Genomic DNA, 57671 nt, shown 5'->3' with positions numbered 1-57671 from the left:
TGGTGGTGGGCGGACTGGCCGGCTGGGCCGCGCATTGGGGCACTGGTGTGGGGCTGTTTACAGGGTTGTGGGTGTTTGCCCTGGGGAGCATGGTGCTGCCGATGATAGTGGGCCATCTGGTGGACGGTTACCGGGCTCAGGGGCGATCCCGATCATGAGGGTGCTGCTTGGAACCGTGCTGGGACTGCCGCTGGCCTTGATGCTCTGCGGTCTGATGGCGGCGATAGTGCCGGTGGACTGGCGGCAATGGCTGGTGCTGTATTTGCTGTTATCCGTGGTCCTGTGGTCGGCACTGATCATGTTGGCCGCGCTGCCCGCCACCCACGGGCGCACCGCAGTCTGGCTGGTGGCCGCCAACGGTGCCGCCTGGATACTGCTGCAGACCACCGGACTTTACGGAGCGGCGGCATGAAAGCGGAGACCCTGCGCAAACACATTGATCTGCACGGTTGGCTGGGCATGCTGGCCGGGCTGGCCCTGTTCGTGGCGTTCTTCGCTGGCGCCCTGAACATGTTTCATGAAGAGTTACATCATTGGCAGGAGCCTTATGTCGCCGAAAGCGGTGGCGGTGAGGGCGACCTCCAGGCGCTGCTGGATCAGGTGCTGGCGGTCACGCCGGAGGCGGCCAAACTGATGTATCTGGTGCCGGGGGATGACCCGGTGGCCCTGTGGCAGGACGCCAATCAGGAATGGCGGTTTGACCATGCCAGTGATTTCAGCGCCGCTGGTGAACGGGTCAAGACGCCGCGTTCGGAGCTGGCTGAGTTCATCAATGAGCTGCACTACAAGCTGGCACTGCCGGTGGTCGGCCTTTATCTGATGGGCATTATCTCGGTGCTGTACGGTGCCGCCCTGATCGGCGGGCTGGTTATCCACTGGCCGAAAATGAAGAAGGAATTCTTTGCTCTGCGGCATCAGGGCAACCTGCGGCGCTATTGGAAGAATCTGCACAATTTGGTCGGTGTCATCAGCTTTCCTTTCCACGCCATCTTCGCCATTACCGGCGCGGCCATGGGCTGTTTCGCATTGCTGGCGCTGGTGGCGGGAACCTTGGTGTTCGGTCCACAGTTGCAAGGGGCCATCACTGAAGCCACCGAAGCCTGGCCAACACCACGGGCCAGCGGCGAAATGGTGGAGATGGCCGGCGTGGCGGCGTACGTGGCCGCCGCCCGGGCTGAGTTGCCGGATCTGCGGGTGGATTGGATCGAGGTTCAGCAGTATGGGGACCGCAATGCGGTGGTGGATGTGGCCGGGTCCGTGCCAGGCTGGATCGCCCATCATGCCCATGTGGTGCTGGCCGGTGATAACGCCCGCACCCTGACTGTCTCCAGCCCCGGTAACCGCCCGTTCAATCACGCCGCTTTGTCACCTGTGTATTCCCTGCACTTCGGTGACTATGGCGGGTTGCTGGTTCGTGGCCTGTATTTCGTTCTCGGCCTGTTGGGGTGTTTGTTGTTCTTCTCCGGCAATGTGATGTGGGCCGAGCGGCGCACCGACCGCCAGGGGCCGAACCGGTCCGCCATCATTATGTTGCGGGTGACACTGGGGGTGACCTTTGGCGTGATGGCGGGGCTCGCGGTGAGTTGTATCGCCAACAAGGTGATCAGCCATTCGCCATGGGCCGGCGCCGTGGCCTGGTCGGAAAAAGGCGCTTTCCTGGCCGTGCTGCTGTTGACCCTGCTGCTTGCCCTGAAGGCGGCGCCACTGGCCATGTGCCGGTGGGGATTACGCGGCTGCATTGCTCTGTACGCTTTGGTTCCCGTGGTGCAGGGCGGTCTGGAAGGCTTTGCGTCCTGGAGTGAGCCTCATATCTACCTGGTCAACATTGCCTTGTGGGCGGTGGCGGCCAGTCTGGCGGCGGTGGAGTGGCTGCGAGTGCGGCGCTTGCGCCGGGCCGGACCCCATCCGCTGTGGGAATCCGCTCCGCCGGCTCCAACCGGTGAGGCCGGTCTGGTCCGTTCCTGACACAAGGGCCTGGCATCAAGGCCAGGGCTGGCGCATCCTGCCTCTTCTGCCGATGGCGAGCGAGGGTCGAAAGCGGATGAATCTGGAACGGGAGTGGGCGAACCTGACGCCCCGTGATGCCATCGCCTTGCAGCGGAATACCGCCACCGCCGTGATCACCGAGGATCAACTGCCCGTGGTGCGTACCGTGGCCGGCGTGGATGTGGGGTTCGAGAACAAACACACCGCCCGGGCGGCGGTGGTGGTGTTGGATGCCGCTACCCTGGAACCGGTGGACCACGCCCTGGCCCGTTTGCCGGTTTCCTTCCCCTATGTGCCAGGTTTGTTGTCCTTCCGCGAGTGTCCCGTGGTCCTGCGGGCGCTGTCGTCGCTGAGCGTGACGCCGGACCTGCTGCTGTGCGATGGTCAGGGCATCGCCCACCCGCGCCGCCTTGGGGTGGCCTCTCACCTTGGCGTATTGACCGGCCTGCCCAGTATTGGCGTGGCGAAAAGCCGCCTGGTCGGTACCCATGATCCGGTGCCGGACCGGCGTGGCGCCTGGGTGCCGCTGCGTGACGGCGACGAAGTGATTGGCGCGGTGCTGCGAACACGGCAAGGGGTCAAGCCGTTGTTCATCTCACCGGGCCATCGTCTGTCACTGGCCACGGCGCTGGAGTGGGTGATGGCCTGTGTCACCCGCTACCGTCTGCCGGAAACCACCCGCTGGGCCGACGGGCTGGCCTCCGATCGCGGCCAACGCTGGCTGGATCGCCTGAAATAGCCTGGCCTGCTAATCTGCCCCTTTGTCCGGCGAAGTGCCGGTATGACCAGGACACGGAATGGAGAGTTGTATGTATTGTCGACCCCGCACTCAATGGCGCTGGATGACGCTGGTGTTGTGTTTGTCATTCGGGAGTGCCGTTGTTCAGGCACAGGAGGCGCGCTATGACGCCCCCAAGGCCGTGGTCGGTCCCTTGCCCTATTTGGGTGTGCACGGGCTGGGTGTGGACGCTGAAGGGCGTTTGTACGCCGGCAGCGTGGTGGGACAATCGCTGAATCGCGTGGACATCAACAGCGGCAAGGTGACGGTGTTTGAAGGGCCGGATGAGGGCATGGCCGACGATGTCGCCTTCGGGCCCGACGGCGAAATGGCCTGGACCTCCTACCTCAGCGGTATTCTGCGCATTCGCGATGCCGAGGGCGAAGTGCGTGACGCCGCCCTGGGGCTGCCCGGCATCAACTCCCTGGCTTATAACGAGGAAGGCCGGTTATTCGCCACCCAGGTGTTCATGGGCGATGCGCTCTACGAAATCGACCGCCAGGGTGAAGCGCCGGTCCGTAAAATCAAGGAAGACATGGGCGGCCTCAATGGTTTTGAATTCGGCGCCGACGGCAAGCTGTACGGGCCGTTGTGGTTCAAGGGCAAAGTGGTTCGGGTGGACGTGGACAGCGGCAAGATGGAAACCGTGGCGCGGGATTTTCAGGTTCCCGCGGCAGTGAATTTCGATGCCGACGGCGGGCTCTACGTGGTGGACACCAAAACCGGTGAACTGGTGCGCGTCGATGTGGACAGCGGCGCCAAAACCACGGTGGCCACGCTGAAGCCGGCCCTGGATAACCTGGCCGTGGACGATAAACGCAAGCGCATCTATGTCTCCAATATGGCGGACAACTCGATCCAGGAAGTGGATCCGGAAAGCGGCAAGGTCCGCACTCTGGTGAGTTCGGATCTGGCCGCCCCGGCAGGGCTTTCGGTGGTCGGTGACGACATCTACATCGCCGATGTGTTCGCCTTGCGCCGCTATGCGGTGGGTGAAGGCAAGGTGCACGAACTGGCGCGGGTATGGGGCTCGGACCTGGAATACCCGATGAACATCTGGGCGGATCAGGACACCGTGGTCACCGCCAGCTGGGCCGCCGGCGTGGTGCAGGAATTCGACCGGCACAGTGGTGAATTGAAGCGCTCCCTGCATGAGTTCAAGGCGCCGCACGATGTGGTCCGCCTTGACGATGGCAGTTTACTGGTGGCCGAACTGGCCAACGGCAATCTGGTGCGGGTGGCCGGCAAGGAAGGTAAAAAACGGGATGTGGTGGTGGAGGACCTGGAAGGGCCGGCCGGCTTGTCCCTGAGCAAGGACGGCTCGACGCTGTATGTCGCCGATGCCGGCGGCAATCTGTGGGCGTTCAATACCGAGGACTGGTCCCGTCGCCTGATCCGTGATGACCTGACCTTGCCGGAAGGCATCGATCTGACCCGGGAGGGCAAGCTGCTGGTGATGGAAGTGGGCAAGCGCCGTTTGCTGGAAGTGGACCCGGTCCGGGGCGACCAGCGAGTGTTGGCGGAGGAACTGCCGGTGGGGTTGCCCCAGCTTCAGGGCTTGCCGCCCACCGGCGTGTTCAATGATGTGGTGGAGGCCGCCAACGGCGATCTCTACTTCAGTGCCGACCGCAAGGGCGGCCTGTATCGTATGAAACGGCGCTGAGGGCAAGGATTACATCGCCTGGCCGTTTCCATGAACCTCGACTACAAAGCCGCTGTGGAAAGCTTGCTTGCAAGCGAATGGCCGACGGCCCGGGGGCGTTCGCGGCCAAGGCCGCTTCCCACAGCGGCTTCGTGGGAACCACTGAATTCATGTTTCCAAGGCCGGTAAACAGGCTTTGGGTGTGGCACGCCAGCAACTTGCGGAACATCAATGGCCCCCGGACCATTGATGTTCCTGTTCAAACAAGCGGATCAGTTCTTCTTGCGGGGCAGGGTGAGCCAGTCATTGGGGCTGGGGGCGCTGCCCGAGGTGGTCTCAACCACGGACAGACCTTCACCAACCCACTGAGTCACTTTCACCTTGCCGGCAACGGCGCCGGGCCGCCAACCGATCACCTGACCGGACGGCGCCTGGATGGCTTGTCCCGGCTGCCGCACCTCCAGTTCGGTGCCCAGTGCCAGCCCGTTGCGGCGGCCGGCGGGGATATAAACATGGCCGTCACCGCCGTCGAAAGCCCGTACTGACCAGCGGGCGCTGTCAGCGCGGGCGGCCAGCTCATCCAGCAGGGCGTCGGCGCCGCCGTTGCCATCCGTTCCGAGGGTCACCGTGGAGACACCGTCACGGGTGGTATCACGCAGGGAAACCTGTAATTGATTCTGACCCGCGGGAATCACTTCCACCAACAGGCGCACGCCCGGGTAGCTGGTCAGACCGTCAAGGCAGCTTTCGCTTTGCAATGGTGCATTGCCGCAACCCTGGGTATTACTGAGAGCGTCGCGCAGGGTGCCGGTGGGTACGATCACGAAGCCATGTTCCGGAGCGCCTTCGATGAGGGTGTTCCAGAAGGCATCGGCACTGCCGAGCTGGCCCTGTACCAGCACGCCGACATTATTGAGGGGTTCGTCGCGATGTTGGAATGCGGTGACGGCACCCTGTTCACTGGCGTCGCGTTCCCAGAACGGCGTCTTCCATTCCGGTTTGGGCGTGTTGAGCTCGGTCGGAGAATCGACCATTGCCAGTGCGTTTTCAGTGTCCAGGTTCTGGTTGGCGCAGCCGCTGACAAAGGCGGCCGCCAGGAGACCAAGCAGGGCTCGACGGGGGCTGTTATTCATGGATGTTTCCGTTTCTACCGCATTGAGGGGGCGGGTCGGAACTGGCCGGCCCGGACGTCCCTTGGAGTTTGCGCAACTGAAGAGGGAGTGTCCAGTGTCAGACTCTCCGACCCGAACGAAAAAAGCGCCGCGTACCAGCGGAAATGGCACGATCCGCGGGTGACGCGACGAGAGGCGGACAACAGGGCGAAGGGACCCTCATGCCGCGCGGTATGGTGCAGCGAATCCAAGCGGATTCCAGGAGGGCGGTCCATCCTGGACTGCCCTAACCACACGGAACTGGGAGCTTAGAAATTGACGGTCATATTCAGGCTGGCGGCCTTCACATCGTCGTCGGCGAAAGCCGCCGAGGGCAAAGGACCGACCAGGCCGTTGCTGGACAACACGCCGGCTTTGTTCTCTTCCAGCATACCCACGGACAGCCAGGTTCTCAGGGTTTTGTTGACCTGATAGCTGAATTGCAGGTCATAGAACATGCTGTCGTCGTCGACGACGCTGTTGTCCACCGATAGCTGGCCCACGGCGCCGGTAACGGCGAACTTGTCGGTGAGATTCCAGGTCAGTTTGCCGGCGATCACTTCCTCATCGTAGCCTTTGACCCCGAGTGTGCCACCCATGCGATACATACTGGTGGGACTTTGAGTGGAATCAGGGTTGTTGTTGATCAGGCTGGAGTAGGTGTCGAAGCCGGGGGAAATCAAACCGCCGTCCTTGGACATGATGTACTGCAGTCCCCAGTCCACGACACCGGCGTCGCCTTCAAGGCGTAGATAGCCGGACGGGGACTGATCGGTGAAGAACTGGTCGTCCACGCCATTTTCCACGTTGCCGTTGGTGAAGTAGTTGAAGCCCAAGGTGGCCTTGGCGACATCACCGAGGCCGCCGCTGACATAACCGGAGAACAGGGTGACGTTGTTGAGTACATAGGGCGCGGCTCCGCCGCCGGGGTGTGGGGTCATCCCTTCGTAGTTGTTCATCCACTGCACGTAGACCAGGCCAGCGGTCCAGTTGTCGGTGATCTTGCTGGTGATACCCAGCGTGGTCATATCACCGTTGTCCTGGTTGGCGAAAGGCGTGGAGTCCTGGCGGCGATCATAAAGTGCCACCAGCGTGGTCTTCTTGCTCAGGGGCTGAATCATCAGGACCCGGTCACGGCGGTCGTCACACACCAGGAAGCAGTTATTGTAACTGGTGGCCTGCCGGCCCACGCGGAAGATGGTGTGACCCACTGGAATCTGCACATAGCCGAGATCCAGGCGCACATTGTCGCCGCGGCTGCCGGTGTTGAAAGCCTGATCATTGGCGGGAGAGGCGGCGCCGTGACTGTCACCGACCCAACGGTCACCGGCCAGCTCCACACTGGTGTAGACGGAGATGCCGGTGTCTTCATCCAGGAAGTTGGCTTTTACCCGGATCAGATGACCGAAGCCGGTATCCGTGTCCGACGTGCCAGGGGTGCCGGTGTCAAAAGCGTCGGAAGTAACGCCGAACGCGGTGGCGCGGTATTCCATACCGAAATCGGTTTTCAGTGCCATGGCGGAAGACGACATCAGGGTGCCGAGGCCGATGGCGGAGCCGATCGCGGCGGCCTTAATACTTTTTCGGAGTTGATTTGAAGGGGTGCTGGTGCTCAGCGGTGTATTTTGTTTTTCGGTCCACTTAAATGCCATTGTTGTTGCCCTTTATTGTTCGAAGTTTATTGGTATCCGGGAACTTCGGATGGCGTCGATGCGCCATGGCGACCACACCCGGTTTTTATTTGTACCCGTGTGCCAATCCCCGATGTCCCTCGCGCCCTTCCGAAGGCAGTTTCTCCCGAGTGAGCCCGTCTTATTCTGGAGGGCTCTTAATTGCCAGAGCGTATTTCTGGTTAAACGTATTAATACGCGCCGGTCAGCTTATCTTTCCCTTCATGGAGAAACGGTAACAATCGTCGTTTCCGACGAGATGTGAAATTTATACTAATTGGGATGTTTCTAATTTTTAGTCGGGATAAAAAGACTGAGTTACGGGTTAATAAAATTATTATTTAAAATGTGGAACGATTGTTCTATTGATATAAAAATAGAAAGGAAAATACTTAGATATATAAACCAAGTTGAATTAAACAATAATGATGAGGTGAGGGATGTTTTGGGAGCGACCGGGAATGGGGATATTCATCCTTCCCGGAGAGGACTGATCGTGTGCTGGCGCACGGGTATCCCCCGTGGAAAGCGGCCTAGAGGTGTCAGGATTGGCGCGGAGGAGGGCTCTGTGGATCCTGAAACGGCAGAGGAAAATGGAAGCCGGAAGGGGCTCTGAGGCTATCGCCGGCGGGGCAATATCAGCGCGGGCGGGGAGAAGGCAAAAGAAAAGGGGCGGCTGAGGCCGCCCCTTTCCAGAGGGTTACTGATTGGGAAAACAATCAGAAGTTCACGGTCATGTTCAGGCTGGCGGCTTTCACGTCGTCGTCGGCGAAGGTGTTCATTCCCGACAGAGAGCCAATCAGGCCATTGCCGGACAGGGTTCCGGCCTTGTTTTTTTCCAGCATGCCCACGGACAACCAGGTACGCAGCGCCTTGTTGACCTGGTAGGCGAACTGCAGGTCGTAGACCATGCTGTCGTCATCGGCATCGATCAGCGCATTGTCCACGGACAGTTGGCCCACGGCGCCGGTTACGGCGAACTTGTCGGTGACGTTCCAGGTGAGCTTACCGATCACCAGATCCTCATCGTAGTCCTTCACGCCCAAGGTGCCGCCCATGCGGTACATGCTGGTGGCGCTTTGGGTTGCGTCGGGGTTGCTGTTGATCAGGCTGGAGTAGGTATCAAAACCGGGTGCGATCAGGCCGCCGTCGCGTGCAGTCACGTACTGGACACCCCAGTTCATCGGACCAACATCACCTTCCAGACGGAAGTAACCGGACGGAGACTGGTCAGTGAAGTATTGCTCGTCCGCCGCGCCTTCCACTTTGCCGTCGCTGAAGTGGTTGAAGCCCAGGGTGGCCTTGGCCACGTCGCCCAGGCCGCCGGTCACGTAACCGGATACCAGGTTGACGCCGTTCAGTGCGTAGGGGGTTGGCGTATAAGCCACGGTGCCGTCGTAGTTGTCCATCCACTTAACGAACAGCAGGCCGGCATTCCAGCTTTCGCTCAGCTTGCCGGTAACGCCCAGCAGGACCATGTCGCCGTTGTCCTGGTTGGCGAACGTATTGGTGTCGGCGCGACGGTCGTAGCCAAGCACCATGGTGGTGGTCTTGTTCAGAGGCTGAATCATCAGCACCCGGTCACGGCGATCGTCACACGTCAGGAAGCAGTTGTTGTAACTGGTGGCCTGCCGGCCCACGCGAAAGATGGTGTGGCCCACCGGAATCTGCACATAGCCCAGATCCAGACGGACATTGTCGCCACGGCTGCTGGTATTGAAACCCTGGGGATTGGTGGTGCCGTATTTGCGGTCGTCACCGGTCCAGCGGTCGCCGGCCAGCTCCACGCTGGTGTAGACGGAGATGCCGGTGTCTTCGTCGAGGAAGTTGGCTTTGACGCGAATCAGGTGGCCAATACCGTTATCCGTCTCGGAGGTGCCGGAGCCGCCATCGAAGGCGTCTGATTGTACCGCGAAGGCGGTAGCGCGGTATTCCATGCCGAAATCGGTTTTCAGTGCCATGGCCGGAGCCGACATCAGGGTGCCGAGACCGATGGCGGAGCCGATAGCGGCGGCTTTGATGCTGGTGCGGAGTTGGGAACGGGCAGGACTAGCCTGACCCCCTTCGTGATTGCTGGTCCACTTAAGTGCCATTGTTATTCGTCCTGTGTTCTTCGAAGTTTATTGATAGAGGGGTCGCTGTTTTGATTTATGACCCCAGGCCTCCCTTCGCCCTTCCGAAGGCAGTTTCTCCCGAGAGAGGACCTCCATCCCGGAGGCACCCTAGAAGACGTGCAAGTATACCCGTTTCGCAGGCATTAATGGGGAACGGGCGTACTCCCTGTCGACGATATGGTTGTCTCTGTGACCGAATGGTAACAATCGTCGGTTTCGACGAAATGCCTGGAGCGCCCGAAGCCCCTTGCCTTCGCGCTTTTCCCCCGCGCGTGAAGAAGGGCGACGTTTCGATGTTAAGCGGCTTTCGGGGGCTTCGCGAACCCCTCCTTAAGTCGCATGTTCATGTGAATAATTCTTCCAAAACAAGGGGTTGCATGCGAGTGGCTATGAACTGAAGTGTTTTGCGCCGTTTGTTGACGGTGTCGCCTGTTGTCGCGAGCGGGTGTTCACTGGCTGATGAGTTTCATGGAAAAGGCGAAATGAAAAGAGGAGGGGGCGACGAAAAGAATTTCCAAATATGTCACGCCAGGACGAAATTGGTCGAAAATTGAGCAAAAAGCAAAGGGCATAACATATTGTTGGGAAGAAAAAATCGTCCATACCGATAAGAATTATTTCAAAATAAAACCAAGAAATCGGTAAGTAAGCACGCACACTTAAAGAAGACCTCTGGAAAGCGGATAGATTCCCCGCCTTGAAGGCAAATCGTCGCTTCGGACGACGAGTCTTTCCCGTTCGCCCCCTAACAATGGAAAGAGAAGAACAACATGGACCCGGCAGTCGGGAGAGATCAGTAATGGGTGACCTATATGGGTGACAAGGCCCCTTTCGCCGTTCGCCATGAGTATCACTTTGGCGATCGTCTGGTGCGCTGCTACGCGTCCAGACCGGCCAATCTGTTGGCTTCCTTTCGCCGTGCCGTGAGTCAGGCGCCGAACAAGGAGTGTCTGGTCTGCGATGGCCAGCGGCTCACGTATCGGGAGGCCAATCGGCGTGTGCAACATATCGCGGCCCAGTTGGCGCGGCGTGGCGTGGTAGCCGGTGACCGGGTCGCCTTGCTGATGGCCAACAGCAACGAGTTCGTGTTGGCGCTGCTGGGAGCGTTGCGGCTTGGCGCCATCGTGGTGCCGGTCAATATCCGGGAATCGAAATCCGGGCTCGCCTACATCCTTTATCATTGTCAGGCCAAGGCGCTGATTCACGACCATGCCCAGAGCGACAAGGTCAGCGGCCGCGAGACCTTGCCGGCGCTGGCTTTCCGTTTCGTGGTGGGAGATCGGGTCGCTGGCACCGAGCCTTTCGAGGCTCTGTTGAAAGAGGGGGCGCCGCGTCTGCCTTTGCCCTCCCTGCAAGAAGATGATACCGCCATTCTGCTGTATACCTCGGGCACCACCGGGCGCCCCAAGGGAGTACGCCTGACCCATCTGAATCTGCTGCACAGCCTGATCCACTTCGAGCAGTCCATGGCGCTTGGTGACGATGAGCGCTCCTTGTTAGTGGTGCCGGCGAGTCATGTCACCGGTGTGGTGGCCGTGATTCTGACCCTGTTCCATGTGGGCGGGTGCGTGGTGATCCAGCGGGAGTTCGACGCCCAGCGTTTCCTGGCGCTGGCTGATCGGGAACGGATCACGCACACGGTGATGGTGCCCGCCATGTACAACCTCTGTCTGCTGAGGGCGGACTTCGATCAATTTGATCTGTCCGCCTGGCGTTTGGGCGGTTTCGGCGGCGCGCCCATGCCGGAGGCCACCATCAGGCGGTTGGCTGACCGCTTGCCGAACCTGCGGTTGGTTAACGCATACGGGGCCACCGAAACCTGCTCACCGGCCACCATCCTGCCATTGGGTGAGGCTGCTCGGCGCGCCGACAGTGTCGGCAGGGTAGTCACGTGCGGTGACATCAAGGTGATGGACTCCAATGGCCGCGAACGGCCGCCGGGCGAAGCTGGCGAATTGTGGATCGCCGGCCCCATGGTGACGCCGGGATATTGGAACAATGCGGAGGCGGATCGCGCGGAATTCGCCGGTGGCTACTGGCGTTCCGGTGACATCGGTTCGGTGGACGAGGAAGGTTACGTGCGTGTGCTGGACCGCAAGAAGGACATGATCAATCGTGCTGGCTACAACGTCTACAGCGCCGAGTTGGAAGGGCTGCTGCAAGGGCTCGACGGGGTGATCGAGAGTGCCGCGGTGGCTCGGCCCGACCCGGTGCTGGGTGAGAAAATCCAGCTGTTCGTGGTCAGTGACGACCCGACGCTCAGCGCCGCCCGGCTCAAGGCCTACTGCGCGGAACATCTGGCCGATTACAAAATCCCTGATTTCATCGATTTTCTTGAAGAGCCGCTGCCCCGTAACGCCAATGGCAAGGTGTTGAAAGCGCAATTGAGGCAGCGTCTCGGCGATACCCAAACGGCGTCCGGCTAGGCCACGGCGGTTCACCGCAACCGCCGGAGGATGGTTCCTGCGCTCCCAACATCGACACGGATAAGCCGGTTGCGTTGCCGGGGAGGACATCTTTATGCGCATGGTACGTTTGCTTCTGGTTATGGCACTCACGGCGATATCGGCGGTGTCCGCCGCCGCGCCGCTGAGAATTTCCGCCGGCATGGGGCAGCAGCACTTCTGGGTCGGCCAGCACATGGACCCGTTCGTGGACGCCATGGAAAAGGAAACGGACCTTTCCTTCGTACGTTTCTATTCCGGTTCCCTGGTGACGCCGGGACGGGAGTGGGATGCACTGAAGACGGGCACGATTTCGGTGGCCGCGCCACTGCTGGCGCCCTACCACGAAGGCAGTTTCCCACTGTCCGATGTGACCCAGTTGCCCACGCTGAATACCACTTCGGTGATGGTCACCAAGGCGCTTCAGACGCTGATGGACTCCGATCAGGAACTGGCGGACGGCAAGACCTTTTACCAGTATGAGTTGGCCAGCAAGGGGCTGCGCGGCTGGCCCCTGGGGGCCACTTCCGCGTATTCGTTATCCACCATCGGCAGGGTGCTGGATTCTCCGGATGACCTGAAAGGCGCGCCGATCCGTGCCGGTTCCGCGCTGCACACCATACTGCTGCAGGAACTGGGCGCGACGCCAGTGACCATGACCAGCGCCGACTCCTACGAGGCGCTGTCCCGCAAGACGGTGATTGGCACCATCCTGTCGGTGGCGGATTGGCCGTCGTACTCGTTCGAGGACCTGCTCAAGTACACCATCACCGGCATTTCCATGGGACATTGGGAAAGCTACCTGGCGGTCACCGACCAGACCTGGAACGGATTGACCGAACAACAGCGCGCCACCTGGGACCGGGTGGCGCGGCAAATAGCTCTGGATAACGCGGCCCATATTGACCAGCAGGAAGAGGCGGTGCGGGCCAGAACCCAGAAGGCGGGCGCCACCTTCGTGGAATTGAGCGAGTTGTCCGATGACATGGCCCGGCATCTGCAGGATGCCGCCAGCCGTACCTGGATTCGCTGGATCGAGCAGATGGAGCAGGCCGGGCATCCGGGTAAAGCCACCGCGCGCCTGTGGGCGGAGCTGATTGAAGAGCAGGGCGGCACCATTCCGCGGAGTGCCGTGGATTACCTTGAGAAGGATTGAGCCGGTGCCATGTCGAATACGCAGATAATCTGGATGGTGCTGGCCTGGTTCGCCGCCTTTCTGGTGCTTGGTCAGAACGTGGCCACGGTGCTGTTTGGCGCCGGCATGCTGGGTATCGTGCTGGTGGTCGGCGTCGATGTGCTCGGCGGGATTCTTGGTTCCGATACCTTCTACACCGCGTCGATTTACTCCCTCTCGATCGTGCCGCTGTATTTGCTGATGGCTCAGTTGCTGTTGCGCGGCGGCGTGATACGGGATCTGTTCGCGGTGGGCCACAGGTTGTCGGGTTATCGGCGCTTCCCATTGGGCGTGGCGACCATCGTCACCGGCTCGTTACTGGGCGCGGTGTCAGGTTCCGGCGCCGCCAGCTCAGCTTCGTTGGCCTCCCTGGCCTCGCCGGAGCTGGAAAAACTGGGTTACACCCGGCGTTTCTCGTTGAGCCTCTCGGCGGTGGCCGGCTCGCTGTCGGCGATCATTCCACCGAGTTTGATCATGATTATTTATGGTTCGCTGGCGTCGGTGCCCATCGGTCATCTGTTCATCGGCGCGATCGGGCCGGGGCTGTTGTGCATCGTGATCTATATCATCTGTCTGCGACTGTTTGGCGAATTGCGCGAGGGCGCGGTGGATGGTCAGGCGCCGGAGCAGGCGCCGCCCTCCGGGGAAGCCCGTCGCAGCATGACCGCTTTTTTGTTCGTGGTGGCACTGATGCTGATTGTGTTTGGCGGCATCTACGGTGGTGTGGTGACGGTGGCGGAGGCCGGCGCACTCGGCGCCTTCACCGCCATGGCCGGCATGATGTTGATGAGAAGGGTCAATGTGCGCGGTTTGTTCGAGGCGCTGGCGGAGTCCGTGAAGGTTACCGCCACGTTGATGATGCTGGTGCTTGGCGCCAAGATTTTCGCCCGCTTTCTGACCTTTTCCCGCTTGCCCAATGAGCTGCTGTCACTGATGGATCCGATACTGGGGCATCCCAATGTGGTGGCGGCGATCCTGATGGCGGTGTTTTTTCTCGGTGGCATGTTCCTGGAATCGGCGGCGGTGATCGTACTGTTGGTGCCGATCATTTTGCCGTTATTGCAAAGTGCCGGCATCGACCTGTTGTGGTTCGGGGTGATGGCGTCGTTGATGATCGCGCTGGGACTGCTCACGCCCCCGGTGGGGTTGGCCACTTTCGCCGCCGCCAGCGCCGGCAACTATCCGGTGGCGCGGGTATTCCGGTCCGCCAGCCTGTTCGCGCTGGTGGCCGGCGTGGTGCTGACTGTTCTGCTGATCAGCTATCCCGCTCTGATTACCTGGCTGCCACAGCAAATTCGCTGAGCCGCGCGAGAGGAGAAACCATGGTGTTCTGGAAAGCCATTGACCGGTTGGAAGGTGGTCTGGCCTCGGTGGGCGCCGGCCTCTGCCTGTTTCTGATCATGATGATCACGGTGATCGGCGTGCTCGGTCGTTACTTATTGGGGATGGACCTGATTCCCGGTGGTTACAACATGATCGAACGTATGCTGTTTCCCCTGTTGGTGTTCTGGGCGGTGCCGCTGGGGCATCGGCAGGGCACCTTTCCCCGCTTCGATATTCTGGCTGACAAGCTGTCGCCGGGATGGGCGCGAGCGGTGGCGGTGCTGGTGCTGACCGTGGAGATCGTGATCTTCGCCGTATTGCTCTGGTATCTGTGGCAATTCGCCTGGGATGCGGCGCAAAGCGCCCGGCAGATGCAGATCGGTACCCGCTTGTGGCCGGTATGGCCGGTGATGTTGATGATGCCGCTGGCGTTCGCGCTGATGTTGCTGGAGATGGTGCGGCTATGGTGGGAGGCCCTGGCCGGCCGCCAAGCCGGCGCCGGTGATGTTGAGACCAGTGGCTAGAGGAGGCGGTCCGCTTCGCGGCGGGCCCGCCAATCCGCGTGCCGCTCAGAACGGGCGGCTCATGGCCAGGCGCAGGGCGAATCCGATCAGAACAGTGGCGAACAGGCCGCGCTGAAGCCGCTGCGCCCAGGGGCGATGTTGCATCCACAGGCCGAGTGCGCGGCCGCCGGCGATATAGAGCAGGTCAAACAAGACGCCGAGGCCTACCAGAATCGTCCCCAGCACTAGAAACTGCGTGCCCACTGAGCCGTTGTCGATATCGACGAACTGGGGCAGCAACACGGAGCAGAACAGCAGCGATTTGGGATTGGTGAAATTGGTCAGCAAGCCACGCCAGGCCGCCGAGCGATAGGCTCGGGGCGGGCTCCCCAGTAGCGCCGCCGAATCCTCCAGCGACCAGGATGAGGCACGGCCGATCTTGATGCCGAGCCAGACCAGATAGAGTACCCCGATCCAGCGAACCAGCTCGAATAGCCACGGTGAGGTTTTCAGCAACGCGGCCAGACCGGCGGCCGCCATGACCACATGGGTCCCACGGGCCACCGCCAGCCCCGCCGCAGTCGCCAGACCCTGGGCGCGCCCCCTGACACTGGCGGTCTCCAGTACCAGAACCAGGTCCGGACCGGGTATCAGATAAGCCACCACCAGGGCGCCGATAAACATTTCAAGATGGGCCATGCTCAGTAGGGTCCGAGTGCTTTTCCATGGCACTAAAGGGTACGGGCTCAGTGGATGGGCCGGATTGCGTTTTGGTGGGTGATGGCGCCGTATGGTGGCATATAATGCTAATGGCCAACCTGAAAGGAGCTATTTATGCCAGAAATGAAATTGGACAATCTGGACCGGCGGATTCTGACCGCGTTGCAGCGGGACGGCAGGTTGAGCAACGTTCAGCTGTCCGAGGAGGTGGGGCTATCGCCGTCACCCTGTTTACGCCGGGTTCGCCTACTGGAGCGAAGCGGGATCATTCGCGGCTACCGCGCCGAGCTGGACCGCGCCGGGGTGGGGCTGGGGTTGACGGTTTTCGTCGGCATCAAAGTGGGGCAGCACGATGACGAGGCGGACAGCGCCTTCCGCGGCGCCGTGGCGGATCTGCCGGAGGTGGTGGCCTGTTATCTGCTTTCCGGAGAGTCGGACTTTCTGCTGCAAGTGGTGGTGCCGGATCTGCCCGCCTACGAACGGTTTTTGCGCGGCACTTTGCTGAAACTTCCTGGTGTCATCGATATCCGCAGCAACTTCGCCATTTCCACGGTCAAGCGCGAAACCGCTTTGTCGCTGGCGCATCTGCCGGGGGCGGCGGGATGATGGGACGGAGGGGCCGGAGCCCCTCCTGATCATAGTCCTTGGAACTCGGCGATCTCATCCAGTGGCGCCCGTTTGGCGCGCAGCTGATTCACCTCCGCGCTCTCGTCCCGGTAACCAATGGCCATACCGGTGAACAGCATCCACTCATCCGGCGTCTGCAGGAATTCGCCCAGGGTTTGCGGATACAGCGACCAGCATTCCTGCGGGCAGCTGTCCAGACCGGCTTCACGCAGCAGCAGCATCACCGATTGCAGGTACATGCCCAGGTCCGACCATTGCGGCGGCCCCATGGTGCGGTGCACATAGCAAAACAGGGCCACTGGTGCTCCAAAGAACTGGAAGTTGTTGGCGAACCAGCGTAACCGTGCCGCCTTGTCCTCGCGGGGAATGCCAAGCAGGCCATACATGTCCTCGCCGACCTGAAAACGCCGGTCCCGGTAGGGGGCGGTCAGGTTCGGCGGATAGACGTCGTACTCCCTGTTTTCCCCACCAGGTGAGTCTTGCAGGCGCTCACGCATGATTGCCTTGAACTGGTCCAGGCGCTCGCCCCCCACCACATAAAGGTGCCAGGGCTGCAGATTGCCTCCGGACGGGGCCCGGGTGGCTTTTTCCAGAACGGCGCGCAGCAGGGCGCCGTCCACCGGACGATCCTGAAAAGCGCGGATCGAGCGCCGGGATTCCAGTGCCTCACTGACGGTTTTGGCATCGGTCATCGGGCATCACTCCTTAAACGGCGGTTCGCTCTGCCATTCGAAGCAGTCGGGCATGTCGGTGGAAACACGGTCGGGGAAGTTCGCCGGGCGTTTTTCCAGGAAGGAATTGACTCCCTCCCGCACGTCCTCGGAGCCGCCCCGGGATTTCATGGTCGCGCTGTCCAACCGGTGGGCTTCCATGGGGTGGGAGGCGCCGGCCATGCGCCAGATCATCTGCCGCATGGCGGCAATGGACACGGCGGAGGTCTGATCGGCGAACTCGCGAGCCAGTTTCACGGCCTCGCCGTACAGCTCATCGGCGGGATGCACGGAACGCACCAGGCCACGCTCCTTCGCTTCCTGAGCGTTGAAGACGCGGCCGGTGAAGCACCATTCCAGCGCCGAGGAAATGCCCACCACCCGGCTCAGGAACCAGGAAGACGCCGCCTCGTTGACGATGCCCCGCTTGGAGAAAACAAAGCCGAAACGGGCGTTGTCGGCGGCGAGCCGTACGTCCATGGGCAACTGCATGGTGATCCCGACACCTACCGCGGCGCCGTTGACGGCGGCGATCACCGGCTTGAGGCTGCGGTAGATACGCAGGGCGACCTGGCCGCCGCCGTCACGGTGAGCGTCGTCCGGGTTGGCGCCTTCGCCGCCGCGTTTCTTGTAGTCGAAGGTGTCGCCGCCGGAGGCCAGGTCGGCGCCGGCGCAGAAGGCACGGCCCTTGCCGGTGACGATCACCGCGCGCACCTCGTCGGTGGTGTCGGTGAAATCAAAGGCGGCGATCAGTTCGTCCTTCATCTCCCGGGTAAAGGCGTTCATGCGGTCCGGGCGATTGAGATAAAGGGTGGCGATACCGTCATCGACGGTCAGTTCCAGAGTTTGAAAGGAAGGAATTTCCATGGTGGCTCCCGAGTACAAAAAAAGGTAAAGGACGGTCAGCCCGCGATCATCGCGGAAGCGCCGCCGTCCACCAGCAAAAACTGGCCAGTGGTGTGCTTGCCGGCGTCCGAAGCAAACAGAAGCGCCACGCCCTTGAGCCCTTCCTCGTCACCGATCTGGTTGAGGGGGACCCGCCGTGCCAGGCCTTCGTCGCCGTGCCGCTCACTAAGGTAGCGGGACATCTTGCTGGGGAACACCCCCGGGCCGATGGCATTGACGGTAATATTGTAAGCACCCCATTCCGCCGCCAGGGCCCGGGTGAAGGTGACCACCGCGCCCTTACTGGTGCTGTAGCCCACCGCCTGCATCAGATCACGGTTGCCACCGAGCGCGGCGTTGGAGGCAATGTTGACGATGCGGCCGTAGCGGCGCGGGATCATGCTCAGGCGGCCGATCTCCCGGGTTAGCAGAAACAGGTTGCGAACGTTGAGGGTCATCACCTTGTCCCAGCCGTCCATGGGATAGTCCTCCGCCGGAGCCCCCCAGGTGGCGCCGGCGTTGTTGACCAGAATGTCCACATGGCCGAGTTCCTTGACCGCCTGCTCCGCCAGACTCAGCACATGCGCCTCCTGGGAGAGATCGGCCGGCAGCAGTAGCACCTCGACACCCCGTTGGCGCAGATGTTCGGCGGCTTCCTCCAGTTCTTTGACCTTGCGGGCACTGATCGCCACGCGGGCCCCGGCTTCGCCGAGAGCCTCCGCCATCTGCAGGCCGAGACCACGCGAGCCGCCGGTGACCAGGGCGGTTTTGCCGGTGAGATCGAAAAGGGCTTGGACGGTACGTACGGGCTGCTCGCTCATGGCAGGGCCTTCTCCGCTGTGCTGGACATGGGGGATACAGATTCACGACCCCGGTGACAGGCGGCAATCGTCGGTTAGGACGAATCGTCTTTTCGGACGACGCCCGCCAGGGGGCTTCCCAACGATGATGCGGAGCCACTTCATTTGGCCTGCAAGGAGTCACCATGACCAGCGAAGCGCTTGTCGATTATCGGGTGAACGGGGCCGTGGCGATCGTCAAGATGAACCGCCCGGACGCCCTCAACGCCTTCAATATCCCCCTGCGCGAGGCCCTGTTGGCCGCACTCAACGAGGCGGAGCAGGACGACCGCGTCAAAGTGGTGGTGCTCGGTTCCACCGGTCGTGCCTTTTCCGCCGGTGCCGATCTGATGGAGTCGCCGGAAAACAAACCCAGCGTGATTGAAACCCTGTTGGATGGTTATCGGCCCTTGCTGGAGAAAATCTCCACCCTGCCGCTGCCGGTTATTGGCATGACCCCCGGGGTAGCCGCTGGCGTTGGCGCGGCGGTATTGATGGCCTGTGATCTGGTACTGATGGCGGAGGAAGCCCGGATATACATGGCTTTCAGCCACATCGGGCTGGTTCCCGACGGCGGTGCCACCTGGTTTCTCTATCAGCACCTGGGTTACCAGCGTGCTTTCCAGTTGATTGTCGAGGGCGGCAGTCTGGATGCTCAACGCTGTCTGGCGCTGGGTATCGCCAATCAGGTTCTGCCGGTGGATCAGCTCGAAGCCCGGGCGCTGGAATGGGGTGGCCAACTGGCGCAACGCTCTCCTTTGGCCACCGCCGAAGCCAAGCGTCTGCTGCGCGCGGCGGCCACCAGCAGCTACGCGGAAACCTATCAGCAGGAAGCGGTGGCGCAACACCGTTGTATCGCCAGTCCGGAGTCGAAGGCGGCGGTGGAAGCCTTTAAAGCGAAGTCGAAGAAATAGGTGCCACTCAGCAAATCGTCTGATTCGACGACGTTAATCCGGTTGGCGGGTTCCTAGAATTTTTACGCAACATTAAAAATTGCTCCCCGCGATTTTTAATGTCCGCCGCCGGAATCTGAGTCCCGGTGGCGGTTGAACCGGGGTCGCGGACCCAATGAGCAGCCAGCATGGGGATCTCATGGAGTTAAACCAAGAAAACGTGGGTAAGGCGCTGCAGGCATTGTCCTCGCGTCTGCTGCCCGGTGCCGCGATTGACAAACTGACCCGGCTGACTGGTGGCGCCAGCCAGCAGATGTGGTCCTTCAATCTGGTCAGTGACGATGATGTGGAGCCGCTGATTCTGAGAATCGCAAGCCCCATGAACGGCTCGGATTCCACCACGCTGACCATGGACCAGGAAGCGCGTCTGCTGCGGGAAGTATTGCGCCATGATGTGCCGGTTCCCATCGTGCGTTACGAACTGAAGGCGGAGGATGACCTGGGTGTGGGCTATATCATGCGTCGGGTCGACGGGGAAACCCTGCCGCAACGAATTCTGCGCGACGAGGCGTATAGCAACGCCCGCTCGGTGTTGGCACGCCAATGCGGACAAGTAATGGCGGGCATTCATCAGGTGCCCTTGGACAAAGTGTCATTCCTGCGCCAGCGCACCGCCGAACAATTGATTGACACCTACTACCAACGTTACCAGGCCTGCGGCGAGCCGCGCCCGGTCTTCGAGCTGGCGTTTCGCTGGTTGCGCGACAATCCGCCCTCCGAGCCGTCTGAACCCTGTCTGGTTCATGGCGATTTTCGGAACGGCAATCTGATGGTGGATCGCAACGGCTTGCGTGTGGTGCTGGATTGGGAGCTGTCTTATCTCGGTGACCCGATGGCCGACCTGGGCTGGATTTGCGTCAACTCCTGGCGCTTTGGCAACAGTGCGCTGCCGGTGGGTGGCTTCGGCACCCGGGAGGAACTGTTCCAGGGGTATCAGGAAGCCAGTGGCCGCCGGGTGGATCCGGGCCGGGTGGCGTTCTGGGAAGTGTTCGGTGTTCTCAAATGGGGCGTGATCTGCCAGAAGATGGCCCAGGCCTTCATCAGTGGCACCGACCGCACGGTGGAGCGGGGCGCCATCGGCCGTCGTGCTTCGGAAACCGAAATAGATTTGTTGACCCTGTTGGCGCGCTGAGCGCCTGTCCAAGGAGCGACCGATGCAAGATTTGCCCAAGGATCCCGACCTGCTGGCGGTGGTGGCGGAGTTCCTGCGCCGTGAAGTGATGCCGGCGGTCAGTAATGGTCTGGCGTTCCGCGTGCGGGTGGCCGCCAATGTGGTGGATATGGTCCAGCGGCAATTGACCCGGCCGGAGAGTGTGGCCGAGGAGGAACAACAACGGCTGCGTGACCTGCTTGGTGAGGACGGTGAGGTCCGGCTGTTGACCGAACGTCTTTGCGACGGTATCGCCAGGGGCGAATTCACTCTGGATACCCCGGGACTGGCCGACTTTCTCTGGTTTGTCACCATGAACAAGGTGGCGGTGGACCAGCCCCGTTATTCCGGCTACCTCAACGCGCTGGACAAATAGGGTGTACGGGCACCGGCGCGCCGGCGATGGCGGCCCGAGCGGAGCCCGCCCACAAAACCCACGAAGGAGGGTGTGATGGATTTCAATCTGCCGGCGGAGTTGACCGCCTACCTGGAAGAGCTGGACGCCTTCATCGAGGCGGAAATCAAACCGCTGGAAAATCAGGACGACAACATTCGCTTCTTCGATCATCGCCGGGAATGGGCGCGCACCGATTTCGATAACGGTGGTCTCCCCCGGGAGGAGTGGGAAGCGTTGTTGATGGAGGCACGCCGCCGCGCGGACCAAGCCGGTCATTGGCGTTTCCCCTTACCGAAGCAATATGGCGGCAAGGACGGCTCCCACCTGGCGATGACGGTGATCCGCGAGCACCTGGCGGCGAAAGGCCTCGGTCTGCACAACGATCTGCAGAACGAACACTCCATCGTCGCCAACAACCCCTTCGTCTTGATGTTCCGGGACTTCGGCACCGCCGAGCAAAGCGACACCTTTATCCATGGCATGCTCAATGGTGAACTGAAGCTATCCTTTGGTCTCACCGAGCCCAATCACGGTTCCGATGCCACCCACATGGAAACCCGCGCGGTGAAACAGCAACGGGACGGTGTCGATGGTTGGCTGATCAACGGCGAAAAGATGTGGATCACCGGCATGCACACGTCCACCCACTGCCTCACGTTTGCCCGCACCAGCGGCAAGGACGGTGACGCCAAAGGCATCACCGCTCTGCTGGTGCCCTCGGACACGCCAGGGTTGAAGGTGGAGGAATACCTGTGGACCTTCAACATGCCCACCGATCATCCGCGCATCAGCTTCACTGATGTCTGGGTGCCGGCGGACACGCTGTTCGGCGAAGAGGACAATGGTCTGGCGCTGGCTCAGCATTTCGTTCATGAGAACCGTATCCGGCAGGCCGCTTCCAGTCTTGGCGCGGCGGTATTCTGCATTCAGGAAAGTGTGCGTTATGCTCGCGAGCGTAAACCGTTCGGCGAAGCGCTGGCGAAGAATCAGGGCATTCAGTTTCCGATGGTGGAATTGCATACTCAGACGGAAATGCTGCGGCTGCTGATTCGCCACACTGCCTGGCAGATGGACCAGTTGCCCAAAGTGGAAGTGGAGAAACAACTCTCCGACAAAGTGGCGATGTGTAATTTCTGGGCCAATCGGCTGTGCTGCGAGGCGGCGGATCGTGCCATGCAGGTCCACGGTGGTATGGGTTACTCCCGGCATAAGCCGTTCGAACACATTTATCGGCACCACCGCCGCTATCGGATCACCGAAGGGGCGGAGGAAATCCAGATGCGCAAGGTGGCGGCTTATCTGTTCGGTTATCTGGGGCCCAACCGCTGGCGTGATGAATAAGGAAACGGTCATGGATTACAACTCGATCCAATTGCAACGGGACGGTGCCATCGCGGTGCTGAGCCTGCATCGCCCTAAAACCATGAACGCGTTGGCGACGGAGCTGCAAAAGGAAATGCTCCACGCCCTGGCGGCGATTGAACAGGACGATGGCGTGCGTGCGCTGATTGTCACCGGCAGCGGCCGTGCCTTCTGCTCCGGCGCTGATCTGGGCACCATGGCGCCGGCCAGCGACGAGTCGGTGGGCACGCGAGTGGCGCGCATGATGCGGGAAACCTCGGTGCCCCTGATCCAGGCGCTGCGCCGCTGCCGGGTGCCGGTGGTGTGCGCGGTGAATGGCGCCGCGGCGGGGGCGGGAGCCAGCCTCGCGCTGGCCGGAGACGTGGTGGTGGCGGCGCGATCCGCTTATTTTCTGTTCCCTTTCATTCCCACCCTGGGCATCCTGCCGGACCTGGGTGCCACCTGGCACCTGCCGCGTCTGGCCGGTTCCGCCCGTGCCATGGGGGCAACCCTGCTGGGGGAGCGTATTCCTTCGGAGCAGGCGGAGCGGTGGGGTATGATCTGGGCCTGCTGTGAGGACGAGGCGCTGGAGAAAACCAGCCGCGAGCTGGCCACACGCCTGGCGGCCTTGCCCCGGGGCGTTGCTTTGGAGGCCCGTCGCGCCCTGGACTCCGCCCAGCACAACACCCTGGATCAGCAAATGGAGCTGGAAACCCAGGGGCAACAACGATTGATCGATAGCGATGCCTTCCAGGAAGGCGTCCAGGCCTTTCTGGAAAAGCGCAGGCCGAACTTCGATTGATTCGCCGCCGGTGACGATGTCGGCACGGTCGGCATCGTTCCTCTATCCCTTTCTCCGGTTGGAGTCACACCACGTGAAAACACAACCCTGGCAACGGGACCCCGAAGCCTACGATTTTCAATTCACCATCACGCCGCTGTTCTTTCATTTGGATGTGGAGCGGCATGTCAACAATGTGGCGGTACAGAGCTTCCACACCGAGGGGCGACTGCGTTACCTGATGGAACTGTCAGGTGCCGATGGCATCTGGTGTTCCGACCAGGTGCTGCTGCGCCCGCGCCGTACCGTGACCCAGTTTCTCGAGGAAACCCACTACCTCACCGACGTGCGGTGCGCGGTGAAACTGGTGGCGGTGGACAAGGACGCCTGCCGTTTCGTCATCGCCCTGTTCCAGAATGGAGAGTGCACCAGTGTGCAGGACTGCCTGATGGGCGCCTGGCGTGACGGTCAGTGGCAAGCTTTGCCAGCGGCGCTGTTCGATACCTTGAGTGCCCGGCTCGGAGACGTGCCGGAACTGGCGCCCTGGCCGGATTTCGACGCCGGCCCGGAGACGGATCGGGGGTACCCGTGCCGGACGCCGCTGGAGCCGCGCTTTATCGATCAGGACACCGACCGCCGGCTGGGGGAGCTGACCATCGCCCGTTATCTGGAACAGTCCCGGGTCAGCTCTCTGGACGCCATGCGTCTGCCTGGCCTGGGCTTGCTGGTGGCGCGCATTGATATTCACTATCTGGACTGGCCGGCGCCCCTGCACAGCGCTTCACTGGCCACCGGGATTGCCGGTTTCGGCAACAGTTCCTTCCGGGTACACAGCGGTGCCCGTGTCAACGATGTTCTGGTCGGTGCCTGCGAAAGCGTGATGGTGTTGATGAACCGCGAACAGCGGCGGCCCACTCAGATTGATGAGGCCATGCGGGAAGCGATGGCGGGGTCGCTCGTGCAGGGTTGAAGCCCGGATATTCCACGTACATGCAACACGCCTATTCGCGAGCAAGCTCGCTTCCCACAGCGGCTTCGTAGCTCCTGTGGGAAGCGAGCTTGCTCGCGAATAAGGCGTGCCGGCGTGCCAATCAGTCGTCCTTTTCGACGATGCGCACCGGTTCAACCAGTCGCACCATGAATGTCCTTTGATAATGGTGGTTGGTGAGGAGGACAGCATGTCGGGACCCCTGAAAGGTTTGAAAATCATCGAGATGGTGGGCATCGGGCCGGGCCCGTTTTGCTCGATGATGTTCGCGGACATGGGCGCGGAGGTGATCCGTATCGACCGCCCCGGACGCGGCGAACCCGGCTCCGCCCGGTTCGATGTGCTGGCCCGGGGGCGGCGTTCCCTGGCACTGGATTTGAAGAAACCCGGCGCCGCCGATCTGGTGCTGGACCTGGTGGAACAGGCCGACGTGCTGATCGAGGGCTTCCGCCCCGGGGTCATGGAAAAAATGGGGCTGGGACCGGAAGTCTGCCTGCGCCGAAAGCCGTCCCTGGTATTCGGCCGCATGACCGGGTGGGGTCAGTTCGGTCCGCTTTCCAGTGCCGCCGGCCATGATCTGAATTACATCGCGCTGACCGGAGCATTGCACGGCATTGGTCGTGCCGATGGCCCGCCGCCGCCGCCGCTCAATTACGTCGGTGACTTTGGTGGCGGCGCCATGATGCTGGCCTTCGGTGTTCTCGCCGCCGTTTACGAATCCCGTGCTTCCGGCCAGGGGCAGGTGGTGGACGCCGCCATGACCGATGGCGCCGCGTTGCTTTCGGCGATGATGTACGGCATGAAAGCCGCCGGTGCCTGGCGCAACGAACGCAGCGCCAACCTGCTGGACGGCGCCGCGCCTTACTACGACACCTATCAATGCGCCGACGGCAAGTTCGTGGCGGTGGGCGCCATCGAGCCGCAGTTCTATGCCGAGTTGTTGAAACGCGCGGAAATCGACGATGCGGAATTCGAAGCACAGAACGATCGTGAGCGCTGGCCGTCTCTGAAGAGCAAGCTGACCCGGCTGTTCGCCAGCCAGCCCCGGGACTACTGGTGCGAACGGCTGGAAGGCAGCGATGCCTGTTTCGCGCCGGTGTTGGATTGGGAGGAGGCGCCGCAGCATCCGCACAACCGCGCCCGCCATACCTTCATCACCGTGGACGGTGTGGTGCAGCCAGCGCCGGCGCCGCGTTTCAGCCGTACTCCGCCACCGGCGCCACGGGCCCCTTCCGCCCGTGGACAGGACAGTGAAGCGATACTGTCGGATTGGGGCATCGACGAGGCCCGTCAGACCGGGCTGCGCGAAAGCGGCATTCTTTAAGACCGTGCGGGTTCCAAGCAGAGGCGTTTATGAGTGAGTCCCTGATTATCGAGGAACGGGATGGCGTCGCCTGGGTGACGCTCAATCGTCCCGAGCGATTGAACGCGCTCAGTCGTGAACTGATCCGTTCCCTCAACCGTTACTTCATCGAACTGTACCACCGTGACGAGATCCGCGTGGTGGTACTGCGCGGCGCCGGCCGTGCCTTTTGCGCCGGTCTGGACCTGAAGGAACGCCACGATGGCCCCACCGAGCGTCAGGTGCGGGAGGTGCTCAACGGGCAGCGTGAAGTGCGCGACATCATGGTCAACATGCGCCGCTGCCCGCAGCCGATCATTGCCCTGGTGCAGGGCAGCGCCAGCGGTGGCGGTTTCGCCCTGGCGCTGGCCAGCGACATCCGGTTGATCACGCCGGACGCCCGTTTCAATGCCGCTTTCATTCGCATCGGTCTGGGCGGCTGCGATGTCGGTGTCAGCTATTTTCTGCCACGCATGGTGGGCAGCTCGGTGGCCGCTGAATACCTGCTCACCGGCCGTTTCATGGACGCTGACCGTGCTTACCAACTGGGGCTCGCCAGCCGTGTGGACGACCTGCCGGCACTTGAGTCGGAAGCCCGTTCGCTGATCGATGACATGCTCGCCACCACGCCGCTGGGCCTGCGTTTGACCAAGGACGCCCTGGGGCTGGCGGTGGATCTGCCCAGCCTGGAAGCGGTGGTGGCGCTGGAGGATCGCAATCAGGTCCTGTGCGTGAAAGACGACAATTTCGCAGAAGGGGTGGCGGCGTTTCTGGAAAAACGTCCGCCCCGGTATGCCTGATCCGGAGGAAATAACCGTGCAAGCCAGTGATTTGATGTTTCGCCCCGATCTGCTCAAAGGCCACCGCATTCTGGTGACCGGTGGGGGTACCGGCCTGGGCCGGGAAATGGCCGAGGCTTTGCTGATCCTCGGTGCCCGTGTCTATATCTGCGGCCGCCGTGGCACGGTCCTGGAAGAGACCGCGAAAGCATTGATGGACGCCCATGGCGGCACCGTGGTGCCGGCGACCTGTGATATTCGTGACGCCGACGCCATCGAGGCGATGGTCGATACCATCTGGAAGGACGGTGGCGCTCTGACCGGATTGCTCAACAATGCCGCCGGCAACTTCATCAGCCGCACCGAGGACCTGTCCAGCCGCGGTTTCGATGCCATTTCCAGTATCGTGTTTCGTGGCAGCTTCCTGGTCACCCAGGCCTGTGGCAAGCGCTGGCTGGCGGAAGGCGTCAGTGCGTCGGTGGTGTCCATCCTTACCACCTGGGTGTGGAACGGCTCCCCGTTCGTGGTGCCTTCCGCCATGTCCAAGGCCGGCCTTCACGCCATGACCCAGTCGCTGGCGGTGGAATGGGGCAACCGCGGGTTGCGTTTCAACGCCATCGCACCGGGTCTGTTTCCCACCGAGGGCATGAGCAAGCGGCTGGGGCCGCTCGGAGGCATGCAGGTGCGGGGGTGTCCCATGGGACGTCCGGGCAGGATGCCGGAACTGGCCAATCTGGCGGCGTACTTGCTGGCGCCGGGTTCCGAGTACGTGAACGGCCAAACCATCGCCATCGATGGCGGGCGTTATCAGGCGGACGGTGGTAACTTTGCCGAACTCGCGGCCTGGGGCGATGAGGAATGGCAACAGGCTCGCGAAGCCATTACCCGCCAGAACGAAAAGGATAAAAAACAGCGTTCCTAGGCGTTGGCGCCGCAGCCCTGAACAGATTCCAAGGAGAGACCATGAGTGACGTGATCCGTGTGATCGAAACCGAGACGCCCGGGGTGGTGGAGGTTCGCCTCAACCGGCCGGACAAGCACAATGCGTTGAACAGCGAGCTGTTTGCCGCCCTGGCCGGGATGGCGGAACGGCTTTCCGCCTGGCGGGGGCTGCGCGCCGTGGTGCTCAGCGGTGAGGGCAAGAGTTTTTGCGCCGGGCTGGATATGGAAAATTTCTCGCGCATGGCGCAAGGCAGTGGCGCCGGTGTCGGCGGCCGCAAAACCCTGGCCGAACGCACCCACGGTGACAGCAATCTGGCCCAGTACGCCGCCATGGTCTGGCGCGATGTGCCGGTGCCGGTGATCGCCGCGGTCCAAGGCGTGGCCTTTGGCGGTGGCCTGCAAGTGGCCCTGGGCGCGGACCTGCGCCTGGCCCGCGCCGATTCCCGCTGGTCGGTGATGGAAATTCAGTGGGGGTTGGTGCCGGACATGGCCGGCATGGTGTTGATCAGTGAGCTGGTACGGCCGGATCGGGTGCGCGAACTGTGCTATTCCGGCCGTATTTTCGATGGTGAAGAGGCGGCGGACCTGGGATTGGTGACGCGGGTCTGTGAGTCTCCCCGCGAGGACGCTCTGGCCATGGCCCGGGACATCGCCGGCCGTAACCCTCATGCGGTGCGTGCCATGAAACGCCTGCTCAATCAATCCGCCATGCCACAGGAGCAGACCGCCCGGGTGCTGCTGGCGGAATCGGTGGAACAGGATGCGATCATCGGCCAGCCCAACCAGGTTGAAGCGGTTTATGCCAGAATGGAGAAGCGCGCGCCGGTGTTCCGTGATCCGGAGTAGTCGCTGACAGGCGACGCCAGCTTGGGCGCTCCACGGGCCATTGCTGTCCCACCGTTGTGGAACGGGCCGCTAACACGCAACACGCTGGCACGCCAACACGCTTTGAAAACACTCGGGCATCCCGGGGTTGCTTTGAATTCGTGTCCCCAAGGCCGGCAAGAGGGCCTTGGGTTTGGCGTGCCGGCGTGTCAGCGTGCCAGCGGATTGTGGGACACTAATGCTCCACGGAGCACGATAATTGGGTGAGGAAAGACCGGTGAACCTGTTCGAGGATCCGGAGGCGCCCCGGCGCTTTCTGCGTGAACTGTTCGACGCGGCGGTCCTCGCCGCGCAACCGGAACACTGTGTTCCGCCCTGGCTGCCGGAAGACGATGGTGGTCCGTTGCTGGTGCTCGGTGCCGGTAAGGCGGCGGCGGCCATGGCGCGGGCGGTGGAAGCGCATTGGTCCGGCCCACTCACTGGTCTGGTGGTGACCCGCTATGGCCACGGTTTGCCCACCCGCCACATCGAAGTGGTGGAGGCCGCGCATCCGGTGCCGGACGAAGCCGGGGAACGGGCCGCCCGGCGTATTCTGGAGTTGGCACGGGCGGCGGGACCTGGAGACCGGGTGCTGTGCCTGATCTCCGGTGGTGGTTCGGCACTGCTGAGTCTGCCCGCCGCGGGGCTGTCCCTGTCTTGCAAGCAAGCGCTTACTGGTGAGCTGCTACGCTGCGGCGCCGCCATCGATGAAATCAACACGGTGCGCAAGCATCTGTCGGCGATCAAGGGCGGGCGCCTGGCCGAGGCGCTGGCGCCCGCCGAGTCTCATACCCTGGTGATCTCCGATGTGCCTGGCGATGACCCCAGTGTCATCGCCTCCGGCCCTACCGTGGCGGATGCTTCCACCTCGGCGGAAGCGCTGGCGGTGCTGGAACGCTACGGTATCGAGGTTCCGGAGGCGGTTCGCCGTCACCTGAACAGCCCGGCATCGGAAACCCCGAAACCTGGTGCCACCTGCTTTCAATCCGCTCGCCTCAACTGCATCGCCACACCGGCGCTGAGTCTGCGCGCCGCTGCCCGGCGGGCGCGGGAGCAAGGGGTGGCGGCGGCGGTGCTGTCCGACCGTATCGAAGGTGAGGCGCGGGACATTGGCGTCCTGCACGCGGAGTTGGCTCATCAGGCCCGGCGTGGCGGCGGGTTCGGCGGTTTGCGACTGCCCCTGGTGTTGTTATCGGGCGGCGAAACCACGGTCACCGTGACCGGCAAGGGGCGGGGCGGTCGCAATGCGGAGTTTCTGCTCGGGGCGGCTTTGAATCTGGACGACGTGCCCGGCATTCACGCTCTGGCTGGTGATACCGATGGTATCGACGGTACCGAGGATAACGCCGGCGCAGTGTACCACCCCGGTTTGATGGCCGAAGCCCGGACACGCCAGCTGGATGGTCACCAGGCGCTGGCCGACCATGACGCCTACGGCTTTTTTCAGGCCCTGGGCGGCCTGGTGGTCACCGGCCCCACCCATACCAACGTGAATGACTTCCGCGCCTTTCTGGTACTGGGGTAGCTGGCGGTCCACTGTTGCCCCGCAGCTTTGGACCTGCCCGTTTACAATGCTCATTCGCTGGCAAGCCAGCTTCCCACAGCGGCTCAATAGTCTCTCTGTGGGAAGCTGGCTTGCCAGCGAATACAGCTGTGATGGTCCGGCCTCCCGAATTTGCGGAGCCCCCGTGGCTCACCGCCCTCGATTCAACCGACGGTGGCTCTAAACCACCCCGGCCTTGCGGGCGATGGCCACCGCCTCGGTGCGGTTGCTGGCGTTGAGCTTGGCATTGATGTTGCGCAAATGAGTACGGATGGTGCTGTCGGAAACAAACAGCTTTTCCGCCATGGCGCTGTTGGAATGCCCTTCCGCGAGCAGCTTGAGCACGCGGATTTCCTTGCGTGTCAGTGGTTCGGGCAGCAGCAATGCCTGTGCGTCTTCCACCGGTGGGTAAGCGTTGAAGACGGTGGGACCAAACCCTTGCAGCAGCTGCTGCAGGTATTCGGCGAACAGAGGCTCGCGGCGATCCTGTTTCCGTTCGAGCGTATCGGACTGCAGATGCACCACCAGCGCGCCCACCCGTGGGCCTTCGTCCAGAATCAGACGGAAATAACCTTCGCGGCAGGCTTCCTTGAGTACTTTTTCCATTTCTTCCAGGGCGCCGCGCAACTGTCCTTTGCGCTGCAGCGCCACCGCCAGGAACAGGCGCAGCTTGCAGGCGCGGCGGTAACGGGAGTCGTTCACCGCTTCGGCGATCGCCTGGCGCAGCTTCTCCACCGCGATACTGGCGTCGCCGACCAGACTTTCCCAACGTAACCGGCCGATTTGCGCGGTTTCCAGATCGTTGGCCAGCAGCCGCAGTCCCTTCACCCGGTCCCATACCTGCGGGTCGTCGGCCCGCTCCAGCTCGGCCAGGGAAGCCTCTTCGTCGCCCTGCAGCAACATCAGGTGGGCCCGTTCCAGGCGCGCCGTGGCGACCACGCGGGGCTGTTGGCGTCGGTGTCCGGTCAGTTCCAGGGAGGCCAGAATCTGGAACGCCTTATCCAGGTCCCCCTCATGAAAGGCGATACGGGAGAGCATCACGTCGCCAAGGATCATGTGATCCGGCAAACCAATATCGCGCACCAGCGGCACATAGACGTTGAGCAACCGAGCCGCCTGTGGCAGATCATTGGATTCGTAGACGGCGCTGGCATGCAGTACGCCGGCCCAGGCATTGCCGGTGGTGCCGCTGAAGGAAAAGGCGCCACGCGCCCGGGTCATGCCCACCGCGAGACGGAAGCGGGCGGCGGCCTGGCGCTGGCGGCCTTCCTGCAGATCGATGATGCCTTCCACGGATTCGGAATACATGGCGTTGAAGGCGCTTTCGTAGACACCCTGGACGTCGCGGGCACCGTCCAGTAACTGCCGGGCTTCCTGATACTCGCCCATCACCGAATAGGCATTGGCCACGGTATTGACCAGCGCGGTGTCGGCGAAAGGGTCGCCATTGGGCAGTTGCTTCAAGGCTTCGCGGCCGATCCGGTAGGCTTCCTCGAAGTCGTCCATGATCGCCAGAATGGACGGGCGCAGCGCCAGCACATGGGGGCGGATTTGCGGATCGCGGGAGTTTTCCAGGCCGGTACGCTGCAGCAAATCCATGGCCTTGCGCGGGCTGGATGTGAAACACAGAGCCCAGACATGGATCGCCTGCAGCAGCGGAAAGCCATCCAGGCGCCCCGCCGGGATGGTGTCGAACCAGCGCGCCAATAGACGCATGCGTCCCTGGGCCAGCAGCTCTTCACCGTGCACCGCCAGCAGTTCCAGAGCGCGGCGGTAATCCTTGCCCTCCAGGGCATGATCAATGGCCGGCACCGGGCGGTGCTGGTCCTCGAACCAGTGTGAGGCGGCACGGTGCAGATAAGGGACTTCCTGAGGCAGGTGTTGCTCCAATTGCGCGCGCAGGAAATCGGCGAACAGGCTGTGATAGCGGTACAACCGTTCCTGGCCTTCAATCGGCACCAGGAAAATGTTGGCCTCGTTGAGCAGGTTGATCAGTGATTCGCTGTCGGTGTCCGGCAACAGGGCGTTGCACAATGGCACGCTCATGTAGCGCAGAATGCTGGTGCGCAACAGGAAATTCCTGACCCGCGGTGGTTGCTGAGAGAGCACGTCCTCGGCCAGATAGTGGGCCACCGCGCGATTCTCGCCGGAGAAGCCGGCAATGAACTCCGCCGGTGCCGGATGGTGCTCCAATGCCAGGGAGGCGAGCCAGAGCGCCGCCACCCAGCCTTCGGTTTTGTCGTGGATATGGCCGAGGTCGTCCAGTGACAGCGACAGTTGGCGGCAGCCATTGAGAAAATGATGGGTTTCCTCCTTGGAGAAACGCATCAGCTCGGAGTCGATTTCCAGCAACCGTCCACGGGCGCGCAGTCGGCCCAGGCCCAGTTCCGGCACGCTGCGGGAGCCGATCACCAGACGACAATTATGGGGCAGGTGATCAATGATTTCTCGCACCAACCCCAGCACGGTGGGCTCGTGAATCCGTTCGAAATCATCCAGGAACAAGGCGAAGGCCGCATGTTCGGCGGCCAGACTGGTCACCAGCTCCAGAGCGGTGTCGCCGGGCGACTTGCTCGAATGCAGGCCGCGCTCCGGCTCCTGGGGCAACGCCATCATCGAAGAGATCGCCGCCTCGACACAGGAGAGAAAGCGCTGGATGTCGTTGTCGGCATCGTCCAGGGTCAGCCATGCGGTGGCCACACCCTCGGATTCAAACCGTTCCAGGCATTGCGCCATCAGTGTGGATTTACCGAAGCCCGCCGGCGCCTGGAATAACACCAGCTTGGCGGCGCTGGCGCCCACCACGGAGTCACGGATGCGGGTACGGGTAACCTGTGAAGAATGCGACGTGGGCGGGCTCAGCTTGCTATTGAGCAACGTCCTCGTGGAAAGCAGATAGCTCGACGTCTTCATGGAAGCCTACCTCAAGGGTGAACCGAGCCGATGCAACCATCGGTTCTTGTTGTTATGGCTTTATTGCTGCCAGGGCACAGTGCGGGTGAAACGCGGTGAGCAGAGAGTCGAGCGGCTCCCGAGCCGATCTTGCCGCTCTCTGGTACCTGCTACCTTCCGGCTGATTCTTGCCAATTCCCGCACCTACCAAAGGGTATCCTGAAACCTACAGCCGTGGGAGCTTATGTTCAAGCCAGTGCGGTTACTTGTAGGGGGGTGGCAAGGGGTTGTCAATGAACCGGGTCAGGTGGCGAGATTTTGCCAACCTGAACCGGCAGTTTTCGCCAGGGATCAGACGGGAAAGCCAGGGCCTTATTTCTGTTTATTCCATAAATATCAAAGGCCTTGCACTGTTTCGTCCATTTAGACGATATCCAGTGTCGGTGCACTCTCCTAGCCTTTTAGAGCCTGAACAGGCAGGCAGCGGCGCGGTCATGCCGTGGTATCGAAAAGAGAACGAACGTACACCGTCAGAGCCTGAATAATTCCTGGAATTTCAGTGGTCATTGCGATGCAGTGTTCTCGGAACCGCTCCGGCGCCGTTGCCATTCCTTATATGAGTTAATTGAAGGATTTCCTATGAAACTGGATTCTTCCGTGAGCGCAGTGATTACCGGTGGGGCTTCCGGCCTGGGGGCGGCCACTGCCCGGCGTCTGGCCGCCCATGGGGTGCGGGTGGCGCTGTTCGACGTTAACGAAGAGCAGGGCGAGGCCCTGGCGGCCGAACTGGGCGGCGTGTTCTGCAAGGTGGACGTCACCGATGACGCGTCCGTGGACCAGGGCTTCGAAAAGGCCCGTGCCGCCATTGGCCAGGAGCGCATCCTGGTGAACTGCGCCGGCATCGGGGGTTCCGCCAAGACCGCCGGCCGGGACAAGAAAGACGGCTCCACCAATCATTATCCGATCGACCAGTTCAATCGCATTGTCCAGATCAACCTGGTCGGTTCGTTCCGCTGTTCCGCCAAGGCGGCCAAGGGCATGTTGTCCCTGGATCCGCTGGAGCATGGCGAGCGAGGAGTGATGATCAACACGGCCTCGGTGGCCGCTCAGGATGGTCAGATCGGGCAGACCGCCTATTCCGCCTCGAAGGCCGCCCTGGTGGGCATGACGCTGCCCATGGCCCGTGATCTGATGAGCGAGGGCATCCGTGTCAACACCATCATGCCGGGAATCTTCGAAACCCCGCTGCTGGCCCGTTTGCCGGAAAACGTGAAACAGTCCCTGTCCGCCTCGGTGCCGTTCCCGAAACGGCTGGGCAGCCCCGATGAATTCGCCCAGTTGGCGGAAACCATGATCGTCAATGGTTACTTCAACGGTGAGAGTGTGCGCCTGGACGGTGCCATCCGCATGGCGCCACGGTGAGCCGGCAAGGGCGGGAAAATCGTCGCTTCGGACGGTGCTCCCGCCCGGCCACGCTTTGAGAATTCAATCAATCGGTGCCGTTCGTATCGGGCGGCACGCCGCAGGAAGGATCAAAACATGAGTGAAGCCTATATCGTTGCCGCGGCCCGCACCGCGGGTGGCCGCCGCGGCGGCCGTCTCTCCGGCTGGCACCCCGCCGATCTGGCCGGCCAGGTGCTCAATGCCCTGCTGGATCGCGCCGATGCGGACCCGGCTCTGATCGAGGATGTGATCATGGGCTGCGTCGGCCAGGCTGGTGAACAGTCCAACAACGTGGCCCGTAACGCGGTGCTGGCCTCGCGCCTGCCGGAATCGGTGCCGGCCACCTCGGTGGACCGTCAGTGCGGGTCCTCCCAACAAGCATTGCATTTCGCTGCCCAGGCGGTGATGTCCGGCACCCAGGACATCGTTATCGCCGCCGGCGTGGAATCCATGAGCCGGGTTCCCATGGGGTCGCCGTCCTCTCTGGCGCGTCAGCAGGGGCTCGGGCACTACTTCAGCCCGGCGATGAAGGAACGCTACCCGGATATTCCGGATTTCAGCCAGTTCATGGGCGCTGAGATGATGGCCGAGAAGTACGACCTGGCCAAGGACGAGCTGGATCGCTTTGCCCTGCTTAGCCATGAGCGTGCCAGGCGTGCCACCGAGGCTGGTGACTTCAAGGACGAAATCGTGCCGCTGCCGGTTCGCAGCGTCGATGGTGCCGGTGACGGCGAAACCCATGATGTGGATGAAGGCATTCGCTTCGACGCCACTCTGGAAGGCATTCAGAACGTCAAATTGCTGAAGGAAGGCGGGCGTATCACCGCCGCCACCGCCAGCCAGATCTGTGACGGTGCGTCCGGTGTCATGGTGGTCAACGAGCGTGGCCTGAAAGCCCTTGGGCTGGAGCCCATGGCCCGCATTCACCATTTGACCGTGATCGGTCACGATCCGGTGATCATGCTGGAAGCGCCGATTCCAGCCACCGAGCGGGCGCTGAAGAAAGCGGGCATGAGCATTGATGACATCGATCTTTTCGAAGTCAACGAAGCCTTCGCGCCGGTACCGCTGGCCTGGCTGAAAACGCTGGGCGCCGACGCCGACCGCCTGAACGTGAACGGCGGCGCCATTTCCCTGGGGCACCCGCTGGGCGGTTCCGGCACCAAGCTGATGACCACGCTGTTGCATGCTCTGAAAAAGCGCGACAAACGCTATGGTCTGCAGACCATGTGTGAAGGCGGCGGTCTGGCCAACGTGACCATCGTCGAGCGCCTCTGATTCCGGACGCGCTGATCTCCCCGCGGGCCGGGGTATGCCGGCTTGCGGGGTCCGTTCGGTGGACGAACGGTATAACGAATAACAAAAGGAGGTATCCATGCAGGGTCTGATGCAAGACAAGCCGCTATTGATTTCCTCGCTCATCGAGCACGCGGCCACTTTCCATCCTGATCAGGAAATTGTCTCGCGCAGCATTGAGGGGCCTATTCATCGTACCAATTACCGGCGGATCGCCCATCGCGCCAAACAGGTCGCCAACGTTCTGAACGAGCTGGGCGTCGAATTCGGTGATCGGATTGGTACCCTGGCATGGAACACCTGGCGTCACATGGAGCTTTATTTCGGGGTTTCCGGGTCCGGTGCGGTGCTGCATACGGTGAACCCCCGTCTGTTCCCCGAACAAGTGGAGTACATTCTCAACCACGCCGGGGACAAGGTGCTGTTTTTTGATATCAGCTTCGCGCCGCTGGTGGAGAAACTGGTACCGAAACTCAAAAGTATCGAGCATTTCGTGGCGCTTACTGATCGCGACAACATGCCCGACGCCGATATTCCCGGCCTGCTCTGTTACGAAGACCTGGTGGAAGCCGCCAGCGCTGAATTTGAATGGCCGGAGTTCGACGAGCGTACCGCTTCCAGTCTGTGCTATACCTCCGGCACTACCGGCAATCCGAAAGGGGTGCTGTACTCCCATCGTTCCACCGTATTGCACTCGCTGATGGCGATGGCGCCGGATGCCTTCAATGTCAGCGCCCGATCGACCTTGCTGTTGGTGGTGCCGATGTTTCACGCCAACGCCTGGGGCATGCCCTACGTGGCGGCCATGGTCGGCGCGAAAATGGTTCTGCCCGGCGAACATCTGGACGGTGAGCATCTCTATCCGTTGATGCGTGACGAGCGCGTGACGTTTTCCCAGGCGGTGCCGACAGTGTGGTTGATGTTCTTCCAGTACCTTGATGCCCATCCGGAACTGGATCTGGAGAAGGAACTGTGTCTCGACACCATCGGCATTGGTGGCAGCGCGCCGCCCCGGGCCATGGTGCGGCGGCTGGAGACGCAGCTCGGAGCTCAGGTGATTCAGGGCTGGGGCATGACTGAAACCAGTCCGCTGGGCGTGGTCAACCGGCCCTTGCCCAAACACGATGATCTGGATCGCGATGGCCTGGATGAGCTCAAGGTGAAGCAGGGGCGCGGCATCTGGGGCGTGCACATCAAGATCGTCAACGATGAGGGCGAGCCGCAGCCCTGGGATGGCGTGCATTCCGGCCATCTCTATATTCGCGGCCCCTGGATCGCCAGTGGCTACTTCCGGGCCGAAGGGGGTGGGGCGCTTGATGGTGAGGGCTATTTCCCTACCGGTGATATCGCCACCATGGATCCGGATGGCTATTTGCAATTGGTGGACCGGGCCAAGGACGTTATCAAGTCCGGAGGAGAGTGGATTTCCTCCATGGATTTGGAAAACGCCGCCTTTTCCCATCCCGGCGTGGCGGAAGCCGCGGTGATCGCCATTCCCCATGAGAAATGGCAGGAACGTCCGCTGATGGTAGTGGTGAAGCGCGCGGGTGCGCGGGTTGATGAAGACGAGATCATGGCGCATCTGGCGGAACGAGTGGTGAAGTGGTGGCTGCCGGACGATATCGTGTTCGTCGACGAACTGCCGCATACCGCCACCGGGAAGCTTCTGAAGACCAAGCTACGTGAGCAATTCACCGGTTATCGTCCCCGGCGTGAAGCGGTGAGATCCTGATTTAACGTTTACCTTGAATTCCGCGTCCGTATGCAGGCCAACCGTCCCATCGGTGTCTCTCAGGAGACCGGGCGCGGGGTTCCTTTTTATCCCCTCTCTCTGGATGTCCGCAACTTTGTGACTTCGTCGGAACCGACGATGATCCCCTGACAAACCGCCTCTTACACTCGAAGCACCAATCGATAAGCCTTTGGTGTTTTTCTCTTTGCGTGCAAAAAAGAGAAATTAAATCAATAAACTTTATCCAATTGGCGTTTGAACCCGGGTCATTTCAATCCGGCCCGAGTGGCTCATGGAACAGGCATGGCGCAGAAGAGGAGGTGCCTTTTCGTGGGCAGCAACTTTGTCCAGCTTCTGTCAATTGCCGCCATCTTACCCAGAGGGCCGGCATGGTACAAAAGCGTAATAATAATTATGTGGTGTCTTGTCAGAACGGCGCCGGAAAATACAGGAGTCGCGGTATGGCCTGGATAACAACAACAGCAAAAAACGATCTGCCGATCCAGTGAGGAGTTGTCCTATGTATGCATTGGGTCGTTGGTTATCCAAAATTACCAATCTCATGACCGTTATCGGTGGCCTCGCCATCGCATTGATGATGTTGCATGTCACCTTTGACGTTATCGGTCGCTATGTTTTCGGTACACCGATACCGGGAACCATCACCATCGTCTCTCACTACTACATGATCGTCGCGGCTTTCGTGCCGTTGGCTTATGCCGAACAGAAGAACGCCCATATTACCGTGGAAGTGGTTACTGAACGGTTGCCGAAAATCGTTCAGAAACACCTGGAAGGATGGGCGCTGGCCTTTTCCGGCGTGGTGTTCGCCTTCCTCACGGTGCGGACCTGGAGTGAGGCGCTTTCCAAGCACGCCATCAACGCTTCGGTGGTGCAGGGCGACGCCAGTATCGCCGTCTGGCAAACCTACTTTGTCCTGCCGGTGGGCATTGGTCTGATGACCCTGGTTCTTTTTTACAAATTCATTGTCTATTTGTTCGGCTTGAAATCCGGATTGGATGACGAGCGCGTGCAGCCAGACGAGATGCCGCTAGCGTCGAGCCATCATTCTGACGCGAATTAGGAGACCGGCGATGAGTGACGTACAAATTGGTTTGACCGGTCTGGCCCTGCTATTGGTCTTGATCGGGTTGCGAGTGCCGATAGGCATGGCGCTGATTGGCGTGTCCTTCGGTGGTCTGTGGTATCTGATGGGATGGGGTGTGGCCTGGGGTTCCCTGGGGCTGATCCCCTACCAGTTCGCCGCCAACTGGGTGCTCAGCTCCGTTCCGATGTTCTTGCTATTGGGATTCATCTGTTTCCACGCCCAGTTGACCCAGGGACTGTTCCGGGCGGCACGACTATGGCTGGCGTCGATCCCCGGTGGTTTGGCGGTGGCATCGATTTTCGGTTCCGCCGGCTTCGCCGCGGTGTCAGGCTCTTCCGTGGCGTGCTCCGCGGCCATGGGACGTATCGCGGTGCCGGAAATGATCCGCCATAAATATCACCCGGAGCTGGCCACCGGCACGGTGGCGGTGGCAGGTACCATCGGTGCGCTGATCCCGCCGTCCATCATCATGATTCTCTACGGTATCATCGCGCAGGTGCCAATCACCGGGTTGTTTCTGGGCGGCATCAGTGCCGGTATTCTGACCACCGTGGGCTACATTCTGGTGGTGATGATAAGGGTGAAGCTGAACCCCTCCCTGGCTCCGGATGTCAGGGAAGAGGTTTCCAAAAAGGAAAAGATCGCGGCGCTGAAGGAAACCTGGCCGGTGATCCTGATCATGGTCGGTATTTTCGGCGGTCTGTTCGGCGGCATTTTCACGCCCACCGAAGCCGGTGCCGTCGGTGCGTTCCTCGCCTGTATCGTTGCCTGGATGCGCAAGGCCCTGACCTGGGAGCGGTTTCGCAACGCAATTCTGGAAACGCTGCTTACCACCGGCGCCTTGATGGTGATCGCCGTGGGCGCGAGCCTGCTGACCCGTTTCCTGGCGCTGTCCGGCGCCGGTGATTATCTGTCCTCTCTGGTTATTGGTGGCGGTGCCAGTACTTTCATGGTGTTGGTGATGATCGTGCTGATCTATCTGCTGCTGGGCATGTTCCTGGAGCCGATTGGCGCCATGCTGCTGACCCTGCCCATCGTTCTGCCGATTATCGGTGCCGCCGACTTGAGTCTTCTTTGGTTTGGCGTGGTGCTCACCAAGTTGCTGGAAATCGGCATGATCACGCCGCCGATTGGCATGAACGTGTTCGTGATAAAAGGGGTGGTGGGTAATCTGGCCTCCACCACCTCGATCTTCAAAGGCATTTTCTGGTTCCTGATCATGGATCTTTTTGTGCTGATCTTCCTGATGAGCGTGCCGGACTTTATTTTGTTTCTGCCTCGTATTATGGGGTAGGCCTGCGCGCGGCGCGCCATGCCCGGGCGCGCCGCTACTTACTGATGACGGATAACAACAGGGAAGAACCCGATGACAAAACAATACGACCTTTCTGACTCTGTTCAGGTGGCCATTCGCAACACCATTGGCGACGCCCTGCGCCGATCCGCCGGCCGGCAACCCGCGGCGCCGGCGCTGCAATTCGAGGACCGTATCTGGTCTTATCAAGAGCTGGATCTTGCCGCCAACCGGGTGGCCAATGGTTTGCTGGCGCGGGGATTACAAAAAGGGGATCGCGTCGCCGCCTATGGCAAGAATTCCGACGCCTATGTTCTGCTTTGGCTGGCTTGCGCCCGGGCCGGCCTGATTCACGTGCCGGTGAACTACGGGCTGGTCCAGCGTGAACTGACCTACATCTGCAATCAGTCCGGCGCCCGTGCCCTGTTTTGCGACGACAGCCTGGCGGCCAACGTGGAAGCGGTGCGCAATGATCTCGGTGTCGAGCTGTACGGTTCCCTACGCCGTGGCGCCTTGGCTGAAGGTGTGGATATTCTGGCGTTGGCCCAGGGACGTGGCGAAGCGACGGCGCCGGATATCGCACTCAGCGATGACGATGTGGTACAGATTCTTTATACCTCGGGTACCACCTCCGATCCCAAAGGAGCCATGCATACGCATCGGTCTCTCATGGCGGAATATCAGTCTTGCCTGCTGCATCTGGACATTAGCGGAAAAGATCGCGGTCTGGCGGCGCTTCCTCTGTATCACTCGGCGCAGATGCACGTTTTTCTGATGCCCAGCCTGCTATGTGGAGCATTCAATTACCTTATTGACGCACCGGTTCCGGACCAGGTTCTGGCTCTGATCGAAGAGCAGAAGATCACGTCATTCTTCTCCCCGCCAACGGTATGGATCGGCCTGTTGCGTCACCCGGATTTTGACCGCCGTGACCTGAGTACGCTGGAAAACCTGTACTACGGCGCTTCCATTATGCCGGAGCCGATTGTCCATGAACTGGCGGAACGTCTGCCGCAAGGGCGTCTGTTCAATTGCTATGGGCAAAGCGAAATCGCTCCCATGGCGACGGTGCTGGAACCCCATGAGCATGCCGACCGGCCGAGCTCTTGCGGCCGCCCTCTGACCTCTGTGGAAACCCGGGTGGTCAAACCTGGCACTCTGGAGGATTGCGCGCCGGGCGAACAAGGAGAGATCGTGCATCGCTCGCCGCATCTGATGGTGGCGTACTGGGACAAGCCCGAGGAAACAGAGGAAGCCTTCAAGGGCGGTTGGTTTCATTCCGGCGATCTCGCCTACCAGGACGAGCAGGGCTACCTGTACATCGTCGATCGCATCAAGGATGTGGTGAATACCGGCGGCGTGCTGGTGGCCAGCCGCGACGTCGAGGAAGCCCTGTATGGCCATGAATCGGTGGCGGAGGTGGCGGTGATCGGGGTGCCCCACGAGAAGTGGATTGAATCGATTGTCGCCGTCGTTGTGGTAAAAGAAGGCAAAGCCGCCGATGCCGTCGCTCTGATCGATCACGCGCGGCAGCATCTGGCTCCGTTCAAAGTGCCCAAGGCGGTGCATTTTGTTGAGGCTCTGCCGAAGAATACCGCGGGAAAACTGCTCAAACGCACGCTCCGTGAGCAGTACGCACGCTGAGAAAGGCAGTGCGTTGGAATAGTCGGTTCGGACGAAGCAATCTTTGCTCCGCTACCTCAATAATGCGCGCCTGCTGTTCCCTTTCTGGGTGGAGATTTCCATGTATTTGACACAGCCGCTACACAAGGCTTTGCGCGAGTGTCCCGAGCGGGAAGCCCTGGTATTCGCCGATCGCCGCTCAACCTATCGGGATCTGGTACGCCAGGTAGCGACGCTGGCGTCGGTATTGAAAGACCTGGGTCTGGAGGACGGCGATCGTGCCGGCATTCTGGCCCTGAATTCGGATCATTATGTGACGTTTGTGTTTGGCGTGCTCTGGGCAGGCGGTGTCTTCAATACCGTCAATATTCGATGGAGTCCGGTTGAGATCGCCTACTCACTGGACGACTGCGACACCCGGATTCTGTTTGTCGACGACGAGTTCGTGCCGTTGATCGACGAAGTGCGGGCTCGGTCAAAATCGCTTGAGACGGTGGTGTACGTCGGAGAAAAAACCTGTCCCGAGGGCATGTTGAGTCTTGCCGGGCTGATGGCCGGGACCGATCCCGTGGACGACGCCGGACGCAGCGGCGATCAGTTGGCCTGCATTCTGTACACCGGCGGCACCACCGGAGCACCGAAGGGCGTGATGCTCAGCCACGCCAATCTTTACACCTGCTCGATCGGAGCGGTGATGCTCGCATGCCGTGGGGACGGTGTGGTGGGATTACATTCGGCCCCCTTCTTCCATGTGGCCGGAGTGGGGCTGATCCTGCAGTTGACGCTGCGGCTGGGCACCCACGTGATCGTGCCCCGGTTCGAAGAGGTGGCGGTCATGAGCGCCATTCAGCGGGAACGAGTGGTGGAAACCTTCCTGGTGCCGACCATGATGCGCGCGGTGCTAGCGCACCCGCGCTTTCCGGAATTCGATCTCTCTTCGCTGCGCTGCATGATGTATGGCGCGTCACCCATCGACAGCACGCTGTTGAAGAAGGCCATGACCGCCTGGCCGGAGGCGTCCTTCCTGCAGCTCTACGGTATGACCGAACTCTCACCGGTGGTCTGCATTCTCCCGGATTATTGCCATAGCGACGCCGCTTACGCCGATAAGTTAATGGCGGCCGGGTTGCCGGCGCATATGGCGGAGGTGCGCGTGGTCGACGGTGAAGATAACGAGGTCCCACGCGGCCAGGTGGGCGAGATCGTCGCCCGTGGCCCGATGGTGATGCGGGGCTACTGGAATAAGCCGGAGCAGACCGAGGAGGCATTACGCCGAGGATGGATGCATACCGGCGATGCCGGCTACATGGATGACGCCGGATACGTTTTCCTGGTGGACCGGATCAAGGACATGGTGGTGACCGGCGGCGAAAACGTTTACTCGGTGGAGGTGGAAGACGCCTTGCTGCGCATGCCAGCCATCGCGCAATGCGCGGTGATCGGCGTGCCGGATGAAAAGTGGGGCGAGCGGGTGCACGCGGTCATCGTTCCAGCCGGAGGGGCGGAGATTTCCGAGGCGGATATCGTGGCTCACTGCAAAACACTGATCGCCAATTATAAGTGCCCCCGAAGCTTTGAATTTGTTGATCAGATGCCACTTTCCGGTGCCGGCAAGATTCTCAAATACAAGCTCAAGGAGGCCCACTGGGGTGACCGTGGGCGCCGTATCGGTTGATCCGGTGAGCCCGTCAGAGATGAGTGATTTTGTAGCGGCTGGCCAAACCAACAAGAACATCGGCGGCGGATTGGCTTCTGGCTGGCCGCGATTAGGGAGAGTGACATCATGCCAATACGCGCTTATGCACAACGTTTCTTTATCGCCACGCTTTTTGTGATCGGCGCGACCGCTGCGACGCCGACATTCGCTCGTACCATCAGCTACGCCACCGGCTATCCGCCGAACTCCATCGGCTCCAATTCGGCGTTGGCTTATGCCGAGGCACTCAAAGCGCTTTCCAACGGTGACCTCAGCGTTAAAGTATTTCCAATGTCCTTGTTGAGTTTCAGTGAGGCCGCGCCGGGGATCCGTGACGGTATGGCGGACTCGGGGTTTGTCTTGTTTTCCTACTTTCCCTCTGAGTTTCCCAACACCAATCTGATCTCGGAACTCACCATGTTGCTGGAACTGGATGACGTGGCGCCGAGTCATGCGGGGCTCGCCTATGTCGGCGCCATGTCAGAGTATCTGTTCCATCATTGCCCTGAGTGTGTCACGGAATTCGCCGCGCAGAATCAGGTGTTCACCGGTGCTTCCGCCAGCGCGCCCTACATGATGCTGTGCAACGAGAAGGTGGCCAGTCTGGCCGATATCAAAGGCAAGCGGTTACGCAGTGCCGGCCCACAATGGGCACGCTGGGCACAGGCGGTGGGTGGAACGCCAGTGACCATATCCGTCAGCGATGCCTATGAAGCGCTCAATCAGGGTGTTCTGGATTGTTCGATAAGCTCCAGCGTGGATCTGGATATCTTCCGCCTTTCCGAAGTGGTCAGTGACGTCACCGCTGGTGTGCCGGGTGGTGTTTTTGGTGGCACTGGTGTCAACAACTTCAACCGCGAAGTCTGGCGGGAACTGACTGAAAGGGAGCGTGAACAGGTGCTGCGTGCTTCCGCCACCTTCGGCGCCATTATCAGTTGGGACTATCAGGTGGGTGCCACCAAGGAACTCGAGGCCGCGCCGGAGCAAGGGATCAAAGTGCATGAGCCTGCCGAGGGCCTGCAACAGGCATCGCAGCGTTTCATTGTCGAGGACATGAAGACCATTGCCCGCAATTATCAGTCCCGTTCAGGGGTGAATAACGCCGAGCAAAGCATCAAGGCGTTCCAGACGATCCTGTCGAAATGGGTCAAGCTGGTAAAAGACGTCAGCAGCCCGGAAGAGCTGGCGGAAATCTACTGGCGGGAGACTTATTCCAAAGTGGACGTGAGTGAATACGGCTTGTAAGAACCTGTTTAAACAGGTTCCAAGCCGCATCGGTCTGGTCTGTTGGCCAGGCCACCATGACCGGAGCTGGCCTGCTTCGGATTTGAAAATGCTAGGAGAATAATAATGATGATACAGCCACGACGTGCGGCCATGGCCGCGCTGACCCTGTGCGCGGGAGCTATCACTTTCGGCGTCGCCGAAGCCCGAACCTTGACCTACGCCATGGGGTATCCTCCCAAGTCGATCGGTGCCAACGCCGGTGAAGCCTACGCCAAGCGGCTTGAAGAACTGTCCGGCGGTGATCTCAAGGCGCGAGTGTTTCCCATGTCATTGCTCAGTTTCAAGGAAACGTCCGCCGGGGTCCGTGATGGCATGGCGGATTCGGGGTTCCTTCTGATTTCCTATTTCCCTTCTGAGTTTCCCTATACCAATCTGATTACCGAACTGACCATGCTGGACGAGCTGCAGGGCGTTCCCGACAGCCACGTGGGGCCGGCCTACGTGGGCGCCATGTCCGAGTATGTCTTCCATCATTGTGAGGGTTGCCAGAAGGAAATGGCGGAGCAGAACCAGGTCTTCAATGGCAGCATGTCGACGCCGCCCTATGCTCTGCTGTGCACCAAGCCGATCGCCACCGAGGAGCAGCTGAAGGGCGCGCGCCTGCGCAGCGCGGGTGCCCTGTGGGCCCGTTGGGCGGAGGCCATGAATGCCACCCCCGTGACGTTGTCCATCAGCGACGCCTATGAGGGGCTCAGTCAGGGCGTGATCGACTGCACGATGAGCTCCACCGTGGAAATGGACATCTTCAATCTGCGCGAGGTGGTGAAAGATGTGACCGTGGGCGTGCCCGGCGGCATGTACGCGGCGGTGGGGGTGAACAACGTCAACAAAGCCGTTTGGAAATCGCTCAGTGAAGAACAGCGAGCACAGGTTCTGAAAGCGTCCACGGTTATTTCCGCCAAGGGCAGCTGGGACTACCAGCTCGGCGCGGCGAAGGAGGTGCGGGACGCGAGCGGCAACGGCATAACCGTACACCAGCCGAACGAGGCGCTGGTGGCGGCCACCCGTGCCTTCGTGCGTAAGGACGTCGATACCATCGTCAAGAACTACGTGGAACGTCACGGTATCGACGACGCCGGGAAAATGGTCGATGAATTCCGGCCGCTGCTGACCAAGTGGGTCAAGCTGGTGGAAGGCGTGGATAACGCGGAGGCGCTGGCCGATTTGTACTGGCGGGAGACCTTCTCCAAGGTGGACGTCAGCACCTACGGTCTTTGATCAAGCCGGGGCGCGCTCGCGGGTGGCGCCCCTTGCCGGAGCAAACCATGGAAACCAATTCAGTGGATCTTCAGGTCTTTCGTCAGGAGGTCCGTGCCTTCATGGAACAGGAGGCGGATGAATCGATTCGGGAAGCCGGACGCAAGATGACCAGTTTCTTTCCGCCGTTCGACCAGTGCATGCGCTGGCATCGCAAGCTGCACGCGCGTGGTTGGTCGGCGGCGTCCTGGCCGGAGCAGTACGGCGGTCCCGGATGGAGCCGCGAACAGAAACGAATTTTCGAGGAGGAGTGCCGGGTCGCCGGTGTGCCGAGACTGCTGCCTCAGGGGCTGGGTATGGTCGGCCCGGCGATCATGAAGTTCGGCACCGACGAACAGAAGAGCCGTTTTTTGCCGGGTATCGCCTCGGGGGAGGACTTCTGGGCCCAGGGCTACTCCGAACCCAATGCGGGCTCGGATCTGGCCTCGTTGGCCTGTCGTGCCGAGCGCCACGGCGATCACTACGTCATCAACGGCAGCAAGACCTGGACCACCTATGCCCACCATGCCAATCGCATGTTTCTGTTGGTGCGCACCAGCAACGAAGGAAAGCCGCAACAAGGCATCAGCTTCTTTCTGATTGATCGTCTCGATCGCCCGGGCTTGGAAATCCGGCCGATCATTGGTTTGGACGGCTTCCCCGAACAGTGCGACGTGTTCTTCGATAACGTCGAGGTGCCACTGGATTGCTGTCTCGGAGAGGAGAACCAGGGCTGGGCGGTGGCCAAGTATCTGCTGGAACACGAGCGCGGTGGCAGTGCGTCTTTTGCCGCCCAGTTTGACATGGAACTGAACCGGATCCGCGAACGGGCCGCTGAACTCGGTGACGGCTTCGGTGGCGTGCTGAGTGACGATCCGGTGTTTCGGCAGCGTTTCACCCGTCTTTATCTGGAGGTCGCCGCTCTGGATGCCACCGAGAGCCGCTTCGCCGCCATGGAAAAAGGGTCGCCGGAGTCGGGGCCGATGAGTTCGATGATCAAGATCACCGCAATGGAAACGCTGCAACGCATCACCGAGCTGGCGGTGGAGATGGAGGGGAGCCCGACGCTGACTTTGCAACTGGCGGCACTGACCGTCGGTGCCGGGGTGGCGCCGGAAGGGCCGGAACAGGCGCTCACCGTGATGCCCAAGTATCTCAACAACCGGGCCGCCACCATTTTTGGCGGTAGTAACGAAATTCAACGCAACATCATTGCCAAGATGTTGTTGGGCTGAGGGACGCGCCATGGCTTTTCTTAACGACGACACCCGCGTCATGCTGGAAGACAGCGTCGACAAATTTCTCAATGCCCATTACGACTTTCACCAACGCCGCACCTGGGTGGAAAAGGCGCCGGGATACAACCGCGAACATTGGCAACGGTTCGCGGAGCTGGGTTGGCTTGGTCTGCCCTTCGCCGAGCGTCATGGCGGTCTCGGCGGGGATATCACCGATACGCTTGGACTGATGCGGCGTTTCGGGGCCGCGCTGGTGGTGGAGCCTTATCTGAGCGTGGTGGGGCTGGGCGGTCAGGCCATTGCCCAGGCGGATAACCAGGATGCCGCCGACAGTCTGCTGCCCGAACTGGTCGCCGGCCAGGCCATGCCGGTGCTGGCCTGGGAGGAAAGCATCAGCCGCGGCAATCCCGAGCATCTGGCTGCCAGTGCCCGCCGCATCGACGGTGGCTGGCGCCTGGAGGGCGAGAAGGTGGCGGTGATCGGCGGTGACCTGGCAACGCACTTCGTGGTGTCGGCGCAGACCTTCGAGGACGATGCCGGGCCGGTGGTGGAATTGTTTTTGCTCCAGGCCGATGAGCTTGAGGTGACCGGTTTCCCCACCATGGACGGCCACCGTGGCGCCCGGCTGACGCTGGCGGCCGTGGACGTCGACGAAGCGCGGCGCCTGACCCGGGACGGGCATGGCGCTGGCGTGCTGCGCCAGGTATTGGAGCAGGGCATCATGATGATGGCGGCGGAGGGAGTGGGGGCGATGCAGACGCTGTTGCGCCGTACCCTGGACTACACCCGGACACGCCGGCAGTTCGGTGTGCCGATCGCCTCTTTCCAGGTGCTGCAGCACCGCATGGTCGATATGTACATTGCCATGAAGAACTTGGAGCATCTTCTGGAAGCCACCGCGAATCGCTGGGACCAGTCGCCGTCGCATGCCCGGGACAGCGCACTGCTGAAAGCGCAGCTGTGTCAGTCTGGCCGTTACGTGGGGCAGCAGGCGGTGCAACTGCACGGAGGGATCGGCATGACCGACGAGCTGGATGTGGGTCACTATTTCAAGCGGTTGACTGCCCTCGGGTTACTGTTTGGGGATGAGAACTATCACCTCAAGCGGGCCTGGGCGGCGCTGTAAGGCGTGATCATCAGCCGCCAGCGCGGGTCGCCTGGCGAACCAGGCCCCAGATTTGTTCGCTCAGCGTCTGCTCCGTGGGGCGCGCCTCGGGCGGCAAGGCCAAGGCCCGGGCAATCAACGCCCGGGAACCCGCCAGAGTAAAGGTGGCGGCGGCGGCGGGATCCAGCTCCGCTGAAACGCTCCCCTGTTTCTGTCCCTGAAGCATATTGCCGACACCGGCTTCGATCTGCCGTTCGAGTCGCTGCTGTTCGATCGCCATCACCGATGGCTCGCGGCGCAGGCGTTGCAGGATAACGGCAGCCAGCGGATGGCGATAATGAAACGCCACGCTGTACTGAATGCGTAGCCGTTCCCGTTCAAGCCAGTCGGAAACCGGCAAGCGGGCCATCATCACCTCGTTGTCGAGGGCTTCGTAGAAGTGTTCGACGACGGCGGCGACCAGTCCGGCCTTGGAGCCGAAATAATGATAGGCCAGTCCCACCGAGACCCCGGCGGTGCGGGCGATGGTGCTCATTTCGAAATCCCCATCCCCCTGTTGCAAGGCCCGGGTTGCCGCGGCGATCAACCGGTCCGGTGAGGTCTTTTTCTCTGCCACCTGTTCCTTCTCCCAATTCAGCGGGGCTCGATGCCGGCGGCGGTTACTGGCGCCCGACCAGGGCATTCAAGGGGATTCAGGGGTAAAGATCAATCAGAGTGGAGGCCTGGAATCCAGTTCAAATACGGGTTGACGGTCGCATCGAACCAGCATTGAATTGAATTCAACTCAATTCCGCGAGGCCGCTCATGGCGATCAATCGCGGGCCCATCACAATGACAAAAGGAGAGATGCCCATGCCACGCAAGATTGCCAACCTGAGCGTGCTGGACAGTGATCTGGCTGCTCGCCACAAGGCCTTGCGGCCCTCCGCCGAGCGCAGCTCGCCAGAGATCGACCGGGACTTCGAGACCCTGATGCGTGAGGGCTACGTCATCATCGAGGGCGTGCTGGACCGGGATACGCTGGACGATATCCGTTCGCGGATAACCCCGTTATTGGACAAGACCGGCAGGAACACCTTCGAGGGGGCACGGACACAACGGGTGTATGACCTCTTCTCCAAGACCCGGGCCCTGGATTCCCTGGCGGACCATCCCCGTATCCTGGGTTTGATGGACAAGCTGTTTCTGCCCAACTACCTCATCAGCCAGGCCCAGATCATCAACATTCTGCCCGGGGAGGCACCGCAGCTTCTGCATGCCGATGACAGCTTCTACAAAGTGCCAAGGCCACGGCCGCCGTTGGGCGCGGCGACGATCTGGGCGATCGACGACTTCACCGGTGAGAACGGTGCCACCGTGGTGATCCCGCGCAGTCACACCTGGGGACAGGAGCGCAGGGGACGGTGGGAAGAAGCGATACCCGCGGTCATGCCAGCAGGCTCGGTGCTGTTTTTCCTGGGGACGACCTGGCATGGCGGTGGCGAGAACCGTTCCGAAAAGCCCCGTCTCGCGGTGACCTGTCAGTATTGCGAAGCCTATTTGCGGCAACAGGAGAATTTTCTGCTGGAGTTGTCCAAAGAGGTGGTTCGTGAAATGTCGCCGGAGCTCCGGTCGCTGATTGGCTATTCCATCATGCCGCCGTTCATGGGAATGGTGGATGGCAAGCACCCGTTACGGTTGCTGGAGGAGGAGTGATACGCTCCGTTGTTCCCTGAGGCATGCATTGCCCCCGGGTAGCTGCTACAAAGCTGCCTTGGTAGCGATCGGCCCTGGATACGAGCCCGCGCTGGATTCGCTGGCGAGCCAGCTTCCCACGGAGGGAACTACGAAGCCGCTGTGGGAAGCTGCCTTGGCGGCGAATGGCCGAGACGATGGATACGCTCCGCTGGAGCGTCCCCTTCGGGCGCCCGTTGGGCGTCCACTCGACGGTGAAACTGTCGAGTGTCGAACGGAGGTTCGAATCAGAGTCCTCAAGCAGACCGGATAAAACACAAAAGCCCGCGCGAGGCGGGCTTTTGTGTTTCATATGGCCCGCCCGAGAGGATTCGAACCTCTGACCTCTGCCTCCGGAGGGCAGCGCTCTATCCAGCTGAGCTACGGGCGGAAAACGATCTTAATGGCACTTTCGATGGCACCCCGGGGGCGCGGACGCGCATGATAGCGGTTCAGCGTCGGCGAGTCCACGATTGGGAATGAGCGGCAAGGCACGTATAATGATCCGGCTTGGCGCGAGGGCATGCCCCCGCCCATTCAGTGGTCCGCGTCAGGGGGTGGCGCGGACATCGGTTATCCCCGGGGGGAAAGGCGTGGAAAGCACGTTTTTCCTGGGTTTCAGCGAGGTTGAGCGGGGCGGCATTTTACAATCTTTTCCCGCCATACCGGAGTGGATTCGGTAACCTCTTGCGACATTAGGATGGAGAAAAAACGGTGCGTATCGCCTACCTAGAAGACGACCAGGCCCAGGCCGAGCTGGTGACACACTGGCTGCGCGAAGCAGGCCATACGTGTATGCACCTGTCCAGCGGTCGCGAGTTCATGAGCTTGCTGCGACGGGACACCTTCGACCTCCTGGTACTCGATTGGGAAGTGCCCGATATGAGTGGTTATGCCGTTCTCGAGGAAGTGCGTGCCAGTGGCAATCGCACGCCTGTCCTGTTCGCCACTCAACGCGATGACGAGTCCTCCATCGTGGGCGCGCTGACCCAGGGAGCCGACGACTATATGGTTAAGCCAGTTAAACAAGCGGAGCTGCTGGCCCGACTCACCGCCCTGGGGCGGCGAGCGGGTGTTGCCGACATGGATGATCAAGGAACCCTCAACGTTGGACCCTGGACCATAGACCGGGCCCGGCGACAGATCTTTCTGGACGACGAAGCCGTCAAACTCACCGACAAGGACTACGAACTGGCCTGCTATCTGTTCCAGAATGTAGGCAAATTAATGTCCCGGGCACACCTGCTGGAAAAGGTGTGGGGCATCATGACGCCGATTGAGTCCCGTACGGTTGACGTCCACATCAGTCGCATCCGCCGTAGTCTGCAAATCCGTCCTGAACGCGGTTATCGCATCAAGACGGTGTACCAGCATGGCTACCGGCTGGAACCAATGGAAGAATAAACGCCTATGCTTTCCCGCTGGTTGGCCGCCGTGGTGCTGTGTGTGATCGCCGCCACGGCGCAAGCCGATGCCAATGCCGATCACTGGCAATACACGGTTCGTCCTGGCGACACGCTGTGGAATCTGTGTGAGCGCTTCGCTCAGGACCCGGTGTTCTGTTGGCGCCAGTTGGCGGCGGACAGTGCGGTGGATGACCCCTATCGCATGTCGCCGGGCAAGGTCATTCTGATCCCACTCGCCTGGCTCAAGGAGCAACCGGTGCCGGCTCGTGCCGAGCGGGTTAATGGCCAGGTCTGGCTGCTGGTGGGCAATAACGATCCGGAGCCGGTGGAGAATGGCGCGGAGATCGCCTTTGGTGACACCATCGAGACCGGGGAGGCTGGCAGCGTGGTGGTACGCTTCGCCGACAATTCCCAAGTGGCGGTCAAGCCCGGCACCGTGCTCAAGGTGAATAATTACCGGCGTTTCGTCGACGTCGGCAACGAGCCCACGGATTTGCAATTGGAGCGGGGCGCCATCCGCAACACCGTCACCCCCCGCGATACCGATGCCCGCGTATTCCGCGTGTACACTCCGGGTGTGATGACCGCGGTTCGCGGCACCGAGTACCACGTTCGTGTCACCGATGACGCCGTCACCCTCAGTGAAGTGGTTGACGGTGAAGTGGAAGTCGCGGCCGCCCGCAGCACCACGCCGGTACCTGCTGGGTATGGCACGATGGCCAGCGCCGGCCAGGCGCCGGCCAAGCCGGTCAAATTGCTGCCAGCCCCGGAAGTGACGCTGAAGGCGGGCGGTCGCGGTCTGCGAGCGGAGTGGCCGCCGGTGGAAGGCGCCGAGGCGTATTCGGTGGAACTGTTCGATGCCGATGGCGTTCTGCTGCGGAGTGAGCAGGTCAGTAAGCCGCAATGGCGAAGCAAACCCCAGGCCGGCGATTATCAGGTGCTGGTCAGAGCGATTGATGCGCGGGGGCTACGCGGCCAGGAGCGGATGCTGGATGCCACCGTATCCAAAGGCGCCTGGCCCTGGGATGCTCTTCTGTTCATCGGCGGAGCCGGTTTGCTGCTCGCGCTTTGATCCTTCTCGCCTCGGGTGGCCACCGTCCATGGCGGCCACCTTTCCCAGGTGCCGTCGCTTTTTGTGCTCACCCTCTCCAGTGACCTTTCTCCACGACGTTGCTTCCCGGCACCGGCACGATAGCCCATTGCGTAAAAAACATTGGAAATGAAGGGCGTAGATCGGGATAGTGATGACTCCGGTTTGATGCCATGCAAAGGCGCCCGGCGGTATCCAAGGAAAGAGGTTCGGGGTTCATGAGTAGAGGGTTCGATAGCCACCAGCGCCGTTATCTGGTTGAGCACATGTCCGTGCTGTTGGTGGTGGCGAGCCTGTGCATCCTGCTGTCCATCAGCGGCGGCCTGTCTTTCCTCAATCGTTATGTCTACGACACCCTGTTGCCGCGGCTGCCGATGGAGCCCTCCGGCGACATTCTTATTGTCGGTATCGATGAGTACAGTCTCCGGGAAGTGGGACGCTGGCCCTGGGATCGAAGCATCCACGCCCGTCTGATTGACCAACTCTCCAAGCAGGGCGCCCGCGGGGTGCTGATGGATCTGATCCTGTCGGAGCCGGACCGGGCGCGCCCGGCGGCGGACCAGGCACTGGTCAGGGCACTGTCCGAAAACGGCAATGTGTATCTGCCGGTGCACGTGGAGCAGTTACGCGCCGGCGGACAGCTGATCGAGGTGCTGCCGGCTGGCCCCTTCGCCCGCGCCGCCCAGGGACTCGGTCATGTGGATCTGGAACTGGATGGCGACGGGGTGGCCCGTTCGGTTTATCTGCGCTCGGGCATCGGACAACCCTGGTGGCCGCACATTACCCAGGCGATGTTGGAAGGTGAGGGACTGATCCCCGAGGACCGCTTCCCCGCTGGTGAGAACGACGATTTCGTCGGCCTGGCGAATGTTCGCAAATACCCCCGTTACATTCCGTTCGCCGGCGGCGCGGGAACCTATCCCCACGTTTCCGCGGTGGATGTGCTGGAGGGACGGGTGCCGGATCAATTGATCAAGGACCAGTTCGTGTTCATCGGCGCCACCGCCGCGGGCCTGGGCGACATGCTGCCAACTCCCATGGCCGGGCAGGGGGATCTGATGGCGGGGGTTGAAATCAACGCCAATATCTTCGACGGGTTGCGCCATGAGCGCATGATCTCGGGCATGAGTCGACCCTGGGCCATCTCTCTGGGGGTGGTGCTGGCGCTGTTGGCGCCGCTGCTGTTGCCGTTCTTCCTGCCACGCTGGAGTATTCCGCTGATTCTGGGCGCCCTGCTGTTCACGCTGGGAATCTGTTACGCGCTTTTGGCGGTTTGGCAGATCTGGTTCCCGCCGGCCGCTTCGGCCATCGCCGCGGTGGTGGCTTATCCGCTGTGGACCTGGCGGCGTCTGGAATACTCCATGGCCTATATGCGCAACGCCCTGGAACGTCTGGCGGAATACAGTGACCTGAACCGCCGCCTCACCGAACCGGCGCCGTTGTCGCGGATGTTGCGGATGCTGGATCAGGTGCTGCCGGTGCGGTCCTGGCGGTTGCAGGCCCAGGCCGGCGCTCCGGTATCCGGTGGCGAGCAGCTGGAGGCCTCGGCCTGGCGTGGGCAGCTGTCCCGCCGTTACCCGTTCCGTCATGACGGCAAACGTTACGAACTGACCGTGGTCTGGCGTCAGGCTCTGGACGCGGATACCTATGATTACTGGATTCGCGCCATGCTGGCGCGTACCGAGACGCATCAGGCCGGCATCGGGCCACGCTATGAGGTGCTGGAAAAACACATCGAGCGATTGCGCCGGGAGGAGCACCGCCAGCAGGCGTTGACCCGCTTCTTCCAGGTCGGTCTGGCGCAAATGAGCGAAGGGGTGCTGATCACCGACGCCTGTGGCGGTGTGGTGTTCATGAACCCGCAAGCGTCCTATCTGCTCAGTATCGAGGGGGTGGCCCAGGACACCCTGGGGCTGGCGGATATTGGTCGGGAACTGGAATTCACCGGCGATCGCGGCTGGCGCACGTTGCTTCAGGAAGCCCTGGCGGATGGCCGGGTGCAGAAAGAGTGCCGCAACCGTCGCGGCATGGATCTCTATCTGGACATGATCCTGGTGCACGCCGGCGACCAGCCTGGACGCATGTTGATCGTCAGTCTCAAGGACATTTCCGATGTCAAGCAAGCCATGCGCACCCGCACCGAGATGCTGGATTTCCTGTCCCATGATCTGCGTTCGCCGATGGTGTCGGTGCTGGCGCTGGTGGGCAAGATGAGGCATGGCCCGGACGGCGAGCGATTGACCGACTTCCTGGATAACGTGGAGCACTACGCCGAACGCAACCTCAACATCGCCGAGCAGTTCCTGCAATTGGCCCGGGTCGAGGGTGTGGATTCAGTGGAAATGATGGAGCTGGACATGCTCGATGTGGTGGAATCCGCCATCGATCAGGTGCAGATCCAGGCCCAGGCCCGGGACATCACCCTGCGGTTCGCCTACGACGAGACCGAGGAGGTCTGGGTAAAGGGCAATAACGAGCTATTGGAACGGCTGATCGTGAATCTGCTCACCAATGCGGTCAAATACAGTTATGAAGGCAATTCGGTGGATGTTCGCCTGTTTACCCAGGGGGGCCAGGTGACCTGTGAGGTGCGGGATCGTGGCGTGGGTATCCCGGACGCGTTCCAGGACAAGCTGTTCGATCGTTTCAGTCGCGCCAGTACCAGCGGCGGCGCCCGTACTCGCGGTGCCGGCCTGGGACTGCGCTTCGTCAAGGTGGTGACGGAGCGTCATGGTGGCGATATCAAGGTGGCCAGCGCTCCTGGCGAGGGCAGCCGCTTCACCTTGCTGCTGCCGCGGATCCAGCTGTCCTGAGCCAGGACCTGTTCAGCCTGTTTCCATCCCGCCTGCTGGATGCAAACAGGCTGAACAGGTCCTACTCCCAAGGTACTGATTTTATCCCCGCGATTTCTGAGGGTATAATCGCGCCCGCAATAACAAACAGAGCCGGCACGTCTCTGAATGAGTCCCAGTCCCAAGGGGGAGCCGGGCGTTATTCAAAGATGTGTTTCGGGACATACCAATAACCGAGGTGGAACCGTGAAAAAAATGCTGACCGCTGGCCTGGTTGTACTGGCCACTCTGTTCGCCGGCGCCGTGATGGCCGCCAGCACCAAGGACATTTCCCCGTATCCTCTGGGCGAGCGCTCCGTTCTGGGTGACCGCGCCACCGCCGAGCGGATCAAACCGGTGGGGTCCGTGTGCGTGGAAGGCGAAGAGTGCGGCAGCACGGTAGCCGCCGCGGAAGGAAGTGGTGAGCCTCGTTCCGGCCAGGCCGTGTACGATACCGGCTGTGCCGCCTGTCACGCCACTGGCGCCGCCGGCGCGCCCAAGTTCGGTGATGCCGGCCAGTGGGCCAGCCACATCGAGAAAGGCATGGACACCCTGGTCAAGCACGCCTTCGAGGGCTTCAATGCGATGCCGCCGAAAGGCATGTGCATGGATTGCTCCGAAGAGGAAATCCGCAACGCGGTGGAATATATCGTCGAGAACAGCCAGTAATTTCGGCGGATACGCCATTCGCCGCCAAGGCAGCTCCCTCAGCGGCTTCGTAGCAAAGCCTGTGGGACGCTGGCTTGCCAGCGAGTGGGCCTTGGCGGCAAAGGGCTCGCTTGCAGCGGCCCGCCGCCCGGATAAAGCTCCAGCGGTTTCATAGCCCGGTCCGTGGGCTTTCTGGAGCGCCCTTACTCCAGCAACGCCTTGAGATTGGCCAGGCTGGCTTCGGCCATCTCACTGTCCCGTTCTTCGTTGCGCGGTGCGCCTTCCCCGATATATTCCAGATCATCCTGAGGCAACTCGTCGATGAATCGGCTCGGGGTGGTGTCCACTTTCTCACCGTACTGCTTACGGGTGCGCGCCTGAGTCAGAGTGAGTGTTTCCCGCGCCCGGGTGATGCCCACGTACATCAGACGGCGCTCCTCGACGATATTATCGTCCTCGATGCTGGCGCGGTGAGGGAGCAGCTCTTCCTCCACCCCCATCATGTAGACGTGGGGAAATTCCAGCCCTTTCGAAGCATGCAGGGTCATAAGCTGGACCCGGTCGGAGTCGTCCTCCTCGTCCTGCTGCTCCAGCATGTCCATCAGCACCAGCTTGCCGATCACCGCCTCCAGATCGCTGGAGCCGTCGTCCTCTTCTTCCTGTTTTTCCAGCATGCGTTCGATGTTGCGAACCAACTGCCAGACGTTCTCGATGCGTTTCTCGCCAATACGGGGGCTGGACGCGTTCTGCATGACCCAGCCTTCGTAATCCATTTCGGTGATCAGCTCCTTCACCGCCTGCAGGCTGTTGTGGCGGAAGCAGTGTTCGCGTTTGCTGTCCAGCCACTGCTTGAACTCGCGCAATTTCTCCGCCGCTTTTGCCGGCATCGCCTCGCTCAGGCCGAGGTCGGCACAGACGTGATACAGGCCCTGATCGCGCTTGCCGGCCCAGGCCGCGAGCTTTTCCAGGGTGGCGGGGCCGACTTCCCGGCGTGGCGTGTTGATGATGCGCAGGAAGGCGTTGTCGTCGTCCGGATTCACCAGCAAACGCAGATAGCACATCAGGTCCTTGATCTCGCTGCGGGAGAAGAAACTGGTGCCACCGGAAACCTTGTAGGGAATCGACAGCGATTGCAGCTTCATTTCCAGGATGCGGGACTGGAAGTTGCCGCGATAGAGAATGGCGAAGTCCTTCCAGTGCAGCCCCCGTTGCAGGCGGCGGTGAAACAGGTCGCCGGCGATCCAGTCGGTTTCCCCGTCCTCGTCGCGCAGCGCCGCCACCCGCACCGGTTCGCCGTAGCCGTAATCCGACCACAGGCTCTTCTCGAACACATGGGGGTTGTTGGCGATCACCGTGTTGGCGGCTTTGAGGATGCGGCCGGTGGAACGATAATTCTGTTCCAGCTTCACCACTTTCAGGGCTGGCCAATCCTGCTGCAACTGATCCAGGTTTTCCGGGCGGGCGCCGCGCCAGGCGTAGATTGACTGGTCGTCGTCGCCGACCACGGTAAAGCGGCCTTCCGGCAAGGTCAGCATACGCACCAGTTCGTACTGGGCGCCGTTGGTGTCCTGGTATTCATCCACCAGCAGGTATTGCAGACGATGCCGCCACTTCTCCAGGATCCGCGGCTGTTCGCGGAATAGTTGCACCGGCATCATGATCAGATCATCAAAGTCCACCGCGTTGCAGGCGCGCAGCATGCGGTTGTAGCCGCTGTAGGCCATGGCCGCGCGCACCTCTTCCTCGGTTTGGGCCTGGCTCACCGCCTCCTCGGGGGAGACTAGCTCGTTTTTCCAGTCCGAGAGACACTTATGCACCGCCTCCACCGCGTTCAGGTCCCGCTCGGATTCCCCTTGAAGCAGGATCTCCTTGAGAATTTCACGGCTGTCGGTCTGATCAAGAATGGAAAAACCGGAGCGCAGGCCGCAGGCCTTCAACTCGCTCTTGAGAATGCGCAGGCCCAGGTTGTGGAAGGTGGAGACAATCAGCCCCCGGCTCTGACCGCCCTGGACCAGGTTTTGTACCCGCTCCTTCATTTCCCGCGCCGCTTTGTTGGTGAAGGTCACCGCGGCGATGCGCCGGGCCGGCACGCCCCGTTCCTGGATCAGCCAGGCGATCTTGCGGGTGATCACGCTGGTCTTGCCGGACCCCGCCCCGGCCAGCACCAGCAGTGGGCCGTCGGCGTAAAGGACCGCTTCCCGTTGGCGAGGGTTCAACGAGGTCATGATGGCTCCAGGGGTAAACGAAGGCGCGTATCATAGCAGCCACGGCGGTGCGCATACACGCTAACCCCGGAGTCCGATCACCAGCGGCAAATAGTGTGCCGGCGTGTTTACCACTGCCTTTCCGAGCAATCAGGCCTTGCCGTTCCAGACCGGCCCGGCAAG

Annotated in this window: 47 protein-coding genes and 1 tRNA gene (1 of these 48 running past the window's edge); 37 read left to right on the top strand and 11 right to left on the bottom strand. The window is 61.4% G+C overall.

The window, feature by feature from the left end; translation table 11 throughout:
• The 5 genes from A6D6_RS13155 to A6D6_RS13135 all read left to right on the top strand — a co-directional run.
• Positions 1-158, top strand: partial view of a hypothetical protein gene (locus A6D6_RS13155; RefSeq protein ID WP_159660979.1) — the 3' portion only. It extends 121 nt beyond the left edge of the window; 158 of the gene's 279 nt are visible here — the last part of the coding sequence; its start codon lies beyond the left edge, outside the window; its stop codon occupies positions 156-158.
• The gene (locus A6D6_RS13150) at positions 155-412 is read left to right on the top strand and encodes a hypothetical protein (protein ID WP_159660978.1); all 258 of its coding nucleotides are present in this window, start codon (positions 155-157) and stop codon (positions 410-412) included. Before A6D6_RS13155 ends, A6D6_RS13150 begins: the two co-directional genes overlap by 4 nt.
• On the top strand, positions 409-1965 hold the full coding sequence (locus A6D6_RS13145) for a PepSY-associated TM helix domain-containing protein (RefSeq protein ID WP_159660977.1): 1557 nt from the start codon (positions 409-411) through the stop codon (positions 1963-1965). The genes A6D6_RS13150 and A6D6_RS13145 overlap by 4 nt, the downstream gene beginning before the upstream one ends.
• Before the next feature lie 76 nt (positions 1966-2041).
• The gene (gene nfi / locus A6D6_RS13140; protein WP_159660976.1) at positions 2042-2725 is read left to right on the top strand and encodes a deoxyribonuclease V; all 684 of its coding nucleotides are present in this window, start codon (positions 2042-2044) and stop codon (positions 2723-2725) included.
• Positions 2726-2795: 70 nt separating this feature from the next.
• Positions 2796-4427: an SMP-30/gluconolactonase/LRE family protein gene (locus A6D6_RS13135; RefSeq protein WP_159660975.1), complete on the top strand. Its 1632-nt coding sequence runs from the start codon at positions 2796-2798 to the stop codon at positions 4425-4427.
• 251 nt (positions 4428-4678) lie between these two features.
• On the opposite strand, the gene A6D6_RS13130 is transcribed toward A6D6_RS13135, so the two are convergent.
• The 3 genes from A6D6_RS13130 to A6D6_RS13120 form a co-directional block, all read right to left on the bottom strand.
• Positions 4679-5539, bottom strand: a complete 861-nt coding sequence (locus A6D6_RS13130; RefSeq protein ID WP_159660974.1) for a hypothetical protein — start codon at positions 5537-5539, stop codon at positions 4679-4681.
• 287 nt (positions 5540-5826) lie between these two features.
• Positions 5827-7209, bottom strand: coding sequence for a hypothetical protein (locus tag A6D6_RS13125; RefSeq protein WP_055100379.1), 1383 nt, complete (start codon positions 7207-7209; stop codon positions 5827-5829).
• Positions 7210-7946: 737 nt separating this feature from the next.
• Positions 7947-9320, bottom strand: coding sequence for a hypothetical protein (locus A6D6_RS13120; RefSeq protein WP_055100380.1), 1374 nt, complete (start codon positions 9318-9320; stop codon positions 7947-7949).
• An 833-nt stretch (positions 9321-10153) separates the two neighbouring features.
• Here A6D6_RS13120 and A6D6_RS13115 point away from each other — a divergent pair.
• The 4 genes from A6D6_RS13115 to A6D6_RS13100 all read left to right on the top strand — a co-directional run bounded on the left by A6D6_RS13115 (position 10154) and on the right by A6D6_RS13100 (position 14806).
• Positions 10154-11767: a class I adenylate-forming enzyme family protein gene (locus A6D6_RS13115; protein ID WP_159660973.1), complete on the top strand. Its 1614-nt coding sequence runs from the start codon at positions 10154-10156 to the stop codon at positions 11765-11767.
• 94 nt (positions 11768-11861) lie between these two features.
• Positions 11862-12941, top strand: a complete 1080-nt coding sequence (dctP, locus tag A6D6_RS13110; protein WP_159660972.1) for a TRAP transporter substrate-binding protein DctP — start codon at positions 11862-11864, stop codon at positions 12939-12941.
• A 9-nt stretch (positions 12942-12950) separates the two neighbouring features.
• Positions 12951-14261, top strand: a complete 1311-nt coding sequence (locus tag A6D6_RS13105; RefSeq protein ID WP_159660971.1) for a TRAP transporter large permease — start codon at positions 12951-12953, stop codon at positions 14259-14261.
• Between the two features lie 20 nt (positions 14262-14281).
• Positions 14282-14806 (top strand): TRAP transporter small permease, encoded by a 525-nt coding sequence (locus A6D6_RS13100; protein WP_133489847.1) that lies wholly within the window; start codon positions 14282-14284, stop codon positions 14804-14806.
• Between the two features lie 45 nt (positions 14807-14851).
• Here A6D6_RS13100 and A6D6_RS13095 read toward each other — a convergent pair whose 3' ends face one another.
• The gene (locus A6D6_RS13095) at positions 14852-15484 is read right to left on the bottom strand and encodes a LysE family translocator (protein WP_133489848.1); all 633 of its coding nucleotides are present in this window, start codon (positions 15482-15484) and stop codon (positions 14852-14854) included.
• A 135-nt stretch (positions 15485-15619) separates the two neighbouring features.
• On the opposite strand from A6D6_RS13095, the gene A6D6_RS13090 reads away from it, so the two are divergent.
• Positions 15620-16111, top strand: a complete 492-nt coding sequence (locus A6D6_RS13090; protein ID WP_133489849.1) for an Lrp/AsnC family transcriptional regulator — start codon at positions 15620-15622, stop codon at positions 16109-16111.
• A gap of 29 nt (positions 16112-16140) precedes the next feature.
• On the opposite strand, the gene A6D6_RS13085 is transcribed toward A6D6_RS13090, so the two are convergent.
• The 3 genes from A6D6_RS13085 to A6D6_RS13075 are packed head-to-tail and all read right to left on the bottom strand — an operon-like array spanning position 16141 to position 18548.
• A complete protein-coding gene (locus A6D6_RS13085) occupies positions 16141-16824 on the bottom strand; it encodes a nitroreductase (protein WP_133489850.1) in 684 nt (227 codons plus the stop codon).
• 6 nt (positions 16825-16830) lie between these two features.
• Entirely contained in the window at positions 16831-17709 is an 879-nt protein-coding gene (locus A6D6_RS13080; RefSeq protein ID WP_133489851.1) for a crotonase/enoyl-CoA hydratase family protein, read from the bottom strand.
• Between the two features lie 35 nt (positions 17710-17744).
• Positions 17745-18548, bottom strand: coding sequence for an SDR family oxidoreductase (locus A6D6_RS13075; RefSeq protein ID WP_133489852.1), 804 nt, complete (start codon positions 18546-18548; stop codon positions 17745-17747).
• A gap of 164 nt (positions 18549-18712) precedes the next feature.
• Between A6D6_RS13075 and A6D6_RS13070 the strand changes: the two genes are divergently transcribed.
• From A6D6_RS13070 to A6D6_RS13020, 11 genes are all read left to right on the top strand, one after another.
• On the top strand, positions 18713-19480 hold the full coding sequence (locus tag A6D6_RS13070) for an enoyl-CoA hydratase/isomerase family protein (protein WP_133489853.1): 768 nt from the start codon (positions 18713-18715) through the stop codon (positions 19478-19480).
• Positions 19481-19658: 178 nt separating this feature from the next.
• Positions 19659-20651: a phosphotransferase family protein gene (locus tag A6D6_RS13065; protein WP_133489854.1), complete on the top strand. Its 993-nt coding sequence runs from the start codon at positions 19659-19661 to the stop codon at positions 20649-20651.
• A gap of 22 nt (positions 20652-20673) precedes the next feature.
• Positions 20674-21045, top strand: a complete 372-nt coding sequence (locus A6D6_RS13060) for a DUF6285 domain-containing protein (protein WP_133489855.1) — start codon at positions 20674-20676, stop codon at positions 21043-21045.
• A gap of 75 nt (positions 21046-21120) precedes the next feature.
• Positions 21121-22407, top strand: a complete 1287-nt coding sequence (locus tag A6D6_RS13055) for an acyl-CoA dehydrogenase family protein (protein WP_133489856.1) — start codon at positions 21121-21123, stop codon at positions 22405-22407.
• A gap of 10 nt (positions 22408-22417) precedes the next feature.
• Positions 22418-23209: an enoyl-CoA hydratase-related protein gene (locus A6D6_RS13050; protein WP_159660970.1), complete on the top strand. Its 792-nt coding sequence runs from the start codon at positions 22418-22420 to the stop codon at positions 23207-23209.
• Between the two features lie 73 nt (positions 23210-23282).
• A complete protein-coding gene (locus A6D6_RS13045) occupies positions 23283-24158 on the top strand; it encodes a hypothetical protein (protein WP_159660969.1) in 876 nt (291 codons plus the stop codon).
• Between the two features lie 208 nt (positions 24159-24366).
• Positions 24367-25500: a CaiB/BaiF CoA transferase family protein gene (locus A6D6_RS13040; protein ID WP_159660968.1), complete on the top strand. Its 1134-nt coding sequence runs from the start codon at positions 24367-24369 to the stop codon at positions 25498-25500.
• Positions 25501-25529: 29 nt separating this feature from the next.
• A complete protein-coding gene (locus tag A6D6_RS13035; RefSeq protein WP_133489860.1) occupies positions 25530-26318 on the top strand; it encodes an enoyl-CoA hydratase/isomerase family protein in 789 nt (262 codons plus the stop codon).
• 16 nt (positions 26319-26334) lie between these two features.
• Positions 26335-27219 (top strand): SDR family oxidoreductase, encoded by an 885-nt coding sequence (locus tag A6D6_RS13030; protein ID WP_159660967.1) that lies wholly within the window; start codon positions 26335-26337, stop codon positions 27217-27219.
• 41 nt (positions 27220-27260) lie between these two features.
• Complete coding sequence (locus tag A6D6_RS13025; protein WP_159660966.1) at positions 27261-28085, top strand: crotonase/enoyl-CoA hydratase family protein; 825 nt, start codon at positions 27261-27263, stop codon at positions 28083-28085.
• A gap of 238 nt (positions 28086-28323) precedes the next feature.
• Positions 28324-29628 carry a glycerate kinase type-2 family protein gene (locus tag A6D6_RS13020; RefSeq protein WP_236564101.1) on the top strand — a complete coding sequence of 435 codons (1305 nt, stop codon included), beginning with the start codon at positions 28324-28326 and terminating at the stop codon, positions 29626-29628.
• Positions 29629-29826: 198 nt separating this feature from the next.
• Here A6D6_RS13020 and A6D6_RS13015 read toward each other — a convergent pair whose 3' ends face one another.
• On the bottom strand, positions 29827-32559 hold the full coding sequence (locus tag A6D6_RS13015) for a winged helix-turn-helix domain-containing protein (protein ID WP_159660965.1): 2733 nt from the start codon (positions 32557-32559) through the stop codon (positions 29827-29829).
• Between the two features lie 618 nt (positions 32560-33177).
• On the opposite strand from A6D6_RS13015, the gene A6D6_RS13010 reads away from it, so the two are divergent.
• The 11 genes from A6D6_RS13010 (at position 33178) to A6D6_RS12960 (ending at position 47617) form a co-directional block, all read left to right on the top strand.
• Entirely contained in the window at positions 33178-33960 is a 783-nt protein-coding gene (locus A6D6_RS13010; protein WP_133489864.1) for an SDR family NAD(P)-dependent oxidoreductase, read from the top strand.
• Between the two features lie 117 nt (positions 33961-34077).
• Entirely contained in the window at positions 34078-35259 is a 1182-nt protein-coding gene (locus tag A6D6_RS13005) for an acetyl-CoA C-acetyltransferase (protein WP_133489865.1), read from the top strand.
• A 97-nt stretch (positions 35260-35356) separates the two neighbouring features.
• Positions 35357-37009: a long-chain-fatty-acid--CoA ligase gene (locus A6D6_RS13000; protein WP_159660964.1), complete on the top strand. Its 1653-nt coding sequence runs from the start codon at positions 35357-35359 to the stop codon at positions 37007-37009.
• A gap of 520 nt (positions 37010-37529) precedes the next feature.
• A complete protein-coding gene (locus A6D6_RS12995; RefSeq protein WP_133489867.1) occupies positions 37530-38093 on the top strand; it encodes a TRAP transporter small permease in 564 nt (187 codons plus the stop codon).
• A gap of 10 nt (positions 38094-38103) precedes the next feature.
• Positions 38104-39411, top strand: a complete 1308-nt coding sequence (locus tag A6D6_RS12990) for a TRAP transporter large permease (RefSeq protein ID WP_159660963.1) — start codon at positions 38104-38106, stop codon at positions 39409-39411.
• A gap of 72 nt (positions 39412-39483) precedes the next feature.
• Positions 39484-41055 (top strand): fatty acyl-CoA synthetase, encoded by a 1572-nt coding sequence (locus A6D6_RS12985; RefSeq protein ID WP_159660962.1) that lies wholly within the window; start codon positions 39484-39486, stop codon positions 41053-41055.
• 100 nt (positions 41056-41155) lie between these two features.
• A complete protein-coding gene (locus A6D6_RS12980) occupies positions 41156-42709 on the top strand; it encodes a long-chain-fatty-acid--CoA ligase (RefSeq protein ID WP_159660961.1) in 1554 nt (517 codons plus the stop codon).
• A gap of 108 nt (positions 42710-42817) precedes the next feature.
• Positions 42818-43975, top strand: coding sequence for a C4-dicarboxylate TRAP transporter substrate-binding protein (locus A6D6_RS12975; RefSeq protein WP_159660960.1), 1158 nt, complete (start codon positions 42818-42820; stop codon positions 43973-43975).
• 105 nt (positions 43976-44080) lie between these two features.
• The gene (locus tag A6D6_RS12970) at positions 44081-45235 is read left to right on the top strand and encodes a C4-dicarboxylate TRAP transporter substrate-binding protein (protein ID WP_133489872.1); all 1155 of its coding nucleotides are present in this window, start codon (positions 44081-44083) and stop codon (positions 45233-45235) included.
• Positions 45236-45282: 47 nt separating this feature from the next.
• Positions 45283-46488 (top strand): acyl-CoA dehydrogenase family protein, encoded by a 1206-nt coding sequence (locus tag A6D6_RS12965; protein WP_159660959.1) that lies wholly within the window; start codon positions 45283-45285, stop codon positions 46486-46488.
• Positions 46489-46498: 10 nt separating this feature from the next.
• Positions 46499-47617 (top strand): acyl-CoA dehydrogenase family protein, encoded by a 1119-nt coding sequence (locus A6D6_RS12960; RefSeq protein ID WP_159660958.1) that lies wholly within the window; start codon positions 46499-46501, stop codon positions 47615-47617.
• A gap of 10 nt (positions 47618-47627) precedes the next feature.
• On the opposite strand, the gene A6D6_RS12955 is transcribed toward A6D6_RS12960, so the two are convergent.
• Complete coding sequence (locus A6D6_RS12955) at positions 47628-48212, bottom strand: TetR/AcrR family transcriptional regulator (protein ID WP_159660957.1); 585 nt, start codon at positions 48210-48212, stop codon at positions 47628-47630.
• A 236-nt stretch (positions 48213-48448) separates the two neighbouring features.
• On the opposite strand from A6D6_RS12955, the gene A6D6_RS12950 reads away from it, so the two are divergent.
• On the top strand, positions 48449-49291 hold the full coding sequence (locus A6D6_RS12950) for a phytanoyl-CoA dioxygenase family protein (protein WP_159660956.1): 843 nt from the start codon (positions 48449-48451) through the stop codon (positions 49289-49291).
• A 332-nt stretch (positions 49292-49623) separates the two neighbouring features.
• Here A6D6_RS12950 and A6D6_RS12945 read toward each other — a convergent pair.
• Positions 49624-49700 (bottom strand) — tRNA-Arg (locus A6D6_RS12945).
• A 323-nt stretch (positions 49701-50023) separates the two neighbouring features.
• On the opposite strand from A6D6_RS12945, the gene A6D6_RS12940 reads away from it, so the two are divergent.
• From A6D6_RS12940 to A6D6_RS12925, 4 genes are all read left to right on the top strand, one after another.
• Positions 50024-50713, top strand: coding sequence for a response regulator transcription factor (locus tag A6D6_RS12940; RefSeq protein WP_014996509.1), 690 nt, complete (start codon positions 50024-50026; stop codon positions 50711-50713).
• 6 nt (positions 50714-50719) lie between these two features.
• The gene (locus A6D6_RS12935) at positions 50720-51787 is read left to right on the top strand and encodes a FecR family protein (RefSeq protein ID WP_159660955.1); all 1068 of its coding nucleotides are present in this window, start codon (positions 50720-50722) and stop codon (positions 51785-51787) included.
• A 236-nt stretch (positions 51788-52023) separates the two neighbouring features.
• Entirely contained in the window at positions 52024-54618 is a 2595-nt protein-coding gene (locus A6D6_RS12930; RefSeq protein ID WP_159660954.1) for a CHASE2 domain-containing protein, read from the top strand.
• Positions 54619-54852: 234 nt separating this feature from the next.
• A complete protein-coding gene (locus tag A6D6_RS12925) occupies positions 54853-55305 on the top strand; it encodes a c-type cytochrome (protein ID WP_133490224.1) in 453 nt (150 codons plus the stop codon).
• 182 nt (positions 55306-55487) lie between these two features.
• On the opposite strand, the gene rep is transcribed toward A6D6_RS12925, so the two are convergent.
• Positions 55488-57509 carry a DNA helicase Rep gene (rep, locus tag A6D6_RS12920; RefSeq protein ID WP_159660953.1) on the bottom strand — a complete coding sequence of 674 codons (2022 nt, stop codon included), beginning with the start codon at positions 57507-57509 and terminating at the stop codon, positions 55488-55490.
• Positions 57510-57671 lie beyond the last annotated feature (162 nt).

It is taken from the genome of Alcanivorax xiamenensis, from assembly GCF_009846745.1.
Classification (GTDB): Bacteria; Pseudomonadota; Gammaproteobacteria; order Pseudomonadales; family Alcanivoracaceae; genus Alloalcanivorax; species Alloalcanivorax xiamenensis.
Note: the sequence above shows the minus strand (reverse complement) of the source record. Positions and strands in the feature narration are given on the sequence as shown.

Bases quoted from the DNA above. Each gene is read 5' to 3' on its own strand.
- A6D6_RS13150 (WP_159660978.1), top strand. From the start codon at position 155: ATGAGGGTGCTGCTTGGAACCGTGCTGGGACTGCCGCTGGCCTTGATG.
- A6D6_RS13145 (WP_159660977.1), top strand. From the start codon at position 409: ATGAAAGCGGAGACCCTGCGCAAACACATTGATCTGCACGGTTGGCTG.
- nfi (WP_159660976.1), top strand. From the start codon at position 2,042: ATGAATCTGGAACGGGAGTGGGCGAACCTGACGCCCCGTGATGCCATC.
- A6D6_RS13135 (WP_159660975.1), top strand. From the start codon at position 2,796: ATGTATTGTCGACCCCGCACTCAATGGCGCTGGATGACGCTGGTGTTG.
- A6D6_RS13130 (WP_159660974.1), bottom strand. From the start codon at position 5,539: ATGAATAACAGCCCCCGTCGAGCCCTGCTTGGTCTCCTGGCGGCCGCC.
- A6D6_RS13125 (WP_055100379.1), bottom strand. From the start codon at position 7,209: ATGGCATTTAAGTGGACCGAAAAACAAAATACACCGCTGAGCACCAGC.
- A6D6_RS13120 (WP_055100380.1), bottom strand. From the start codon at position 9,320: ATGGCACTTAAGTGGACCAGCAATCACGAAGGGGGTCAGGCTAGTCCT.
- A6D6_RS13115 (WP_159660973.1), top strand. From the start codon at position 10,154: ATGGGTGACAAGGCCCCTTTCGCCGTTCGCCATGAGTATCACTTTGGC.
- dctP (WP_159660972.1), top strand. From the start codon at position 11,862: ATGCGCATGGTACGTTTGCTTCTGGTTATGGCACTCACGGCGATATCG.
- A6D6_RS13105 (WP_159660971.1), top strand. From the start codon at position 12,951: ATGTCGAATACGCAGATAATCTGGATGGTGCTGGCCTGGTTCGCCGCC.
- A6D6_RS13100 (WP_133489847.1), top strand. From the start codon at position 14,282: ATGGTGTTCTGGAAAGCCATTGACCGGTTGGAAGGTGGTCTGGCCTCG.
- A6D6_RS13095 (WP_133489848.1), bottom strand. From the start codon at position 15,484: ATGGCCCATCTTGAAATGTTTATCGGCGCCCTGGTGGTGGCTTATCTG.
- A6D6_RS13090 (WP_133489849.1), top strand. From the start codon at position 15,620: ATGCCAGAAATGAAATTGGACAATCTGGACCGGCGGATTCTGACCGCG.
- A6D6_RS13085 (WP_133489850.1), bottom strand. From the start codon at position 16,824: ATGACCGATGCCAAAACCGTCAGTGAGGCACTGGAATCCCGGCGCTCG.
- A6D6_RS13080 (WP_133489851.1), bottom strand. From the start codon at position 17,709: ATGGAAATTCCTTCCTTTCAAACTCTGGAACTGACCGTCGATGACGGT.
- A6D6_RS13075 (WP_133489852.1), bottom strand. From the start codon at position 18,548: ATGAGCGAGCAGCCCGTACGTACCGTCCAAGCCCTTTTCGATCTCACC.
- A6D6_RS13070 (WP_133489853.1), top strand. From the start codon at position 18,713: ATGACCAGCGAAGCGCTTGTCGATTATCGGGTGAACGGGGCCGTGGCG.
- A6D6_RS13065 (WP_133489854.1), top strand. From the start codon at position 19,659: ATGGAGTTAAACCAAGAAAACGTGGGTAAGGCGCTGCAGGCATTGTCC.
- A6D6_RS13060 (WP_133489855.1), top strand. From the start codon at position 20,674: ATGCAAGATTTGCCCAAGGATCCCGACCTGCTGGCGGTGGTGGCGGAG.
- A6D6_RS13055 (WP_133489856.1), top strand. From the start codon at position 21,121: ATGGATTTCAATCTGCCGGCGGAGTTGACCGCCTACCTGGAAGAGCTG.
- A6D6_RS13050 (WP_159660970.1), top strand. From the start codon at position 22,418: ATGGATTACAACTCGATCCAATTGCAACGGGACGGTGCCATCGCGGTG.
- A6D6_RS13040 (WP_159660968.1), top strand. From the start codon at position 24,367: ATGTCGGGACCCCTGAAAGGTTTGAAAATCATCGAGATGGTGGGCATC.
- A6D6_RS13035 (WP_133489860.1), top strand. From the start codon at position 25,530: ATGAGTGAGTCCCTGATTATCGAGGAACGGGATGGCGTCGCCTGGGTG.
- A6D6_RS13025 (WP_159660966.1), top strand. From the start codon at position 27,261: ATGAGTGACGTGATCCGTGTGATCGAAACCGAGACGCCCGGGGTGGTG.
- A6D6_RS13015 (WP_159660965.1), bottom strand. From the start codon at position 32,559: ATGAAGACGTCGAGCTATCTGCTTTCCACGAGGACGTTGCTCAATAGC.
- A6D6_RS13010 (WP_133489864.1), top strand. From the start codon at position 33,178: ATGAAACTGGATTCTTCCGTGAGCGCAGTGATTACCGGTGGGGCTTCC.
- A6D6_RS13005 (WP_133489865.1), top strand. From the start codon at position 34,078: ATGAGTGAAGCCTATATCGTTGCCGCGGCCCGCACCGCGGGTGGCCGC.
- A6D6_RS13000 (WP_159660964.1), top strand. From the start codon at position 35,357: ATGCAGGGTCTGATGCAAGACAAGCCGCTATTGATTTCCTCGCTCATC.
- A6D6_RS12995 (WP_133489867.1), top strand. From the start codon at position 37,530: ATGTATGCATTGGGTCGTTGGTTATCCAAAATTACCAATCTCATGACC.
- A6D6_RS12990 (WP_159660963.1), top strand. From the start codon at position 38,104: ATGAGTGACGTACAAATTGGTTTGACCGGTCTGGCCCTGCTATTGGTC.
- A6D6_RS12985 (WP_159660962.1), top strand. From the start codon at position 39,484: ATGACAAAACAATACGACCTTTCTGACTCTGTTCAGGTGGCCATTCGC.
- A6D6_RS12980 (WP_159660961.1), top strand. From the start codon at position 41,156: ATGTATTTGACACAGCCGCTACACAAGGCTTTGCGCGAGTGTCCCGAG.
- A6D6_RS12975 (WP_159660960.1), top strand. From the start codon at position 42,818: ATGCCAATACGCGCTTATGCACAACGTTTCTTTATCGCCACGCTTTTT.
- A6D6_RS12970 (WP_133489872.1), top strand. From the start codon at position 44,081: ATGATGATACAGCCACGACGTGCGGCCATGGCCGCGCTGACCCTGTGC.
- A6D6_RS12965 (WP_159660959.1), top strand. From the start codon at position 45,283: ATGGAAACCAATTCAGTGGATCTTCAGGTCTTTCGTCAGGAGGTCCGT.
- A6D6_RS12960 (WP_159660958.1), top strand. From the start codon at position 46,499: ATGGCTTTTCTTAACGACGACACCCGCGTCATGCTGGAAGACAGCGTC.
- A6D6_RS12950 (WP_159660956.1), top strand. From the start codon at position 48,449: ATGCCACGCAAGATTGCCAACCTGAGCGTGCTGGACAGTGATCTGGCT.
- A6D6_RS12935 (WP_159660955.1), top strand. From the start codon at position 50,720: ATGCTTTCCCGCTGGTTGGCCGCCGTGGTGCTGTGTGTGATCGCCGCC.
- A6D6_RS12930 (WP_159660954.1), top strand. From the start codon at position 52,024: ATGAGTAGAGGGTTCGATAGCCACCAGCGCCGTTATCTGGTTGAGCAC.
- A6D6_RS12925 (WP_133490224.1), top strand. From the start codon at position 54,853: ATGCTGACCGCTGGCCTGGTTGTACTGGCCACTCTGTTCGCCGGCGCC.
- rep (WP_159660953.1), bottom strand. From the start codon at position 57,509: ATGACCTCGTTGAACCCTCGCCAACGGGAAGCGGTCCTTTACGCCGAC.